A 57,671-nucleotide genomic window follows, 5' to 3' on the forward strand; every position below is an offset into this window, starting at 1 on the left:
TGCTCGCCTTGTCCTCGCGCAGCACCATGGCCATGTCGAGGCGGCCTTGCCGCAAATGCTCGTCGAGCAGCGCGCTCGCGCCTTCGACGAGATGGAGCCGCACGCCGGGCAGCGCGTTTCGTACCGCGGCGAAAATCGGCCCGGCGAACTGATCGACCGCGGAGGGAAGCAGCCCGACAAGTACCTCGCCGGCGGGCTGGCCACGGGCGTTGCGGATATCGTCCGCAAGCGCCTGCGCTTTCGCGGCGAGATCGGACACGCGCGGGAGGACATATTCGCCGAAGTCCGTGAGTACGACGCCGCGGCCCGTACGCCGGAAAAGGCGCTCCTTGCATTGCTGCTCGAGCAGGGCGATGTTGCGGCTGACGAGCGACTGAGGCATGTCGAGCGCCGCGGCTGCCTTGCTGAGGCTGCCCAACGCGGCCACGCGCACGAACACGAGCCAACGTTGATCGACGATGGCAGGCGTATCGCGGGCGGCATGCACGTCGACCTTGACGTTCGCGGGCACACGGTCTTTGCGTACACGCGGCTGCTCCTCGGCGGACGGGGCATGTACGTTCGATGGCGTTCGATCCTTGCCCTCCTCGCGAACGAGCCGCATGCACGCTTCGATGACGGCGGCCGGCGGGTGTGCGCTGCCGCGCTCGTATCGGCTGATGGACGATTGCTCGATGCCCAGCAATGCGGCGAACGCTTTCTGGCTGCGGCCGCTGCGTGCCTGTCGGATGAGCTCGGCGATGGTGGCGGTGCTCATGATTCGATGGATCGATGGCGATGCATGTCGTGCATAGAGATGGAAATGGACTGACTGAACCGCGGCGTCGAACCAGGCAAGGCCCGTCGCGGGCGTGCAGCCGCTGGTGCTCAATCGGCCGACGCGCGATCCATGGCGGCAACAGCCTCTTTGAGCAGGCCGCGCATCCATGCGAGCCCCGGATCGCTCGTTCGATGCTTGTGCCACTGAACGGCTTGCCGCATTTGCGGCATTGCAAGCGGCAGCGGGCGGATCGTGACGGGCAAGGTACGGGCGGCCTGCCGGGCGAGCCGCACGTGCATCGTCGCTACGCGATGCGTACCGACCACGAGGTGCGCGGGCGACAGAAAACTGAACGTGCTCGCCTCGACCTGCCGCTTGATGCCGAGACGCTGCATGAACCAGTCTTCGAGCGCGATGCCGTCGCCGGGCTGCACGACCACGTGGCCCGCCGTCATATAGCGCTCTTCCGTCATCTCGCCGCTGGCGAGACGGCCCTCGTTCCACAGGACGCAGCAGAACGCCTCTTCGAACAACTGCTCCGACGGGTGCTCGGGCGAGCAGTAGTCCTTCGGAATGATCAGCAGATCGGCCTCGCCGCGCTCGAGCACGCGTTGCGGCTGCGTGGCCTGAGGCCGCAACTCGAAGCGCACCCCGGGCGCCTGCGCGTACGCGAGTTGGAGCACGTGTGGCATGAGCGTCATCATCGTATAGTCGGATACGAGCATGCGGAAGAGCCGGTTTGCTTGAGAGGGAACGAACAGCGGCCGAGCGGCGACCGTTGCATCCACGCGTACGAGGATATCGCGCACCGCATCTTTCAATCCCTGCGCGCGCGAGGTCAACTCCATCTTGCGGCCGACCTGCACCAGCAATTCATCGCCGAAGTATTCGCGCAGCCGTGCGAGCGCATTGCTCATGGCGGATTGGCTCAGATGGATTTTTTCGGCTGCCCGGCTGATGCTTTCTTCAGTCAAAAGTGCATCGAGTGCCACGAGCAGATTCAGATCGAGCTTGTTGAAGCGCATGCGCGCTGTCTCCGTTCAATGTCTTTTTTCCCGTGCCGTTGGCAATGCCTCGGCGCGTAGGCCGGCATCAGGGTTTTTCCCGAAAGTATTCAGGGCGCCAATACAGCGGATGGATGCAATCCATTTGAGCCATCCGTGAGCGCATCTTAATCTAAAGCCCATCTCGAGACGATCCGATCGGATCCTCGCATCGGGATGCCCTGCCACGGTGCTTGCGTCGCTCCTGCGAGCGCGCTGCATCGCTGAACGACAAGACAGATGCCCGCGCGAAACGAATGAGCGCCGGCCAAGAGGAGACAAGAGTGGGTAAAGGATTCCGTGCGGTTGCCGCCGCCGGTTGCGCGTTATGCGCAGCGGCGGGCGTTGAAAATGTCTGGGCTTTCGAGGGTGGGGTTTCTCCTTATCCGGCAGGCGCGGTGGGGACGAATATCGCCGAGATGCCGCCCATTCCGGGGTTGTTCGCTTTGGAGCAATTCAATTACAGCTTTTCCAATGGGCTATACGGCAACAACGGCGAGAAGTTGCCGATTCCTTTTCGCACCTCGGCGTTTTCGGCAACCACGCGCCTGCTCGCCTCGTATCCTTTCACCGTGCTCGGCGCGCACGTGTATACACAACTCGTGCTGCCGGTCGTATCGCTGCACACGAACGTCATGGGCCGGCGCAACACGCAGAACGGCCTTTCGAACATCACGCTGTCCCCAGTCATCATGAGCTGGAAACTGGCGCAGAACCTGACCTTTACCTCCGGGTTCGACATTGCGTTCGAATCCGGTTCGTACAGTCCGGCGAAGGCGAGCGTGGCCGTGGGGTACACCTCGTTTCAACCCGTCGTTTCGCTGCGCTACAACGCGCCGAACGGGCTCGACCTGGGCACGGCCAATCGCGTGATGGTCAACCGCGAAAACGGCGAGACGGGTTATCGATCCGGTACCGGATACGTCGGCGAGTTCGAGGCCGGATGGAATTTCGGCAAATGGAAGCTCGGCGTGGTCGGCGCCTACATGAATCAGTTCACCGACGACAAGCTCAACGGCGTGACGATCGCCGGCAACCGCGCGAAGACACTCGCGCTCGGGCCTTCGATCGTCTACGACGGCGGCGCCTACAACGTCAACCTCAATTACCAGCACGGCCTGTACGCGGCCAATACGTCGAAGAGCAACGCTATCTGGCTGAACGTGGCAATCCCGTTGTGGGCACACGTTCCGCACGGCGCGAGTCATTGAAATACCTGAGAGGAATCGAATGTTTCGTTACTTCCCCACGAATTACGTCTGGAATCTGTCCGTCGATCTGGCGATCGAAATGGGCGCGCGTATCGGCGAAATCGAGGCCATGTGCGCACCGCTTCAGGAGGCGGCCAAACAGCCGGATGCCGAAGGCACCCGCGCATTCAGGCAGGTCTGGTCCGCCATGGCCGATCGCCTGTGCGATCTCGCGCAGGAAGACGAAGCGAACGGCCGGATGCTCTCCGCCGGCGAAAAGCTCAAGCGTGCCTCGATCTACCTCATCACATGCGAGCGGCTGCAATCGCATGACGCGCCGGCGCGCATCGATCTCTATCGCCGCTCGCTCGATACGTTTTCGCGCGGCGTCGCCCTGCTCGGCGAAAACTGCGAACGCGTGACGATTCCATACGGGGAAGGGCACCTGTCGGGCCTGCTCGTCAAAGCGAAGGGCGAGGGCACGCGCCATCCGTTGCTCGTGCAACTGAATGGGCTCGATTCCACCAAGGAAATGAAATACCTCGTCGGTTTGCCGGGATGGCTCGCGCAACGCGGGGTGTCGTCGCTGATCGTCGATCAGCCCGGCACCGGCGAGGCGCTGCGGCTAGCTGGCATGCCGGCGGCCTACAACACGGAGGTCTGGGCCAGCAGAATCGTCGACTGGCTCGAGACGCGCGACGACGTCGATCCGCGCCGCATCGGCCTCGAAGGCGTTTCGCTCGGCGGCTATTACTGTCCGCGCGCGGTGGCGTTCGAGCCGCGCTTTGCGTGCGGCGTGGTGTGGGGCGCCAACCACGACTGGCGCGACGTGCAGAAAAAGCGCCTGCAGCGCGAGGGCAACTTCCCCGTTCCGCATTATTGGAATCATGTCTGCTGGGTCTGGGGCGCGAAGGACATCGACGATTTCATGCGCATCGCCGAAGACGTGCATCTCGACGGCGTACTCGATCGGATCAAGGTACCGTTTCTCGTCACACATGGCGAGAAGGATTCGCAGATCCCCGTTTCCTGGGCGCATCGCACCTATGAACAACTCGTCAACAGCCCGAAGCGCGAACTGAAGATCTTCACGGAGCGCGAGGGCGGCGTTCAACACTCGAGCTTCGACAACTCGATCAACGCAGGCCACTACATCGCCGATTGGGTGGCCGAAACCCTGGGTGGGCGCACGGCGCTCTGATCTCCGATCATTTCTTCACAGATATTCGAACTCATGAACATCATCGGACCCGATGCACTCGTCTTCGGCGTGGACGACGTGGCAAGCTGCAATCAGTACCTTCGCGACTACGGCCTCGTACCCGTGCGCGCGGACGCGACGGGCGGGCGCTTCGAAGCGCTGGACGGCACGGCGATCGAAATCCGGCGCGCGGATGACCCGGCGCTCCCGCCCTCGATCGGCACGGCGAGCATGCTGCGCAAGACGATCTATGGCGTGACCGATTCCGCCACCCTGGATGCCATCGCGGCGGAACTGCACCGGGACCGCGAAGTGCGCAGGCTCCCCGACGGGGCGATCGAGTCGGTCGACGATATGGGCTTCGCGCTCGGCTTTCAGGTCACGGCGAGGCGCTCGCTCGAACTGCCGGCGGAGCCTGTCAATGCTCCGGGCGCGCCGGCGCAACGCGGGCCGAACGTGGTCGGAGTGGCGGACGATGCCGATCTCACGCCGCGAACGCTTTCGCATGTCGTCTATTTCGTGCCCGATGCGCAAAAGGCCGAGGCATTCTACGTGGAGCGCCTGGGCTTTCGCTGCACCGACCGCTTTACCGGCGTGGGGCCATTCCTTCGCCCGGCCGGCACGCTCGATCACCACACGCTCTTCATGATCGAGACGCCGCCGTTCATGAAGGGATGCGAGCACTTCACCTTTCATATGAGCGGACCGACCGCGGTGATGCAGGCCGGATCGCGTTTCGTCGCGAAGGGATACCAGTCGTTCTGGGGCCCCGGCCGCCACCGGTTCGGATCGAACTGGTTCTGGTATTTCAACAGCCCGCTCGGCTGCCATGTCGAATACGACGCGGATATGGACCTGCACGACGATAACTGGTTGGCGCGGGTGGCCCCGATGGGCGCGGATACGTCGCAACTGTTTCTCTTTCAACACCGCGAGAACTGGGCACCAGGCGGGCCGCGAGCGGCATTGGCCGACCCGGTCCGGTCGTAACGGCGCGGGGTGCAGCGATGCAGGTAGCGCATTTGCCGATTCGGCTCGCGAGGCTGGACGAACTCGCGGATCCGGGGTCGCGCGGCTTCGATCCCGCCGGCCGCGGACGCGACACGTTGTTAATCGTCCGTCGCGGCGACGACGTATTCGCGTACCTCGATGCGTGCCCGCATTACGGCAATACGCCGATGGCATGGCGCAAGGACGCCTACCTGAACGGCGACGGCACGCGCATCGTTTGTCACGCGCACGGGGCGCAGTTCGATATCGCGACCGGGGTATGCCTCTCGGGGCCATGCCTCGGTCAGCGGCTGACGCCGCTCGAAACGACGGTGGCGGACAACGGCGACATCTGCGTCTTCATGGGCGAGGCGCAGGCGCGCGTATGACGCGGCGCCGCTGCGGCCGCAAGAGGCCGGCCCGCAGCGCGATGCGAACACATTCAAAACAAGATGCCTGTCCGCGCGAGGCGCGGGCGGCATGAATCAGGAGACTGGTATGACTTCCGTTCGGCATGTTCTCATCGTCGGGGGCGGCTTTTCCGGCATGGCCGCCGCTATTCAATGCGCGAAGCAGGGAATACGCGTCGATCTCGTCGAGATCGACGAGAAGTGGCGCGCCTATGGCGCGGGCATCAGCATCGGCGGTCCGACGCTGCGCGCGCTGAAAACGGTGGGCGTGCTCGATGCCGTGCTGGCGCGCGGCTATTGCGGCGATGGCGTCGATCTCTTCACCTGGAGCGGCACCCCGCTCGGGCAGTTGCCCACGCCTCGCGTGGCAGGGCCGGAAGTGCCGGGTGGCGGCGCCATCATGCGCCCGGTGCTGGCCGAGATCCTTTCGCAAGCGACGCGTGCGGCGGGCGTGAACGTGAGGCTCGGCTGCAGTTTCTCGCGTTTCGAGCCGCACGCGACGGGGGTGGACGTGACGCTCAGCGATGGCTCGCAAGCCACCTACGACCTCGTCATCGGTGCGGACGGTCTTTATTCGACCGTGCGGCAGGCCGTGTTTCCCGGCGCACCGCTGCCGCGCTACACGGGGCAGGGCGTGTGGCGTGCCGTCGTGCCGCGGCCGGCGGACATCATCCGCGCGACGATGTGGATGGGCCACAAGGTCAAGGCCGGCGTCAATCCGGTATCGCGCGACGAGATGTACGTCTTCGTCACCGAGGACCGTCCGGTCAACGACCGCGTCGATCCGCAGCAATGGCCGGAAATGCTGCGCGCGCTGCTCGAGCCGTTCACCGCGCCGCTCGTCCAATCGGTGCGTGCCGGGATCGGCGCGCATTCGAAGGTCATTTATCGCCCGCTCGAAAGCCTGTTGCTGCCGCAGCCATGGTTCGCGGGCCGCGTAGTGCTGATCGGCGATGCCGTGCATGCGACAACGCCGCACATGGCCGCCGGCGCCGGCATCGGCATAGAAGACGGGATCGTGCTCGCCGAGGAGCTGGGCCGCGCGGCGACGCTCGATGCGGCGTTGGCTGCCTTCCAGGCGCGCCGATGGGACCGATGCCGCCTCGTCGTCGAAAACTCCGGGCGGCTTGGCGAGATCGAGGTGTGCGGCGGCGACAAGGCCGAGCACTCGCAAATCATGCGCGAGACGCACATGAGCCTGGCGCAACCGATCTGAGCCCGCGGAGGCCCTCATGGAACAGAACGTCATCGCAACCGGCGCGCGGTTGCCGGTCGGACAGGCAGCCGTCGGGCGCTACAGCGTGGCCGGCGTGCTGGCCTTGCTCGTCGCGCATTGCGCTGGCATGGTCGATCTCGTCGCGCTGCCCGTCTGGGTCGGCACGCTGATCGGCGACTATCGCCTCGATCCGCAACAGGCCGGCACATTGGCCACTTTGTTTCTGACCGGCGCCGTGGCCAGCAGCGTGCTGCTTTCGCCGCGCCTGAACCGTCTCGAGGCGCGGCTCGTGTCCTCGGCCGGGTTTGCCATCGCGGCGGGAGCGTTCTTTCTCGCGTCGACTATCGACGGCTATGTGCCGATGGCGGCGCTCCACCTCGTTGCCGGGCTTGCCGTCGGCGGCAGTCTCAGCGTCACGCACGGAACGATCGGCCGCAGCCGCAATCCGCATCGCCTGTTCGCGATCGCGGGCCTGTCGCTCGGCTGTTTCGCCATCGCGTTTCTCGGCAGTACGCCCGGGCTCATCGCGTCCCGCGGCGGCCGCGTGCTCTTCCTCGTATTCGCCGGCGTCATGACGGTGGCCGCGGTTACCACGGCGGTGGCCTTTCCGAAGACGCACACGCGAAACGATGGTGCGGCGAACGCAGAAGCGCCGCTTTCGCGCGCGGTCTGGTGCGGCATGATCGGCGTGGCCTGCATGGGGCTGACACAGGCAATGGTGTTTTCGTTCCTGCAGCGCATCGGCCTCGACCGAGGCTTCGGCCTGCCGGCCGTCACGGGTGTGCTTATCGCACTGGGTCTCGTGAACCTGTTGCCGGCGCCGCTGGCGGGGTTGCTCGAAGCGCGCGTGCCTGGCGTTCGCGTCGTGCAATGCGGCGCGCTCGCGCAGGCCGCCGTTGCCGTCACGATCGCACAGAGCGCGACATTCGCGCCTTACGCCGCATCGGCGTCGGTCTTCGCGGCTGTGATGATTTTCACGCACACGTTCGCATTCGGCATGCTGGCGCGCCTCGACCACACCGGCCGCGCCGTCGCGGCCACGCCGGCGATGCTGATGACGGGCGCCGCCATCGGCCCGATTCTCGGCGGCACGCTCGTCAAGCACTTCGGGTACGGCAGCCTCGGCGCCGCCGCGACGGCGATCGCCGTCATCGCGATCTTCTGCTTTTCGAAACTCGCGGATCGTCCGCGCCCTACTCTTTCCGGGAGCCCTTCCGAATGAAGCCCAAGCGTCGCTTCGTCGATCTTTCGATCTACCTCGAAAACGACGTTCTGTCCGATCCGCCGCCGCTGGCACCGAAAATCACGTACCAAAAGCATGCCGACACAGTGGGCGAATTCATGACGATGCTGCCCGGAACGAAGCCTGAGGATTTTCCGGACGGCGAGGCGGCGGCGGCCGAATGGGTCACGTTGACGACCCATAGCGGCACCCATCTCGACGCGCCATGGCACTTTCATTCGACGATGGATGCAAGCCTCGGCGGCCCGAAGGCTTCGATCACCATCGACGAGGTTCCGCTCGAATGGTGTTTTCAACCGGGCGTGAAGCTCGACTTCCGGCATTTGCCGGACGGCTACGTCGCAACGGCGGCCGATGTGGAAACCGAGCTGGCCCGCATCGGTCACGTGCTGCAGCCGCTCGACATCGTCGTGGTGAACACGCGCGCGGGTTCGCGCTACGGTCAGGGCGATTACGTCAATGCAGGCTGTGGCATGGGCTATGAAGCCACGATGTATCTGCTCGAGCGTGGCGTGCGCCTTACGGGCACCGACGCATGGAGCTGGGATGCGCCGTTCTCCTATACGGCGAAGAAGATCGCGGAGACGGGCGACGCGTCGCTCATCTGGGAAGGCCATAAAGCGGGCCGCGACATCGGCTACTGTCATCTGGAAAAGCTGCACAACCTCGAGGCCCTGCCGCCGCACGGCTTCACGATCAGTTGCTTTCCGCACAAGATCCGCGGCGCATCGGCAGGTTGGACGCGGGCTGTCGCCATCTTCGAGGCCGGCGAAGGCGGTGCACGATGACGCCGATCCGTCGCATCGTCACGGGCCACGACGGGAGCGGGCGGGCCATCGTCGTGTCCGATGGTCCGCTTCGCACCGTCGTCGAGATCGCGGCTATTCCGGGCACGACGTTTCACGAAGTGTGGTCGACCGCGGACAGTCCGGCTCGAGTGGACAACGGAGCGGATCCGACGGCCGGGCCGCTGATGCTGCCGCCGCCGGCACGAGGCACGCGCTTTCGTTTCGTCGATATTCCACCGGACACGCAAGAGTTTCTCGCGCGCGGCGCGGCGAAGATGCGCGACGCATTCAGCCAGACCGGCGACGCAACCGTTTCGACCGTGCGCGAAGGTTCCCCGCATCCGCTCATGCATCGCACGGAATCGATCGACTACGGCGTCGTGGTCGAGGGTGAAATGACGCTGATCCTCGACACTGGCGAAGTGGAGCTCGCACAAGGAGACGTGGTGATCCAACGCGGCACCAATCACGCCTGGGCCAATCGATCAGGGCGTAGCTGCCGGATGCTGTTCGTGCTCGTCGACGGCCGTTACGATCCCTCGATCGCTGCCGCGCTCGAATTGCACAGGGGGGAGGGACGATGAAATTAGCTACGCTTCGCGGCGCCCGCGACGGCACGCTGCTGATCGTATCGAGAGACCTTCGCCGCGCGGTGAAGGCGCAGGGCATTGCCGAGACGCTGCTCGACGCGCTCGAGCGATGGGACGAGGCGGCGCCGCGGTTGGCGCAGCGCTACGAGGAACTCAATGACGGCCTCGCAGCGGGGGCCTTCCCATTCGATGCCACCGCATGCGCGGCGCCGCTGCCGCGCAGCCCGCAGTGGTGCGACGGTTCGGCGTTTCTGAACCATGGCCGCCTGATGGAGCGCGCGTTCAACACGCCGCCGATTCCCGAGTTCGACACGGTGCCCGTCATGTATCAGGGGGCGAGCGACGACTTTCTGGGGCCGACCGACGATGTAGCGCTGCCCGACGAGCGCGACGGCATCGATTTCGAGGGCGAGTTTGGCGTCGTGGTTGGCGCGGTGCCGATGGGCGTGTCGGGGCGCGATGCGCTGGCGCACGTTCGCCTTCTCGTGCAGATCAACGATTGGAGCCTGCGCGGCTACGGTCCGCGTGAGATGAAGACCGGATTCGGGTTCCTGCAGGCCAAGCCTTCGACGAGCTTCGCACCCGTGGCCGTGACGCCCGATGAACTGGGCGGGAACTGGCAGGGTGGCCGCGTGAATCTGCGGCTGCTCGTGGAGTGGAACGAACAGTGGTTCGGGCACCCGAGCGGTGCCGAGATGAACTTCGATTTCGGCACGCTCATCGCGCATGCGGCGCGCACGCGCCGATTGTCGGCGGGCACCGTCATCGGCTCCGGCACCGTATCGAATGCGGACCGCGCGGCGGGCTCCGCCTGCATCGCCGAGCGGCGCGTGATCGAGATCATCGACGCCGGTGCGGCGTCCACGCCCTTCATGCGATTCGGCGACCGGGTGCGGATGACGGCGCTGGACGAGCGCGGGAATTTGCCGTTCGGCACGATCGATCAGCGCGTCGTGCCCGCGGTGGCCCGCCGGACAGGGAGCGGATCGTGAGAGTGCTCGTGACCGGAGCCGGCGGGTTCGTCGGCTCGGCATTGGTGCGGCGGTTATTGGACGACGGCATCGATGCGCCCGGCGACGTTTCCGAGCTATTGCTCGTCGACCAGCGCTTCGATGCCGTGCCCGGTGACGAGCGGGTGGTGGAAGTGCCGGGAGACTTCGGTGCCGCTGCCGTTCTCGATGCCTCGCTCGCCGCGCCCGTCGACATCGCATTCCATCTCGCGAGCGTGCCCGGGGCCCAGGCCGAGGCCGACCCGGTGCTTGGGGCGCGCGTGAATCTTTACGGAACCATGGCGCTTTTGGAGCGGCTCGCCGACCAGTCGGCAGGCGGCGGCCCGGTGCCGCGCGTCGTGTTCGCGAGTAGCGTGGCCGTCTACGGCACGTCGCTGCAGGCGCCGCTCGCCGACGATGCGCCCACGCAGCCGGTGACGAGCTACGGCACGCACAAACTCGTGGCCGAGCAACTGCTCGCCGATTGGACGCGCCGGCGCCAACTGGACGGCCGATCGCTGCGCCTGCCCGGTATCGTCGCTCGCCCGGGTATTTCCGCGGGACATGGCTCCGCGTTCATGAGCGCCATCTTTCGCGCGGCGGAAATCGGCAACCGCTACACGTGCCCCGTCTCGCCTTCGGCAACGGCATGGTGGATGTCGCGCGCCTGTTGCGTCGACAACCTGCTTCATGCCGCGCGGCTCGTGCCCGAGCGGTTGCCCGCAAAGCGCGTGTGGACGGTGCCGACGCTGCACCTCGCGGTACGAACCGTGGTCGATGCACTGACGCGTCGATTCGGCGACGTGCGGATCGATTTTGCCCCGGTGGAGGACATCGAACGGCTGTTCGGCCGCCAGCCGCCCTGGCTCGGCGAGGAGGCACGGGCAGCCGGCTTCACCGACGACGGCAGCGTCGATCTCCTGGTCGAGCGTGCGCTCATGCGCTGATGGCCGAAGAGCCGTTCCCGCTCCAGTGGGCGACGAGGAGCCCTCGACGGGGCCGTATGATTCGCGCTGTCTGCGCGCAAAAGTCTTGCTGTCTATCTCCGGGGCTAAGAAAAACCTTACAAGAAATTAAGCTTCGTATGACTGCGGGTGCCGGATAGTATGACCGTTAGCAAGACGGCATTACCGGCATTCTGGAGAAGGCATGAATCGAACCCGGCGCGTCGGCGCCACGGGCCACTCAACGTCGGCCGAACCCCGGGCGGAGATCCTGCTGTGCGATCTGTCGGTACCGGTCATCCTCTATGACGCTGCCGGGCGCCGGCGCGGCATGAATGCCGCTGCTTCGGCAATGACGGCCGGGGTGTCCCCCACGGGCGAGGCGGAAAGCGACGACGCGGCGCTTTTGCACGCGAGCGCGCTGCGGCTGTTGCGTGCTGCGATTCGCAAAGTGGCGACCGAGGGCGTGCCTCGGGCACTCGAGCTCACGTATGACGCGCGCCCGAACGAGCCACCTCGGCTTTACTCGGTTCAGCTTTCGCCCGACCGCATGCGCGATGACGCGCCCGGCGTCATCGCCGTTTTTATCGACGTGACGCAAGCGCGGCGAATCGAAAGAAACCTGCGCAGGACGCTCGACTTTTCCGAAGGCCTGATCGCGGCGATTCATGACCTGTTGTTCGAGGTCGATCGCGACGGCCGGTATCTGAGTATCTGGGCCAAGAATCCGGAATTGCTGGCGGTCCCGAAAGAGATGTTGCTCGGCAAGACCGTGAACGAGGTCATGCCTGCCGCGCAGGCGCGCGCTGCGATGGACGCGATCGCCGAAGCCGAAAGGGCGGGCATCTCGCACGGTCTGACGCTCGTCCTCGATTTGCCGGACGGCAGCCGCCGATGGTTCGAGCACTCGCTCGCGAAGAAGCCGGGGGATACGCCTGCCACCGATACGTTCCTGGTTCTCTCCCGCGACATCACGCATCGCGTGCAGTACGACGCGGTCACGAAGGAAAACGCCGAGATCGCCGCGCGGCTGTGCAAGCTTGCGGACGTCGGGCCGGGCGTCATCGGCGACTACCTGCTGTCGCCGGATGGGCGCGTGACGATGCCCTCGGCCTCCAAGCGTCTCGAAGAGATCACGGGCTGGTGTGCCGAAGCGATGCGCCGCGATGCAAGCGCTGCACTGGACACGATTCATCCGGACGACTTCGAGCGGCACGTGGCGTCGATTCAGGTGTCCGCGCGCGAGTTGAGCGCATGGCACAACGAGTTTCGCGTCCGACACCCCGAAAAGGGCTACGTTTGGATCGAAGGCCGATCGATACCCGAACGCGAGCCCGATGGCAGCATTCGCTGGTATGGTTTTCTGCACGACGTTACCGAGCGCAAGCACGCGGAACAGTTGCGTAGCACAAGCGAGCAGCAACTGCGCACGCTCGCCGAAAACATGCCGATTGTGATCGTCCGCTTCGACCGCGACGGCCGGTGTGTCTACGCTTCGCCGCTCATGGAGCGCCTTGCCGGTGTGGCGGCGCGCGATCTGCTGGGACAAACGCCGGTCGAGTGCCCGCTGATGCCGCAGCCGGTCAACGAGCAGTTGTGGGACGGCCTGACGGCCGCGCTGTCGGAAGGCCGGACGACCGAGCTCGAATACGAGTTTCTCGATGCCGACCGGCGCGGCTGGCTGGCGGTGCGGGTCGTGCCTGAACGCGACACACAAGGCCAGGTGGTGGGCGCCTTCGCGATCGGCTCGGACGTGACCGAGCGCAAGCAGATGGAGCATGCGCTGCGCGCACTGGCGAACCGGCGGCAGGCGGACCTCGAGGAGGAACGACGGCGGATCGCGCATGAATTGCACGACGAGCTGGGGCAGCAATTGGTGGCCCTCAGAATGTCGGTAAAGCTGCTGGGTCTGCGCGCGCGCAACAAGGAGCCCGTGGTGCTCGACGCCACGCGCGAGATGCTGGCGCTGGTGGACACGCTGATCCAGAGCACGCGCGACGTATCGGCGTCGCTGCGGCCGACGGTGCTCGACATGGGGCTCGCGCCCGCGCTCGAATGGCTGACTTCGAGGCTGTCGCAGCACACTGGCATACGGTGCGTCCTGCGCGTCGCATCGGGCGATGTCGAGATGACGGAGGAGCAGACCGTAGCGATCTTTCGCATCGCGCAGGAGTCGCTGACCAACGCTACACGACACGGGCGCGCTTCGCATGTGGAGGTAATGTTTCGCGTCGAAGAGGATGCGTTCGTCATCGAGGTGGGCGACAACGGCATCGGATTCGACGCCGAAAGCATGCATGCGCCCGATTCGTTCGGTCTCACAGGCATACGCGAGCGGGCGCTGGCAGTCGGAGGTTACGCCACGATCGTCAGCCGGCCGGGGCAGGGCACGGTGGTGCGGGCGCGGATTCCCGTCTGCCCTGTGCCATCGAAACGCCAGGGGCCGTGCCATTGCGATGGTCCACGCGCCGCAAGTGGGGAACAGCCGGGTTCCACGAAAGATTCATTACCGGACTGAAGGCTGCGCGCACGGCCGCGTCGATCCCATCAGTTTTAGGAGGGGGGGCAACAAATGATTGGCACAGCCAACGGTCGACGAATATATTCCACATCGATGCATCGCCGCTGATTCCTGGGAGGACGTCATGTGATCGCATGCACGGTCCCGGGAAAAGGAGACCGAAATGACCTTGTCGACGAGCGACGTGGATTTCCCGCTTCCCGCGATCCGTGAAGATGCAACGGCGCCCGCGCGTCCGGTGCTGCCGTCCTCATGGCAATGTACGGCGCTGCTGCATCCCTACAGCCCGCCGCCCAACGGTGACGCCCCCCCGAGCGTGCCGTTCTTTCAGCTTTGCGTGGCAACGATCGGTTATATCGAGGGTGTCGTGATGTCCGCACAGATCACGGGCGTCGGCGATGGAAGGACGTGGTGGTACAAGATCACGCCTGGGGGGACCAGGCTGTCGATCGACCGCGGGCGTACCTGGCGGAACGTCGACATGGGCTGGACGTTGCCCTCGACGAAGTGGCTGGCGGATGCCGCGGTCTGGTTCACGACGAGCAACATCAATTGGATGGCCGCACAGGAGGTCGATTGGTGGAAGCAGCCCGTGCCGAATTCGCGTGCCACCACCTGGATGTGGTTCAACAGTCAAGGCGAAAGCGCAGGTCTGCCGTTTCGAATGATGTACGGTGCGCCGCCCGCATCTCCGTATAAAGGCGATCCGCGGCAACTCGCCGTATTTCAGAACTTCTCGTTCATTTATTTTCCGTCGTTCCGGGCCACGGCCACGCCCGACGTCGATACCTGGTCGCCGCCCGATATTCCGGGATTCCAGTTCGGCAATCCGGAGAACTATAAGCTCGTTGTCTGGAATGAGCATTTTCAAATGTCGTCGCTCATGACGCCCATCGATTCGACGAGTTTCCCGCTGCCGACCTTCGTGCGTTATCAGTGGGCAGCGGACGATCGATACAAGGTGGTGACCGACCGAGCCCAATGTACGCAGATGTCGTATTCGTACAATCATCAGGCCGGCATCGACACCCAGGTCGCGCTGCTCTACGGTGTGGCACCGTCCGGTATCGATGCGCCGCCGTTTGCGGGCAACGGCTACATCTATAATTCGAAGGGTGGCGAAATCACGAAGTGCCAGAACATCGGGCTCGGTCAGCAGCCGCCGGACTGGGCACGGATTCCTGGTGTGAAAGGCACGATCCACGCTGTCGTCACCAATCATCCAACGCTTTGTCCGAACGAGGTCGTGACCATCATATCGGTACTGTTTCCACCTACCGCCGAGTATCCGCAGGGGCGATACCTCTGGACGTGGTACAGCCCGTTTCCCGGCTCTGACGGGACCCATAGCCGCCCCGTCACGTTCATGGAGTCGGCGGCCGAAATCGACGTCGGCACGAGCCTCGCGTTGGCCGACTATTTCGCGTACGGCGAGTTCTCGGGATCGATCAATCCGGCGGTTTTCGCGCTTCCTCTGCTCTGCAAGACGCAGCAGCCGCTGGCGCAAGCCCGCCGTCCGATCTCATAGGTGTGCGCCGCGATGCGGGTCATCCTCACCCTCGAATCGCGCAACCCTGACGGCACGAATACTCGACTCGGCTTCTCATTCCCGATATACGCAAGGTAGGGCCAGCAAACAGTGGGACAGGAATGGACCGCTCTGCGCGGGCGGCGGCCCCCGGCCGCCGATCTAATCGAGCGAGCGGCCTTGCTGCCGGCTCGGAGCGTTGCGCCTCGCTGGGATGCGTGTCGTGGCGCGTTTGCGCTCAATGGGGCCTGCCGCTCCGGCGATGACCGCTGCAAGCCGTTGCGCGGCCAACTTCATCTGCGCGTGACTGAACCCGCCGAAACCGAGGAAGAGCCCGGGCCTTGCCGTTCCCGGCGCGAACATGGGCGAGACCGCTCTCACGGACACCCCGGCCTCGCCAGCCAGCTCGGCGACCTTACGATCGTCGAGGCCGGGCGCCAGCCATAGGACGAGATGCATGCCCTGGTCTCCAGGCTCGACCCAGGCGACGTCCTTCGGAAGCAGAGCGTCAAGCGTTTCCATCAACCGCATCCGATGATCGGCATAGACGTAGCGAACCTTGCGCACGTGCCGTTCGAGGTGGCCTTCGGCGATGAAAGCCGCCAATACGTGTTGATCGGCGTTCGGCGGATGGCGGTCCATCAATACGCGCGCACCGACGAAGGCGTCGACGAGATCCTCGGGGACGATCGCATATCCAAGCCGCAGCGAGGGAAAAAGGATCTTGCTGAACGTGCCGAGATAGACCACGCGATCCGGCTGGAGGCCCTGCAGCGACGGGAACGGATAGCCTTGGTAGCGCAGCTCGCTGTCGTAGTCGTCCTCCACGATCCAGGCGTCGTTGCCGCGCGCCCAGGCGAGCAGCGCGCTGCGCCGGGCCATGCTCATCGGCATGCCGAGCGGGTATTGATGCGACGGGGTGACGAACGCTGCACGGGCGTGGGGTGCCATCGCGATGCCGGCGTTCACGTCGATGCCTTCGGCGTCCACCGGCACGCGGATGATCGCGTCGGGGTGGCCGCGCGTTTCGAAGATCGCCGTTACGCCGCGATAGGCCGGGTTCTCGATCCAGACCTGATCGCGCGGGCCGAGCAACACCTGAGACGAAAGGAAAAGCCCCTGCTGCGTGCCGCTGGTCACGATGATCTGACCTGGCTCGCAATGCACCGAACGCGATTTGCGCACATAGCTTGCAATCGCTTCGCGCAACGGCAGCGCGCCGAGCGGATCGGTATAGCCGGCTGGCGCGCCTGGCCCCTTGGAGCGGACGCGGTTGCCGAGCCGACGCCAGATATCCGCGGGCGCCGTCTGGCCGATGGGCACCGAGATGGCAAACGGAACCGGTGGGAGCGGCCGGAATGCCTGAGCGATCCGCGCGAACGCTGCCGCGGGCTCGGGCAGGGCGGTTCGGACTTTTTTCGGACGTGCCGCACGAGTGGCGCGCGGGCGGCGCGGCTCTGCAAGCGCTTGTGCCACTTGAGTCCCCGCGCCGCGCTTGGCTTCGAGGAAACCTTCGGCCATCAATTGCTCGTAGGCTTCGAGCACCGTCCCGCGTGCAACCTCCAGGGATGCCGCGAGCAGCCGCGTTGACGGCAAGGCATCGCCGGGCCGCAGATCGCCCTTCCGAACCGCTTCGCGCAGCGCGTCAGCCAGTTGTCGGCTCAATTGCCCGGCCTCCCGATTCAACGTGCCGATCGACGGAATTTCTGCGAGGCGGGCGGTTCTCGCCATGATTCTGGCCTTATGAAAACGATTGAAACTGGTTCTTCATGATAAGCCAGTTTGAATCCACAATACAGGCCGGATGAAGTACCGACCGATGACTTTCAACAGGGCGCCCGTTGGCGAACCGACATGTACATACCTGCCCATTTCAGCGAGTCCCGTACCGAGGTCCTGCACGCGCAAATCACGCAGCACCCGTTCGGCACGCTGATCACGCACGGAAAGAACGGGCTCGACGCGAACCATATCCCTTTCGAACTCGCGCCGGGAGAAGGAGAGCTTGGCGTGCTGCACGCGCACGTGGCGCGTGCCAATCCGGTATGGCAGGACGTGGCCGACGGCGACGAGGTGCTGGTCGTGTTCCGTGCCGGGGACGCCTATATTTCGCCGAACTGGTATCCGAGCAAGCACGAGTCCCACATGCAGGTGCCGACATGGAATTACGTCGTTGTCCATGCGTACGGACGTATCGCCATCCATGACGACGAGCGATACGTTCGCGGTATGGTCGGCCGGCTGACGCGCACGCACGAGGCGTCGCAGCCGCAGCCCTGGAAAATGGCCGATGCGCCGAAGGCGTTCATCGACGGCATGCTGAAGTCGATCGTCGGCCTGCGGATCGACATCACGCGGCTGGTGGGCAAGAGCAAGCTCGGCCAGAACAAGGACGTCCGCGATATCCTCGGGGCCGGGGAGGCGCTCAAGGCGAGCGGAGAGACGGGCATCGGCGATGCCATGCTCGCGCGGGCCGCGGAAAAGGCGCAATACGAGGAAAGCGGGAACGACGCGGCAAGCCGGGAAAACCGGGAAAACCGGGAAAGCGGCGAATAGCCCAACCGTGCCGGTGGCCGGCCCGGCGAGGCGGCAGCGAACTGGCCCTGGCGGTCGGCCAGCAGCACGTCGACAATGATTGCACGCGTCCGTCTCGAGGTCTTACATGTCAGCGAACACCTTTTTCTCGGCGAACCTGCTGCTCGCCTACACAGCCTATTTCATCGGCACGGCGAGCCCGGGGCCGAGCAACCTGGCAATCATGTCGATTGCGGCGCAAAGCGGGCGCAAGGCCGCTTTGGCATTCGCATGCGGCGTCATTTCCGGCTCGATGTTCTGGGCCGTGGTGGCTACAGCGGGTATTTCCGCGGCGCTCGTGGCTTATTCCCATTTCATCCTCGCAATCAAGATTTTCGGCGGCCTCTATCTGCTCTGGCTCGCGTTCAAGTCGGGGCGCGCCGCATTGGCCGTGCCGGTCCGCGATGTTTCGCGCGTGCAACGGCCGCAAGCGCTGAGAACCCTGTACGTCAAAGGTGCATTGCTGCATCTGACGAACCCCAAGGCGATACTGGTCTGGGTCTCCATCGTTGCGCTTGCGTCCAACAACTCGGGTGCGGGGCACGGCGCGGTGATTCCCGGCTGCGCGTTCATCGGAAGCTTCGTGTTCAGCGGGTACGCGATTCTCTTTTCGATGGCATCGGCTCGCCGGCTTTACGTACGTACCCGCCGTGCGCTCGAAGGGTGTCTCGCCGTCGTATTCGGCGTTGCGGGCATCCGGCTGCTGGCGTGGTCCGGCAAATAGCCGTCGCTGCGCACATGAAGGCGACGGCTCGTGGCAGGCCGTTCTTCTTCGCCGGCCGGCTGAAGGTATGATGTGCTGCAACTTCAGCCGCCCGGGGCGGCGAGCCGGTGCCGACATCGCTTACGGGCCGCGCCGTCTCCGGTCATCGTCCGGGGAGACGCCGTGACCGTTCGCAATCTCGATGCGTTGTTCAAGCCTCAGTCCATTGCGGTCATCGGCGCCTCGTCACGCCCGGGTAGTCTCGGGGCGATCGTTTGGGCGCGTGTGCTCGACGGTGGCTTCGCCGGGCCCGTGTGGCCCGTCAATCCGAAGCGCAGCGAACTCGACGGGCGCACCGTCTTCCCCGATACCGCCGATCTCTTCGAGGCACCGAGCGTTGCCGTAATCTGCACGCCAAGCGCTACGTGGCCCGACATCGTTCGTAAGCTTGGCCGGCTCGGTGCGCGCGCCGCGATCATCGTCGGCGAGGCGCGCGGTGCCGCCGCGCAAGAAGCGGTCAGGGACGCGCTCGTGGCGGCGCGGCCGCATCTGCTGCGCATCGTCGGTCCCGGCAGCCTTGGGGTGGTCACGCCCGCACTCCGTGCGCAGCTCGGCGCCGCATCGTGCAAGGTGAAGCCGGGCGGTGTGGCATGGCTTTCGCAATCGAACGCCCTGACGAATGCGGTGCTCGGCTGGGCCGATGCGCGCGGCCTTGGCTTCTCGCACGCGATCGCGCTTGGCGGCGAAGCCGATGTCGATGCCGGCGACGTACTCGACTATCTGGCCAGCGACGGCGCCACGCGCGCGATTCTGCTCGAACTCTCTCAGGTGCGTGCCGCGCGCAAGTTCATGTCGGCCGCCCGTGCGGCGGCGCGCAGCAAGCCCGTACTCGTGCTGCGCACGGGCTGTACCGACCGCGACGACGCGCTCTATGCGGCCGCGTTCCGGCGTGCGGGCATGGTGCGCGTGGACGCGCTCGACGATCTGCTCGACGAAATCGAAACGCTCGGCGTGGGCCGCATCGCCGCCAGCCAGACGGCTACGGTCGTGACCAGCGACCGCGGCGTCGCGGCGCTGGCCACCGATGCGTTTGCCGCGTCCGGCGGGGGGCTCGCGCAGTGGTCCGCCGAGACGAAGCGCGCGCTGCAGGAAGCGCTGCCCGGTGTGCAGCCAGGCAACCCGCTCATGCTTGGCGACGACGCGACGCCCGAGCATTTCGGTCGGGCGCTCGATGCGCTGGCGCCGCATTACGATACCGGAACGGCATTTGTCATCCATGCCACGACGCATCGCGCGTCGGCGGGCGACGTGGCGCGCGTGTTGATCGACCATCAGCGCCTTGCCTACCGCGGCGTGCTGGCTTGCTTCTTCGGCGGGCTCGATGCCGCCACGCGCGACGCGCTGCGGGCGCGCGGCATCGCGGTGCATTCGACGCCGCATCGGCTTGCGCATGCATTCGCTCGCCTCGTCGATTACCGCCTTGCACGCGAGCTTTTGATGCAGACGCCGCAGGGTCTGCCCGTGCAGGTGCCCGCCGCCGTGGAAGCGGCGCAGGCACGGGCGCGCGCGGCGCTTCGGGAAGGAATCACGGCGCTCGAGAGCGAGGCCGCGGCCTCGTTGATCGCATGCTTCGGCGTGCCCGTGCAGCCGCCCGCCGGCACGCCGGAGCGGGACGGCGACGAAGCGGTCGTGGAGTTGAGCGTGGAGTTGGCCGACGATCCGGATTTCGGCCCTGTATTTCGTTTTGCCGCACCACCCGCCGACGGCATGGCGGCGCCGTTCGCCGTTTATGGCCTGCCGCCGTTCAATTCCGTGCTCGCGCGCGAAATGGTGCTGCGCTCGCCCTACGCGCACCGGGTGCCGGTCGAGCCGGTGCTGCGCGCGCTGACGGCACTTTCGGAAGCGGTATGCGTGATCGAGCAGATCGTGGGGCTGAGCGGCACGCTGCGGATCACGCGTCGGCACGCGACGCTCGTGGGCGTTCGTATCGCGTTGGGGGCTGTGCGCGGGCGGCTGGCGATCGTGCCATACCCGCGCCGTCTCGAAGAGACACTCGATTGGTGCGGGCAACGGCTGACGATTCGCCCGATTCGCCCGGAAGACGAAGCGTCGCACGGCGCCTTTATCGCCGCGATGTCCCCGGAGGACTTGCGGCTGCGCTTTTTCGGCGCGGTGCGTGGATTTGACCATACGCAGCTCGCTCGCCTTACGCAGATCGACTATGACCGCGAGATGGCGCTGATCGCCACGGCCCCGGACGAGCACGGCGTGGTGAATACGCTCGGCGTCGTGCGCATCGTCGCCGACCCCGACAACGAGGAAGCGGAGTTTGCCGTGGCCGTGCGCTCGGATATGAAAGGCAAGGGCCTCGGCACGATGCTGATGCGGCGGATCGTCGCTTACGCGCGCTCGCGCGGGACACGCTGGATAGTAGGCGACATTCTGCGCGAGAACGCCTCGATGATCGCGCTCGCGAAGGCGTGCGGATTCGAAACCGGGCCCGGCGACGATCCTTCTGTTATTTCGGTGCGTCTGCCGTTACAGAACGCACCGCGGGCATAGCGCCGAAGCGCTTCGGGAGGTTCAGGCGGCGAGCTTGGCGGCGGCCTCGTCCACCTGCGTGCGCGAGACCGACAACTCATCGAGCCAGGCCTCGGCGTAGGTGCCGCCCGTTTCGCGCTCGAGGCGCGCGATGGTTGCCGCATTCCGGCTCGCGTCCTTCGGCGTGGCGAGGAAGCGCTTGATCGACTCGCCGGCCTTGAAGGCATCGAAGAGCGGCACGCGGATTTCGTCGGGCAGCGCGCGTGTCCATTGATATGGCTTGCCGTTGAACGTGAGCGTGGGCGGCAGATTACGCTCTTTTTTCGCCGTGGCCAGGAGGCCATACGTGCGCGCCGCATCGCCGATCTGCTCGGGCGAAAAAAGCTCTTCCGGCGTGATCTCGAACTGCGCGATATAGGCCTCGATCGTCTGCATGGCTGCGGCACGGCTGTCGCGCGTTTGCTGAGCGCGCTCGACGAGGCTGCGCAGTTCGTCGGCTTCTTCGCTCGTGATCGTGAAGCTCGCCTGCTTTTGCTGAAGCTCGGAAAAGCGCTGGAATTCGGAATCGGTCAAGAGTTTTGCCATGGGTCGGTCGTATCGGCATGCGCCGCATGGCATGCATGCGGCTCACGGTGTTTCGAAGGGGCCGACATTCTAGCGCCTGACGCGCGACCGATCCAGCGCCGCGGCGGGCCGATGCTACCGGCGCTGCGCGTACGCGGCCACCGTATCGGAAGCACCGGCGGCGTCGGCGCACTCGTGCACGAACGCCGACACGATCGGTATCAGGCGCTCCGGGCACTCGCGGTGCGGCACGTGCCCGCAGGCGGGCAAGATGACAGCCCGCGCCGGGCCTTGCACGCGGCTGACGATCGTTTCGACTTGTCGCGGCGTGCCATAACGATCGTCTTCGCCCTGCACGGCGAGCAGCGGCGCGTCGATGCTCGCGAGCAGTGCTTCGATGTTCCACGCGGCGAAGCCGGGATCGAGCCATGTTTGCGACCAGCCCCGGAATACATCGTCGGTCTTCGCGCCGTGATGGCGGCGCAACCCCGCGAGCTTGCCTGCTTCGTACGCGGCACGGGCTTCGCGAATGCCGGCGAGCGTCACGTCTTCGACGAACACATGCGCGGCGATGCTGACGATGCCGCACAGCCCTTCGGGGCGTTGCGCGCCGGCGATCAGCGCGATACTGCCGCCGTCGGAGTGGCCGACGAACACGAAACGCGCACCGGCCGGCACGAGCCGAGCGAGAATCTCCGGCAGGTCGCGCAGGGCGGCCCGATGCAGATAGTCGCCCCCCCACGGCAGCGGCACGGCCGACGCGCCGCCGTAGCCGAGGCGGTCGAAGACGAGCCCCGGGCAGCCGGTGGCGGCGCACAGCCGCTCGGGAAAGTCGCCCCACATCGTGATGCAGCCCAGGCCTTCATGCAGAAACACGAGGTGGGGCATGCCGGCGCGGCCCACGATCGTTTCATAGGCGATAGTGCCGCCGGTGATCGTCAGTTCGTTCATTGATGGATGAACGAGTGTTCACGGCTGCGCGTCGTGACAGACCGCCTCGATGTTGTGCCCGTCCGGGTCGAGCACGAATGCGCCGTAGTAGTTGGGGTGGTAATGAGGGCGAATGCCCGGCGCGCCATGATCGGTGCCGCCTGCCGCGAGCGCCGCTGCGTAAAACGCGTCGACCTCCTGGCGATTCCTGGCCCGGAACGCGACGTGGATCGGCGGAACGTTCGGCGTGCCGCTGTGGATCCAGAAATCAGGCTTGCCGCCCTCGCCGAATCCCGCGACATCCACCGAACCCGTTACCGCGGCGGGCACTTCGCGGATCAGTTCATAGCCGATCGGTGCGAGCGCACGTGCGTAGAACCGTTTGCTCTTTTCGAAATCGCTGACTTGCAGTCCCGTGTGATCGATCATCTCGTTCTCCAATACCAAGGATCGTTGTCGAAAACCGTTGTCTCGATGTGGGGCCTATCGCTGGCGCCGCGACTGCCGCTTGCTCCTCATTCGCCGCTAGCGATGTCTGGGATCGTCGTCCGGCGCCGCGCCCGTCGGCAGTGCGCCGTTGGATCCGTCGCCGACGCGATTGATGGTGCCTTGCGCCAGTGCAACGAGCGTTTCCTTGTCGCCGTCGAGCACGTACACCCGGCATTGGCACGTTGCATGGCCGCGGCCGGCATAGACCAGTTCGGCGCGCGCGACGAGCGCGCCGCGCACGGCCGGCCGCAGGTAATTGATCTTGTACTCGCCCGTGACCACGCGCGGCCCCAGCGCAATCGCGCCGGCGAACGTCAATGCGTTGTCGGCCAGATAGCTGATGACGCCCCCATGCACGAATCCGTGCTGTTGCCGCAGTTCGTCGCGAATCGGCAGGCGCAGCGTGACTTCCCGCTCGCCGATTTGCACGAGTTCGGTCCCGAGCAGCACGCTGAATGGCTGTGCGTGCAGCGCACCGCGCGCAAGGTCGAGGAAATCCGTCATCGGGGCTCCTTCCGGGGCCGGGGCCCCGCGTCGTGTCCGTTCCACTCTAGGAACGGATCGCGTCTCGCGTCAAGAAACCGATCGCCACGGCAAGCCGGATGCCCCCAAGCCGTGAGGCCCGGCCGCGCGCTCGCGGCTGCAACAGTTCAAGAAATACGGGATTTTGCCGTTAACAGGTACATATTGTCCCTTTTTTCGGTCGTTCGTTGTTCGTAATCCGTGTTTTATCGAGGTGATTTTTGATGTTCAGCAAGATCAAGCTGGCTTCGGGCCTGCTTGCCGTATTGGCGGCATTCTGTTTGCTCCAGCTTCTTACGGGTGGGCTCGGTTTCTGGTCGTTGACGAGCACTCATCGTGACGTGCGCGATCTCGCCAACGTGGCACTGTCTCAGGTCGACGCCGCCAATGAAACTACGCAGCATCTGATGGACGCGCGCATCAATTTGTCGCGCGCCGGCACCCGGATGATCGGCGGCGCGGCCGAACCGACGAAGATCGTCGATCATGCCCGCGAGCAGCTCGCGCTTGCCGAGCAGTCGTTCGCGCGCTTTGCGCGTGCCCCGAAAGACACCGAGGAAAATCGTCAGCGTGCCGCGGCCCTGGAAGTGAAATACAAGGCGCTGCACGGCGCGCTGAGCGAGCTCGTGCAGTTTCTCGATTCGGGCAACATCAAGGCGTTTCTCGACCAGCCGACGCAGTCGTTCCAGGACGGCTACGTGGAAGCCGTGCAGGGCTTTACCGACTACGGCAACGCGCGCAGCCAGGCATCGCTCGAATCGATCGATCGCCGCGTGGCGGTTTTCCGCAGCGTGAGCGTGGCGATACTCGTCGCCCTGCTGCTCGGCACGGCCGCTGTCTATGCGGCGCTCAGGCGCGGCGTGGTTGCGCCGCTCGAGGAGGCGGGCCGCCATTTCGAGCGCATCGCACGCGGCAAACTCATCGAGCCGATCGCGGCGCGCGGTACGAACGAAATCGGGCGTCTGTTCGAAGGCCTCGCACGGATGCAGGCGAGCGTGGCTCAAACAGTCAAGACCGTACGCGACGCCGCGGACTCCATTCATCTCGGCGCAGACGAAATTGCCACGGGCAATGCGGATTTGTCGGCGCGCACGGAAAGTCAGGCGGCTTCTTTGCAGCAGACTGCGTCGAGCATGGAAGAGCTCACCGCTACTGTGCGGCAAAACGCCGATCATGCGCGCGCGGCCAATGCGCTGGCTGAGGAGGCGCTGCAGGCGACGACGCAAGGCACCGGCGTGGTCGAGAGCGTCGTCGACAAGATGCGTGCGATCGCCCAGAGTTCGGATCGGATCGCGCAGATCATCTCCGTCATCGACGGTATTGCGTTCCAGACGAACATTCTCGCGCTCAACGCGGCCGTGGAAGCGGCGCGCGCGGGCGAGCAGGGGCGCGGCTTTGCCGTCGTCGCGGGCGAGGTGCGCGGCCTCGCGCAGCGCAGCGCGCAGTCGGCCAAGGAAATCAATGCGCTCATCAGCGAGTCGGTCACACAGATCGAGGGCGGATCGGAACTCGTCGAGCGGGCAGGCGGCGCGATGCAGAAGGTGTCGGCATCGATCTCGCGCGTCACGCAGATGGTGGCCGAGATCAGCGCGTCGTCGATCGAGCAAAGCACCGGGATCGAGCAGGTCAATCAGGCCGTCTCGCAGATGGACAGCATGACGCAGCAAAATGCGGCGCTCGTCGAAGAAGCGGCTGCCGCGGCTTCGTCGCTTCACCAGCAGACACGGCACCTCACGGCTGCCGTGTCGGTGTTCGAAGTGTCCGACCGCGTGAGCCGGGATGCGCGGTTCGCTTCGGCCGATCAGCCGCTTTTCGCAAGCACCGCGGCTGCGCGCTGATTCCGCCGAGCGCGGCCGCCCGCTTGGGGCGGCCATGTCGGCCGGCTGATTGGCGTGGCGCAGGCGGGCGGTTGCAGCCCGGCGGGCAGCAATAGCCGATCCGCGCCTGGGCCGTTGCGCTCAGGCCGGCAGCGCGGCGTAGGCGGTGGCGAGGTGGTAGGGCGTCGTCGACGGCATGTCGGCACGGGCAACCGCTCCCGCGGCGCTCTTGCATTCGTACCATCCGCGCGCATGCAGGAAGCGCGCGCGGAACCGCTCGATTTGCGGTGCGAGCCGCGCACGGTCGTCGTCGGTGGCGCGCGTGGCGAGTGCACGCAGATACTCGGTTTGAGCCCAGATGCGTTGCGTGGCGTCCTGCATCGAGCCATCCTCGTTCAGCGCTGCGCACACGCCGCCCGTGGCCGCATCCACGCCGTGCCGCTGCGCGAAGTCGAAGCCGCGCTCGAGTGTGGCGGCGAGCCCGGACGCGCCGATCTTCGTGCCCGCCGCGCGCGCGAGATAGAACCATTCGAATTGATGGCCGGGTTCGAGCCGGTTGCCGGCCGAACCAACAGGTAGCTCCGCGATCGCGCCGCTCGGCGCATGCACGAACGTGCCTGCCACGGCATCCGCCAGACGGGCGAGCGCCGTATCGAAGGCTGCGTCCGCCGTTGCCGCACCGGCCGCGAGGTAAGCCTCCGTAAGATGCATGAGCGGGTTTTGCAGCGGGCCGGCCTGAATCGTCGAGAACCCGGCGTCGAGCGCCGCATTGAGCAGTCCGGCGCCCGCCGCGAAGCGTGTCTCGATGAGCGCCGCCGTTTCGGCGATCACAGCGAGTGCATCGCGGTTGCCGGATGTGGCCGCGTATTGCGCGCAAGCGAAAACGACGAAGGCGTGCGTGTAGAGGTCTTTCGTCGTGTCCAGCGGACTGCCTTGGGCATCGACGCTATAGAACCAGCCGCCGTGCCGGGTGTCGCGGAAGTACCGGCAAAGCGAATCGAAGAGCGTATCGGCGCGAGCGGCATTGCCGGATAGCGAGAAGACGAAAAGCTGACGTGCGCAGGCCATTGCCCGGTAGCGCTCGACGGGAAGCGGCTTGTGATCGTCCGGGCTCAGCGCCTCGTACGGCAGGCGCATCGCGCCGTTGAAGCCAGGGCCCTGCCACAACGGCATGACGAGCTGGTCGAAATGGGCGCGCAACGCGGCGCATTGGGCTGCGATCGCAGCATCGGCGGTAACCGGCATAAGCTCGAACGGGTTCGGAGATCGATGCGCGAGCGGATGCCGCGCGCGCGAAGCGCCAAGGATAAAGCAATTGCGGCCCGATGCGCAGCGCCGGGCGGGCGCATGGTGTGCAAACGGTCCTATCGAAGCGCGGCACCGTGGACCGATCATGAGACAATGCCGCCTTCGCGAAAAGCGACGATCGAACAACGCAACAGACGAGCGGCGCACGGCCGCTCCGGTTTTACTACGCTATGGCAGATTCCGAAGCATCTTCGACTTCCCGTGCTCCCCGGTCCGCCGCGGCCAGGCGCCGCGCACGTGCGGCATTGTCGGGCGCCGATCCGCGGCCCGAATTCGCCGAGCCCGCCATCGACGAGCCCGAGCAAGGCGCCGCGCAAGCGGTGCCGGCACCGAGCGCCGACGATTTACTCGGCGCCGGCCAACTGATGAACTTCGATCCCCGGCAACGTACGCTGATGGGGTTCGAGCTGCCTGAAGATACGCTGGCGGCCTTGAGGACGCAGGCGGCTCAGGTCGGCGCGGATGCGCTGCCGCCCGCAGTGCCGGCAGCGGAACCCGAGCCGAAACCCGAGCCGAAAGATGCGGCGGCTTTAGCGCCGGTGCGTTCGCGGCCTGCCGAGGCCGATACACGCGCGCAGGCCGCGCAGGCAGCACCGCCCACTGCTCGAGCGGGCGCTCCGTCGACAGAGCCCTCTGCGGCTGCCGGCGGAAACCCGCCGCGACAGACCGAGGGCGTGCCTGGACCCGAAGTGCGCGTGGGCGCCGCGGCCGCACCGCGTACCCCGCCGCCCGCACGGCCGGTGCCTGCTCCCATGGCCGAGTCCTCGCCGGCGCGCACCGCATGGTCGCCCGAGCCGCTTGTCGCGCCGCGGCCTGCCGCAGTCGAACCGGCGCTGCCCATCGCGCAGGATCCGGCGCTTGCCCAAACGGTCGCGGCGCTCTCGCGCTCGCTCGCCGATGAATGCCGTCGCGCCGAACAGGGGCGGCGCCGCGCCGCGAGGTGGTTGGCCGCGACGGTCGTCGTCTCGGGGCTGCTGCTTGCGTCGAGCGTTGCCGAGATCGTCATGCTCACCCGCACGCTGCGCGAAACCACCGAAGCTCAGCGGAAAACAGAAGCGTTGCTCCGTAGCCAGCAGAGTGCTCTGGCGGCGTTTGTCGATACGGCACAAGCCGCGTCGGCCGACATCCATGGCACGGCCGAGGCTTTGACCGCCAAGCTGGCCGCGCTCTCGGCGCGGACCCCCGCCGTACCGCAGGCGCAGCGGCCCGAGCCTGCCGCCGTCCGCAGACATACGCGTTCGCCGCGCGTGCGCAAGGCAGGGGACAAGCCGCGCAGCGCCGCCGGTGCACCCTGATGCTCCTCGCAAACCTGAAATTTGCGTAAGCAAGCACCGGTACGCGCACCGCCTGCCGACGGCGGGACCGCTACCGGTGCCGACCACTTTTGCGGCACCGGGCACCCGGCCGGCTCGCCGTCGCGGGCGGCCCGGCGGTTATCGCTTCCAGCGTTTCAGCAAAAGCGCGTTCGTCACGACGCTGACGCTCGAAAATGCCATCGCCGCACCCGCCAGCATGGGATTGAGCAACCCGAGGGCGGCGAGCGGAATGCCGATCAGGTTGTAGACGAACGCCCAAAAGAGGTTTTGCTGGATCTTGCGATAGGTGCGCCTCGAGATTTCGATCGCGTCGGCCACGAGCGACGGCTCGCCGCGCATGAGCGTGATGCCGGAAGCATGCATCGCCACGTCCGTTCCGCTGGCGAACGCAATGCCGATATCGGCGGCGGCGAGCGCGGGGGCGTCGTTGATTCCGTCGCCGGCCATCGCCACGATGCCCCCCGTTCCCGCCTTCAATTCGGCCACGACGCGCGCCTTGTCTTCCGGAAGCACCTGCGCATGGAACTCGTCGATGCCGAGCGCGGCGGCCACGGCAGCGGCTGCGCCGCGGTTGTCGCCTGTCAGCAGCACGCTGCGCACGCCGCGTGCTGCGAGCCGCTCGATGGCCGCGCGCGCATCGGGCTTGATCGTGTCGCCGAACGCGATCAACGCGAGCGCGGCGGCGGGACGGTCGGCCGCGGTGGCGCGCATGAGCCACGAGACGGTGTTGCCCGCGGCTTCGAGCGAGCGAGCCTGCGCGAGCGAGTCTGCGGGCGGCTCGATGCCGAGTTCCGAGAGCCAGCGTCCGTTGCCGAGCATGAAGGTATCGCCGTCGACTTGCGCCTGCACGCCGCGGCCGGCAACCGCCTGCGCGTGAGAGACGGCCGGCAGTGGGGTGCCGGTCTCGCCGCGCCGCACATCGAAGGCGGAAACGAGCGCGCGAGCGAGCGGGTGATCGCTGCCATGCTCGAGGGCGGCGGCGAGCGCAAGCGCATGATCGCGATCGATGCCAATGGTCTCCAAGGCAGTGACCTCGGGCTTGCCTTGCGTGAGCGTACCTGTCTTGTCGAATGCGACCACGGCGACGCGCTGCGCGAGCTCGAGCGCCTGCGCGTCCTTGATCAGAATGCCGTGGCGGGCCGCGACACCGGTGCCTGCCATGATCGCGGCCGGTGTCGCGAGGCCGAGGGCGCACGGGCAGGCAATGACGAGCACCGATACGGCATTGAGAATCGCGGTTTCGCCCGATGCGCCCGCGATCAGCCAGCCGGCGAGCGTGGCGGCCGCGAGCACGAGGATGGCCGGCACGAAGACGGCGCTGACGCGGTCGACGAGGCGCTGGATCGGCGCCTTCCGGGCCTGCGCCGATTCCACGAGCCGGATGATGCGCGCCAGCGTCGTCTCGGCACCGATTGCCCGCGTCGTAACCGCGATCAGTCCCTCGCCGTTGATGGAGCCGCCGGTCACGCGTTCGCCCGGCCCTTTGACCACGGGCAGACTTTCGCCCGTGATCAGCGCCTCGTCCACGTGCGTGCGGCCGTCCAGAATGACACCATCCACGGGCACGCGCTCGCCGGGCCGTACGACCACCACCATGCCCAAGCGCACCTGCCCGAGCGGCACTTCGTGCTCGCTTCCGTCGGCTTGCCGCACGCGGGCACGGTCGGGCCGCAGCGCGTTGAGCGCGCGGATCGCGTTGGTCGTCTCGCGCTTGGCGCGAGCCTCGAGCCATTTGCCGAGACGCACGAGAGCGATCACGACGGCCGATGCTTCGAAATAGAGGTGCATGGTGTCGCCGGGATGGACGAGCATCTGCCATACGCTCAGGCCGTAGGCCGCCGACGTGCCGAGTGCGACGAGCAGGTCCATGTTGCCGGTGCGGGCGCGCACGGCGCGATAGGCGCCCACATAGAACCTTGCACCGCACGCGAACTGGACGATGCTCGCGAGCGCCAGCTGCAGGGTGGCCGGCAGCATCAGCTCGATCCCGACTGCACCGGCAAGCATCGGCAACATGAGGGGCAGCGCGAGCGCCCCCGCCACGGCCACGGCCGCCAGTTCGCGCCGCGCCTGCCGGCGCTTGTCTTCGTCGGCCGCATCCGCCGCGGTGTCGCCCGCGACGGCCGCCTCTTGCGCGAAAGGCCGCGCTTCGTAGCCGGCATCGACGACAGCCTTGACGAGCCGGGCTTCCTCATCCGTGCTGGCGGGCTCGGCGAGCCGGACGGTGGCCCGCTCGGTGGCGAGATTGACCGACACCTCGACGACGCCCGGCACGCGTGCAAGCGCTTTTTCGACGCGCCGTGCACACGAGGCGCACGTCATGCCGCCGATATCGAGTTCGGTGGTGCTGGCCGCGAGTCCGGTTATTGGTGAAGAGAGATCGGTCATGATGGAATGATGGGGCGAGGCGGCACGTGTCGCCGCGATGCAAGCAGTATCGACATTCCAACGATGGGAAGGTCAAGCGCTGTCTGCGAGATCGGGTGCGACTTCGTGCCTCGCGTGCAACTGATTGGCCTGATCGGCGGTCCGACCCTTCCGTGGTGCTGCGAAGATGCATCGGGCCGCCGCATCGGCATTCGCCGCGACGGTGTGCGAAAGGTTGCATGCGGGCCTGTGCCCGCCGGTCGCGGCCGGGGCTCCGGGCCACGGCACCACCCGCGCACACGAAATATAGTGGGACGCGCGGTGCGCCGATTCGCTACTCACGGCACACCGCTCGGTGTTGTTCTTGCTTACTGGTCGAGGATACGATAAAACGCTTTCGCGATTCGACGAGATCGCCGCGCGAATCGTCCTGGCCGGACGAGCACCGCGTCACGAGCCCGCGATGCGGAGATGCGGGCCACTTATCGACATTCAGATGACAAAGACAACAACAATGCGACACACGTTATCACCCGCCGGGGTTGCCTCGTGGCTTAGCGGCCTTGCCGTCGTCTTGCTGGCCGGATGCGCGAGCGCGCCGCATCCGGCGGCATCGTCGCCCGCTCATGGGTGGACCAAGGACGAAGTATCCGACTCCTATATATTCGGCTATCCGCTCGTCATGATGACGAGCGCGCGTACCGCCGTGCCCGTCGAGGAGCGCAACGTGCTGCATCGTGCAGCCGCATTGCCGGCTGCCGACGACCCGGGGCTCGCGCCGAAGGCCGATGTCGACACCCTTGCCGCAACCGCCTGGCTCGATCTCGGCAACGGTCCTGTCGTGCTTTCGTTGCCCGCGACGCGAGGCCAGTACCTCGATGCGCGCGTGCTGGATCTCTGGACGAACGTCGTCTGGTCCACGGGCGCGCCGGCCGGCGCACGCACGGCAACCGCGAAGCCGCGCCTGATCGTGTTCGTGCCGCCGGGCTGGGATGGTACGTTGCCCGCATCGGCGGAGCGCGTCGAGGCGCCCGGAACGAGCCTCTGGCTGTCCGTGCGCACGGCCGCGACGAACCCGCGCGAGCTGGCCGGTGCCCGGCGCCTGGCTGCCGAGGCGGAGGTCGCACCGCTTGCCGCGTTCATGGAAGCCTCGCAGTCGAAGCACCGCGGCAAGCATGTGCGCGGTGGGAAGTCGCGCCACGAGGCCGGCGCGCCGGCGGACGAGGCGCAATCGTTTGCCGACAGCCCGCAGGCGCAGGCCGCGGCCGTAGCGGCTCTCGATGCAAACGCCTTCTTCACGCGGCTGGCCGACGCTTTGCGCGACAACCCGCCGTCGCCGCCCGACGCTCATGCGCTCGAGATCCTGGCGGATCTCGGCGTGAAGCCGGGTGAGCCCGTGCGTTTGCCGGCTGGCGCCGGCGAGGCGATCAAGGCGGGGCTTGCCGATGCGCACACGCGCCTTGGGACGGCACCCGTCAATGCGCTATCGGCGAACGGGTGGACGTGGCTCGGCGACGGTATCGGCCATTACGACGACGACTACGCGTTGCGCGCCTACACGGCTTACACGCGGCCTGGCAGCGGCACGAAGGAAGACGGGGTCATCGCGCTGGCGGCGGCCGACGGCGACGGCGAAGCGCTGGACGGCGGCAGCCGCTATATCCTGCATTTTTCCGCCAAAGGGTTGCCGCCGACGCGGGCGTTCTGGACACTGACGGCTTATACGGCGGACGGCGCCCTCGTTGACGGGCGTGTGCCGCGGCGTTCGATCGCTTCGCGCGACGGCCTGCGGCGCAACCGCGACGGGTCCATCGACATTTATGTCCAGAAGGTGTCGCCGGGCCGCGCGCACCAGTCCAATTGGCTGCCGGTGCCCGAAGGTCCATTCCAGCTCGTGATGCGGCTCTACGCTCCGCAGGCGGCGGCGACCGACGGCAGTTGGCAGCCGCCCGCGCTCGTGCGCAAGTAACCCGGAGGGCGGATGCCAAGCGAATCGACGGCTGACAAGACGAAGGCCTGGGTGAAGCTGCGGGGTGTGGTCCGGGGTGTGTTCCGGGGTATGTTCGTTTCGCGGCGCACGCGCCGCATCGCGATTTCGGTGGTGGCCTTCGTCGCCCTGCTCGGGGTGGCGGGTTTTTTCGCGGCGCCGCCGCTGATCCGGCACGTTGCCGAAACGCAGCTCACGAGCGCGCTTGGGCGGCCCACGGCGATCGAACGGGTCAAGCTCAACCCCTACACCCTGCGGCTGGAAGCCGACGGCATCCGCATCGACGATAAAGATGGCGGCGCGCCGCTTCTGAGCGCCCAGCGCCTGATCGTGCGCGTGTCGTGGGTCTCGCTCCTGCGCTTTGCACCCATCGTCGAGGAACTGCGGCTCGACGCACCGCGCGCGAACGTCGTCCGCTACGATGCGCAGCGCTTCAATTTCACGGACATCGTCGAGAAGTTTTCGGCGCCTTCCGGGAAGCCCGAAACGAGGCCGATGCTGTTTTCCGTGTCCAACATCGCCGTGGAGAATGGCCGCATCGATTTCGACGACCGCCTGCTCGGCCAGCGGCACGTCGTCGACCAGCTCTCGCTCGGCGTGCCATTCATCGCGACGCTGCCGTCCAAGACCGATATTTTCGTCGATCCGCGCTTCGCGGCCCGCGTGGATGGAAGCCCGATCAGCGTTGGCGGCAAGACCAAGCCGTTCGCGGCCTCGCGCGAATCGGAAGTCGAACTCAAGTTCGACGGGCTCGATTTGCCGAAACTGCTGTCTTACGTGCCGGCCAAGCTGCCGGTGGCGATGGAGAGCGGCAAATTAGCGGGCAATTTGAAGCTGCGTTTCGCGATGAGCGGTGCGGTGCCGACGCTGACGGTGGCGGGTACGGCGGACCTCGCCGAGGCGCGGCTCGTCGACGCCGGGCACGCGCCGCTCTTCGCGGCCCAGGCGGTACACGTCGCAGCCGCTACGCTGCAGCCGTTCAAGAATATCTACCACTTCGACGAGATCCGGCTCGAGCAGCCCTCGCTGCATCTTGCGCGCGAGCGTTCGGGGGAACTCAGCGTGGCGCGGGCGTTTGCGCCCGCCGCGCCTGCGGCCTCGTCCGCGGCGCCGGCGTCGGTGCCAGCGTCAGCGCCTGCGGTGGCCGCACCGCCTACCGACGTCTCGATCAAGCATCTCGCGCTCGACGACGGCAAGGTGGAATTGGAAGACCGCGCACCTGCCGAGCCGGTAAGGCTTGCGCTCGATGATCTGAACGTTGCGCTCGACGGCTTTTCGACACTCGCCGATACCCCCGCGCGCTATACGGTGCGCACGGCGCTGGCGCAGGGCGGTACGCTGGCGGCAACGGGCTCCGTCGGCGTAGTCGGCAAGCGTGCCGACGCGAAGATCACGGCCGACGCGTTGCCGCTCGCGCTGGCACAGCCCTATCTCGAGGGCATCACGGCCGCGCGGCTGTCGGCGGGCACGCTCGGCGGCACCGTGGTGCTCGACGCCAACTGGTCGCAGGCGCCAGCGGCGGTACGCGTCGGCGAGAGCGAGCTGGCGCTGAAGTCAGTGAAGATTGCCGGAGCGGGCCCAACGGCGCCCGCCATCGCACTCGGCGACGGGCGTCTGGCGATCAAGCAGATCGATCTCGCCGCGCGCACGGCCGATATCGCTTCGATCGAGGCGACCGGGCTCGCGGTCAAGGGCACGCGTGAAAAGGACGGCCGTATCGATCTGGCCGCCTGGGCGGCTCCGGCTGGCGCGAAGCCGGCTCCCGCACGCGAAAGCGAGGCGAGGCGAAGCGAAAACGAGCGTAAGCGCCAATCCGCTCACCAGGCGGCGCCGACCCGCGCCGCCGCGTCGAAAGACGCAACCGCACCGGGCTGGAGATACTCGATCGGGCAGGTCCGCCTGAAAGACGGTTCGGCCGATATCCTCGACCAAGTGCCCGCGCGGCCGGCGAAGTTTCGGTTCACGTCCGTCCAGCTCGAGGCCGGCGGCCTCAGCAACGACATGGGGCATGCGCTGCCCGTGAAGCTCAGCGCGACCCTGAACGGCAAGGGTACGCTGGAAACCGCAGGCAACGTCGTACCGGACCCGCTCGACGCTTCGTTGACGCTGCGCGCGAATCGTCTCGACGTGGCCGCCTTCGAACCCTATTTCGGCGACAGCCTCAATGCCGTGGTCGCCAGCGCGCTGGCCAACGCGGGCGGCAATCTGAAGCTTTCGATGGTCAAGGGCGCGGTGAAGGCATCGTTCCGCGGTGGCGCGGCGCTTGTCGACGTGCGTTTGCTCGACCGGATCACGTCGGCGCCTCTCGCGGGGTGGCGCTCGCTGGCGCTCAACCGCGTCAACGCCCGATACGACGAGCGCGGCACCGATCTCGACATCGGCCGGGTGACGTTCGCTCAGTTCTTCGGCAGCGTGTTGCTGAGTGCACAGGGCAAGCTCAATCTCGACGACGTGCTGGCCCGCGAGAAAGGTGCCGAGGCGCCGGCGGTGGCGGAACAGCATGGCAAGACGACGACTGCCGTGGTCGAGCACGAGGAAAAGCCGCCCACGTCGCACCCGCTGCGCGCGCGCGTCGGTGAAGTGGTGCTGCAGCAGGGCCGCGTGAACTACACCGACAACTTCGTGAAGCCGAACTACACCGCGAACCTTGTCGACATCACCGGTACGATCGGTGCGTTCGGCACGGAAACACGTACACCGGCGCCCGTGAACGTCGGCGCGAATCTGGCCGGCAACGGCCCGATCGCGATACGCGGCACCGTCGATCCGCTTGCGCCGAAGCCTTCCCTCGACCTGACGGCGAGCGCACACGACATCGAGCTCACGAACCTCACGCCGTACTCGCTCAAGTACGCCGGCTACCCGATCACGAAGGGCAAGCTCAACGTGGAACTGCACTACAAGCTCGACAACGATCTGCTGAGTGCGAACAACCACCTGTTCATCGATCAACTGACGTTCGGCGAACATGTCGAAAACGATACGGCCACGAAGCTGCCCGTGCGGCTCGCGATTTCGCTGCTGAAGAATCGGCGAGGCCAGATCGACGTCAACATCCCGGTATCGGGTTCGTTGTCGAGCCCCGAGTTCAGCCTGGGCAGCCTGATCTGGAGTGCCGTGCTGCACCTGATCGAGCGCGCGGTGACGGCGCCGTTTTCGCTGCTTGCCAACGCATTCGGCGGCTCGGGTGGGGTGAGCGGGGCGGAAGATCTACGCTATGTTGCCTTCTCGTCGGGCTCGGCCGAACTGACCGACTCGATGCGCGGCAAGCTCGATACGATTGCGAAGCTGCTCGACGAAAAGCCCGAGGTAAAGCTCGACCTGACCGGCCGTGCGGATCCGGCCATCGACACGCCCGCGCTTCGGCTCGCCTATGTCGACGAGCTCGTCAAGCGCGAGAAGCTGAAAACGCTCGTCGGGCACGGTGAGAGTGTCGACGAATCGACGGTGACGGTGGACAAAAGCGAGTACAGCGATCTGCTGGCCAAGGCCTACAAGGATGCCGACATCAAGAAGCCGCGCAATTTCATCGGCCTGGCGAAGAGCTTGCCTGACGATGACATGCGGCGCATGCTCGCGGCCAATGCGCCCGTCGACGAGGCCAGCCTGCGTCGGCTCGCGCAGCAGCGCGCCGACGAAGTGCGCCAATATCTGATCGGCAAGGTCGACGCGAGCCGCGTGTTCGTCGTCGCACCGAAGGTCGATGCGAAAGAGGTGAAAGACAGCGGGCCGACGACGCGTGTCGATTTCGGTTTGCACTGAGCTATTGGCGGCTCGACGATGTACACCGCGTGAGGTTGTTGTCCTTTTGGACGAATCTCGCGCGGCGTCGAGCAGTCTTTTTCGAGACGTTGTACACTTTAATCTTTCCACCCAATTCAACGCAAAAGGAGGGCGTCAGATGGTACCGACCGCGCTAATAGCCATCCCTCCGCACATGCGTTCGTCTCGCGCGCCGCACCGTTAGGTTCGGCCGCCGCACCGTTCGGCGCCTGGGCCACCCGGCGCACCGATTCCTAGACGACCGAGACAACACAGCCCGCGCGTGGCCAACGCCCGCGCGGCGCGGGCATTTTCTTCTTTTGATCCGGCAATCCCGGGGCGCACGCCGCCCGGGAGGGGCATTCATGACGCAAAGAAAACTGGACTTCGGCGGCCGCGCGTTCAAGAACGTGCTCGGCTATACGATCAATCATTGGGGCCGGCAACGCTGGAGGATTCTTTCCATCGTCGCTCTGGCGCTGCTCGGTGCATTGGCCGACGTGCTGACGCCTTATTTCGCGGGCCGCCTCGTCAACGCGATCGCGGCCGGGTCGCACGACAAGGCGGCCGCGATCGACGCGGCGGTTCGCGCGTTGACGGCGCTGATCGCGCTCGGCCTGGGCGGTGCGGCGCTGCGCTACTTCATGTTCCTCGACATCATCGCGCTGACGCTGCGCATGATGAGCGACATCGCGAGCCATGCATTTCACCGCGTGCAGCGATTCTCGACAGATTGGCACGCGAACAGCTTTGCCGGCTCGACCGTGCGCAAGATCACGCGCGGCATGTGGGCGATCGACCTGCTCAACGACACACTGCTTATCGGGTTGTTGCCGTCGCTGACGATGCTCGTCGGCGCCACCGTACTGCTCGGTGTGCATTGGCCGACCATGGGCGTGATCGTGGGCGTGGGCGCCGTGGTCTACATCGCCGTGACGGCGGGCCTTTCGCTGGGCTTCGTCGCGCCCGCCGCGCGTCTTGGCAATGCGTGGGATACCCGCATGGGCGGCGCGTTGGCCGACGCGGTGACTTGCAATTCCGTCGTCAAGGCGTTCGGCGCGGAGCTGCGTGAGGAAGCGCGTCTGTCGCGTGTGATCGGCAAGTGGCGACATCGCACGCGCCGCGCCTGGCTGCGCGGTACGGCCAACGGCGGCGTGCAAAACGTGATGCTCGCGGCCATGCAGGCGGCGATGCTCGGGGCGGCGCTGCTGCTGTGGATGCGCGGCGAGGCGAACGTCGGCGATCTCGCGTTCGCGCTGACAACTTTCCTCGTGCTGCAGGGATACCTGCGCGACGTCGGCATGCTCGTGCGCAATCTGCAGCGCTCGGTCAACGACATGGAGGAGCTCGTATCGCTCGAGCAGCAGCCGCTCGGTATAGACGACCAGCCGGACGCACCACCGATCGTCATCGACAAAGGCGACATTCGTTTCGACGACGTCACGTTCCGCTACGGCGCGCACGCAACGCCGCTGTACGACCGTTTCTCGGCGCGCATCGCGCCCGGCGAGCGGGTGGGGCTGATCGGGCACTCGGGCTCGGGCAAGACGACGTTCATCAAGCTGATCCAGCGGCTTTACGATGTGAGCGAAGGTGCGATTACGATCGACGGGCAGAATATCGCGCACGTTCAACAGGCATCGCTGCGCGCGCAGATTGCGATCGTGCAGCAGGAGCCGTTGCTCTTTCACCGCTCGCTGGCCGAGAACATCGCTTATGCGAGGCCCGGGGCGACGCAGGCGGAGATCGAGCGCGCGGCAACGCTTGCAAATGCGCACGCGTTTATCGTCTCGTTGCCGGGCGGCTATGAGACGCTCGTTGGCGAGCGCGGCGTGAAGCTCTCGGGCGGTGAGCGCCAACGCATCGCGATCGCGCGGGCATTCCTAGCCGATGCGCCGATCCTCATTTTCGACGAGGCCACGTCGAGCCTCGACAGCGAAAGCGAGGCGCTGATCCAGGAAGCGATGGAGCGGCTGATGGTGGGGCGCACGACGATCGTCGTCGCGCACCGGTTGTCGACCGTGCGCGCGCTCGACCGGCTGCTCGTGCTCGATCGCGGCCGTATCGTCGAGGAGGGCCGCCACGATGAGTTGATCCGCATGGAGGGAGGCTTGTATCGTCGCCTCTTCGAACGGCAGGCACTCGAACTGACGAAGGGTATGGCGCCGCCGTCGGAATCAGCCGTGCCCGTCGCTGGCTAAAGCGGCGCTGATGCGGAGCAGGCGTGAAAGCGCGTGCTCCGATTGGCGCCCCATACAACCGCTTTGATTAGTAAGCCTTATCTAAATCCGAATCTTCCTCTTTCCAGCCCTTGCCCCTTGCTGATCTACTTGGCATCGCATTCTCAAAATGCCCTGCGCTCGAGCGGGTCACGACAACAAGCGAAAACTACAAGATTCAGGAGGCAAGATGGCTGGGCCAATCAAAAGCGTCGTCTCGCGCATGGCTGCTCTTATGGCGGCGTGCTCCCTTTGTGTGGCTGCGTCGGTGCCTGCCGGATTCGCGGCGCTGATCGTATCGGCCGATGCGCATGCCGATATGGTCAGCGCGTCGGGCACCTACGCGGCGACGAAATACCCCATCGTGCTCGTGCACGGCCTGACGGGAACCGATCGGTATGCCGATCTGCTCGACTACTGGTACGGCATTCCGACCGATCTGCAATCGCACGGCGCGAGTGTCTACGTCGCCAATCTTTCCGGTTTCCAAAGCGACCTCGGTCCCGATGGCCGCGGCGAGCAATTGCTGGCCTATGTGAAGCAGGTGCTCGCGGCCACCGGCGCTCAGAAGGTCAATCTGATCGGGCATAGTCAGGGCGGGATGGCATCGCGCTATGTGGCGGCCGTCGCGCCGCAACTGGTCGCATCGGTGACGACGATCGGCACGCCGCACCGCGGCTCGGAGTTTGCCGACTTTGTGGCCGAGACGCTGCAGAAGGATCCGACCGGGCTCGCGCAGCCGATCATCGGGCAGTTGGCGAACGTGCTGGGCGTCTTGCTCAGCAGCAATCACAACACGAATCAGAACGCCATCGCCGCGTTGCAGGCGCTGACGACCTCGGGCGCAGCCGCATTCAATCAGGCCGTGCCGAGCGCCGGCCTCGGCGCGCCCGGATCGTGCACCACGGGTGCGGCCACGGAGACGGTCGGCGGCAGTACGCACTACTTGTATTCATGGGCCGGCAACGCAATCACGCCGAGCTGGTCGGCGCTGGGGGTGCGTGCGGCCAAGGACACAAGCGTGTCGGGCATGCTCGACCCGGCGAACTACGCCGATCCTTCCACGCTTGCCATGCTCGGCAGCGGCGCGGTGATGATCAACCGCGGCGCGGGCCAGAACGACGGGCTCGTCTCGGTCTGCAGCGCCCAGTTCGGCCGCGTGCTCAGCACGAGCTATCACTGGAATCACCTGGACGAGATCAATCAACTCTTCGGGCTGCTCGGCAAGAACGCCGAGGATCCCGTCGCCGTCATTCGGACGCACGCGAACCGGCTGATGCTGCAGGGCCTCTGACCGATGCAGGGGCGCCGGATCGTTGCCGCCGCGCTGGGTGCGGGCCTCGTCGTCGGCGCAGTCATCGTCGCGCTGCGCGCATTCCGCGAAAACTCGCCCAGCCCGTCGGCCATGAACGCTGTTACCGCAGCGGCAATGTCTGCTTCCGTGCCGACGTCGGCATCCGTCGGAAAAGCCCGGCCGGAGGTGGCGGCGGTGCTGCCGGACTCGTTCGCGGGTACCGCGGTGCCACATCTGCCGCTCGATGCGCGCGGGCATCTGGCGGTGGACCGTGTGGTCCGTGATTTCTTCGACTACTTTCTGACGGCGCAGCACCAGATGCCGGCGGGCGCGCTCGATGCGGCCGTGCGCCGAGCGGTTGCCGCGCAGCTCGATGGCACACCGGCGCAGGACGAGGCGCTCGATCTCTGGCGCCGTTACGGCGCCTACCGCGACGCGCTCGAGCGCCTGGCCGTGTTGCAGCAGCCGGCCGGCGCGAGCGGGGTGGATCTCGAAGCCGCGCGCGCGGCGTTTGCCGAGCGTGCCGTCGTCGCGAGCCGAACGCTCGGCCCGGCCTGGAGCGAAGCGTTTTTCGGGCGCGAATGGCGGCATGCAGCCTATGCGATCGAGCGCTTGCGCATCATGCGGGACGGCACGCTGAACGATGCGCAAAAAGCGGCACGGCTCAGCGTGCTCGTCGAGACTTTGCCCCCCGACGAGCGTGAGGCGCTGCGCCGTGAGACGGACGCTCAGGCTACGATTGCGACGGTCGCGTCCCTCGATGCCCAGGCGAGCGGGCTTTCGACGGAAGCGTTGCGGGCTCGGGCCGCCGAGGCGCTGGGGGCGCAAGCGGCGGCGCGCATCGTCGAGATGCACGAGGCGGAGGCGGCCTGGCGTGCGCGCTATGCCGATTACGCCACGCAACGTGCGCGCATCGACGCTATGCCGCTGGCGCCGGACGAGCGCGAGGCCCAGCGCGCGAAACTGCGCGAGCGGACTTTCTCCGATCCCGGCGAGCGCGTGCGTGCCGCGTCGCTCGATCGAACGGCCGACTGACGCGCTCTTGCCTCCTTACTTGCTGCGTTCTTACGCCCCCGGGCCTTTGTGCCTTTGCGCCGTCGGTGCCGGCACAGTCGTTCCTCGTAGCGATGGAGGCGCGCCGCACCCTTTCACGCGGCGCGCGCCGCCCCCGCGCTATCGATCTGCGCTTCGATCACGCCGGCGAGCGCATCGAAGGCGGGCGCGATGCGCGCATTCTGCACGCAGGCATAGCCGAGCAGCAGGCCGCGCCGGGCCACGCCCTCATCGCTGTAGTAGTTGGACAGGGGCCGCACGATCACGCCTGCGGCGAGCGCGGCGGCCGTCATTTTGCGATCGTCGACCTGCTCGGGCAGCCCGAGCACGAAGTGGAGGCCCGCTTCGTCGCCCATGACGGGCAGCGTATCGCCGAATCGCGCGGCAATCGCATCGATGAGCATCTGACGGCGCTCGCCGTAAAGCGCCCGCATACGCCGCACATGCGAAGTCAGATAGCCGTCCATGATGAACTCGGCGAGCACGGCCTGCTGCATGAGCTGCCCTTCGCGATAGAGCTCCGCAAGCCCGGTCCGGAATGTCTCGACGAGCGCCTCCGGCAGAACGATGTAGCCGATGCGCAGCCCGGGGTAGAGGATCTTGCCGAGACTGCCGACGTAGATGACGCGCCCCGCTTCGTCGAGCCCCTGCAACGACGCGATCGGCCTGCCGCCGTAGCGGAACTCGCTGTCGTAGTCGTCTTCGAGGATCCACGTTCCGTGCTGGCGCGCGTATTCGAGCAGCGTGCGGCGGCGCGCCAGGCTCATCACCATGCCGAGCGGGTACTGGTGAGAGGGGGTGACGAGCGCCAGTTTCGGCGGGTCCTTCAGCGAACGCTCGCGCGGGTTGAGGCCCTCTTCGTCGACGGGCACCGGCGCGAGCGTGAGCCCCGCCGATTGCAGCACGCTGCGCGCGCCCCAATAGCAGGGCTCTTCCACCCATGCGCGGTCACCCACGTCCGTGAGCAGCCGCACGGCCAGATCCATCGATTGGTGAATACCCGTGGTAATGACGATCTGATCGGGCGAGCACTTTACCGAGCGCGCCACGCGCAGATAATCGGATAGCGCGCGTCGCAGCGGGCGATAGCCGCCGCCCGGCGCGTAGGTCAGGAGCTCGGGGTTCGCCTCTTTCCAGAGGCGCGCCTGCAGGCGGCTCCAGGCGCGCGACGGAAATTCGGTGACGTCGGGCACGCCCGGCATGAACGCCCCCCACTGCTTCGGCGCCACGCCGGCACGAGCGATCAGCTGGCGGCCGCGGCCCGAGAGCACGTTGGTGGTATCGGGCTGCGGGGCTGTGCCAGCCGCGCCGGCTACGGGCCCACCGGTGGCGCCCGGGCGCGTGCCGGCGCGCGCGTGCACAGCCGCGGTATCGGGGCGCGTATCGGCCACGTAGGTGCCGCTGCCCGTGGTCGAGAGCACGTAGCCCTCGGCGGTTAGCTGGTCGTAGACCCGCAGCACCGTATTGCGTGCGATGTCGAGGTCTTCGGCGAGCGTACGCGAGCTGGGCAGCTTCGTGCCCGGCGCTAGCTGGCCGGTCAGAATGGCTTGCTGCACGAGCCGCAGCACCTGACGATACATCGGCTCGGCCGTGCCGCGCTCGAGCCGCGCACCCAGCCAGTCGGAGAGGATGATGGTATCCAAAGTGGTTCCTCTCGGAATAATGAAATGGTTCCGTTTGGTGGAGCCGTAACCGATTATATTGGATCGCCAAGGATATGCGAGCACCGCATGTCGATGGAGCCACTCAGGAAGAAGCAGGAGACACCAGCCATGAAAACGGAAGACGTGATCGTGAGTTTTCGCGGCGTGCGCAAGACATACGATGGCGAGACGCTCGTCGTCAAAGCGCTCGACCTCGATATTTATCAGGGGGAATTCCTGACGCTGCTCGGCCCCTCGGGCTCCGGCAAAACCACCTGCCTCATGATGCTGGCCGGCTTCGAATTCCCCACCGGCGGCGAGATCCGGCTCGACGGCCAGTTGCTCAACACAGTGCCGCCGCACAAGCGCAACATCGGCATGGTGTTCCAGAACTACGCGCTCTTTCCTCATATGACTGTGGCGCAGAACGTGGAGTATCCGCTTACCGTGCGCAATGTCCGCGCGGCCGAGCGGGCGGCGCGAGTAAACGACGCGCTGAAGATGGTGCGCATGGAAGGTTTTGCGAAGCGCTACCCCGCCCAGCTTTCGGGCGGCCAGCAGCAGCGCATCGCGCTGGCGCGCGCGCTCGTGTTCGAGCCGCGGCTCGTGCTGATGGACGAGCCGCTCGGCGCGCTCGACAAGCAATTGCGCGAACACATGCAATACGAGTTGAAAGCCCTGCACGAGAAGCTCGGTGTGACGTTCGTCTACGTGACACACGACCAGGGCGAGGCGCTGACGATGTCCGATCGCGTTGCCGTGTTCGACAAAGGTATCGTGCAGCAGCTCGATACGGTCGACCGGCTCTACGAAACGCCTTGCAACGAGTTCGTGGCCAGCTTCATCGGCGACAGCAACCGGCTGCACGGCACGATCGACGACGTGGACGGCGAGTTTTGCAGGCTCCGGCTGCGCGACGGCACGCAGGTGGTCGGACGCAACGTCGGCAACGCGCGCGCTGGCACGCAGGCGGTGGCCTGCATCCGGCCGGAGCGGCTGCGATTGGCGTCGCACGGCAATGGCGCCGCCGAGGGAGCCGGCAACGCATTGTCCAGCGAGGTGCGCGGGTTGATCTATTTCGGCGACCACGTTCGCATGCGTTGCGCCGTACCGGAGCAAGACGAATGTTTCGTCAAGGTACCGCTGGGCAACGAGGCGCTTTCGAGCTTCGTGCCCGGCGCGCCGGTCGCACTCGAGTTCGCCCCCGAGCATCTGCGCGTTTTCGCCTGAAGCCCCGCGCGTTGCACGCCCGAATCGCCCATCCGCTTTGCCGTTCGGGAGCGGACCCTTCCACGTAGAGGAGAACCTAGATGAAGACGAAAATTACCCTGACACGTTCGCTGGCCGCCGCTGCCGCGTGCGCGATGGCCGTTGCGGCCGGCGCGAATGCGGCCGAACTGACCGTCGTGAACTTCGGCGGTGCCAACGCGGACGCGCAAAAGGTGGCGTATTACCAGCCGTTCGAAAAGCAGATGGGCGACAAGCTGACGGCCGTCGAATACAACGGCGAGACGGCCAAGATCAAGGCGATGGTCGAGGCGAAGCACGTGAACTGGGATGTTGTCGAAGTCGAATCGGGCGATCTCGGCCGCGGCTGCGACGAAGGCCTCTTCGAAAAGCTCGACTGGGCGAAGATCGCGAACAAATCGGACCTCGTGCCCGAATCGCCGCGCACCTGCGGCGTGGGCTTTTTCGTGTGGTCGACGGCGCTCGCTTATAACGCCGACAAGCTGAAGACCGCTCCCACCGGCTGGGCCGATTTCTGGGACGTGAAGAAGTTTCCGGGCAAGCGTGCTTTGCGCAAGGGTGCGCGCGGCAATCTCGAATTCGCGCTGATGGCCGACGGCGTCGCGCCGAAGGAAGTCTACAAGGTGCTTGCGACGAAGGCTGGGCAGGATCGCGCGTTCAAGAAGCTCGATCAGCTCAAACCGAACATCCAGTGGTGGGAGGCGGGCGCGCAGCCGCCGCAATTCCTCGTGGCGGGCGATGTGGTGATGTCGTCGGCGTTCAACGGCCGCATCGATGCCGCCCAGCGCGAAGGCAAGAACCTGAAGGTGGTCTGGAACGGCAGCATTTACGATCTTGACTATTGGGTGATTCCGAAGGGCGCGCCGAACAAGGCGCTGGCCGAGAAGTTCATCGCGTACACGGTGTCGTCCAAGCCGCAGCAGGTATACGCGCAGCATATCGCCTACGGTCCGGTCAACCGCGATGCGATCAAGTCGCTCGATGCCAAGACGCTCTCGAATCTGCCGAACTCGCCTGCCAACGGCAAGAGCGCGGTGCTGCAGGACGCGGCGTTCTGGACCGACTACGGCGACGAACTCGAGCAGCGCTTCGCCGCATGGGCATCGAAGTGAAGTGAAGCGGCTGTGACGCCGCACGCGCTGCCCGGCAATGCGCCGGCAGCGCGTGCGGTAAGCGTGGCGGCTGGAACAGCGTAAGGCAGGGCAGGACAGCGGAAAACCGCGGAAACAGGTAACAAGCCAGAGGCAAGGGCAGGAGATGAGCGTGAACACGATGCCTATGACGAGCGAGCCGAGTGCCGCTTCGACGGCTGCTTTGAAGCGTGAGTTGAAAGCCGCGCTTGCGCGCAAACGCGCGATGGCGCTGTTGCTGGTCGCGCCTCTCGCGATTTTTCTGTTGTTGGTATTCGTCGTGCCGATCGCCGCGCTGCTGACGCGCGCGGTCGAAAATCCCGAGGTGGCCAAAGCGTTGCCGAAGACGGTCGCCCAACTGCGCCATTGGGATCGTACGAACGCTCCGCCTGCCGCGGCCTACGCGGCGCTCGCGACCGATCTTTCGGCGCTCGAGGATGGCGAGACACTTGGTGGGCTCGGGCGCCGCCTCAACGTGGAGATTCCCGGTTATCGCTCGCTCGTGGCAAAAACGGCGCGAGCGATGCCGCTCAAAGACGACGCCGGCAATGTGCTCGGGCCCGATGCCGTGCGCGCGAAACTCGTCGAGCTCGACGAGCGGTGGGGCGATCCGCATTACTGGCGGGCGATCGCGAAGAACGGCTCGCGTTATTCGCCGTTCTATTTGCTGGCTTCGCTCGATCACCGTCAGGACGCTTTCGGTCATATCGAGCGAACCGATCCTGACCAGCGGATCTATCTGAGCGTATTCGGGCGCACGTTCGTGATCAGCGCCGTGGTGACGCTCGCGGCGCTGCTGCTCGGCTACCCGCTTGCGTACTGGATTTCGACGCTCGGCGAGCGTCGCGCGAACCTTGCAATGATCCTCGTGCTGATTCCGTTCTGGACATCGATTCTCGTGCGCGTGGCCGCCTGGATCGTGCTGCTGCAAAACGAAGGGCTCGTCAATCGCGCGCTGCAGGCGCTCGGCATCACGCATGCGCCGCTCGAGCTGCTTTTCAATCGCGTGGGCGTCTACATTTCGATGACGCACATTTTGCTGCCGTTCATGATTCTGCCGCTCTACAGCGTCATGAAGTCGATCCCGGCGAGCTATCAGCGCGCGGCGGTCTCGCTCGGCAGCCACCCGTTCGCCGCGTTCTGGCGCGTGTACGTGCCGCAGACCTATCCGGGCATCGGCGCGGGCGCGTTGCTTGTCTTCATTCTGGCGATTGGCTACTACATCACGCCGGCGCTGCTGGGTGGGCCCGACGATCAGATGGTCAGCTACTACGTAGCCTACTTCACGAACGTGACGATCAACTGGGGCATGGCCTGTGCGCTCGGTGGGCTGCTGCTGGCCGCCACGCTCGTGCTTTACGCCGTGTACGGGCGCTTCACGCGGGCTCAGCCGAGCCTTTGATTACCGCCACGACATTTCGATGAACCGATGAACGCATCGGAGCCGACAATGAGATTTTCGAAACCCCTCTTTGCGCCGCACACGTCGTTTGTCGAGCGAGCGTGGTACTTCGGGCTGCGCGGGCTTGCCGTATTGACGCTGCTTTATCTGGTGCTGCCCGTGCTCGCCATCGTGCCGCTCTCGTTTTCGTCGAGCACGTTTCTTGTTTATCCGATACCGAGCTGGTCGCTGCGCTGGTATCAGCATTTGATTTTGTCGAATGAATGGCGCCATGCCGCGCAAAACAGCTTCATCGTCGCGCCGGCAGCCACGTTCGTCGCTACGGTGCTCGGCACGCTGGCCGCGCTCGGATTGGCGAAAGCCAACTTTCGCGGCAAGGCCCTGCTGATGGCCGTGCTGATCTCGCCGATGATCGTGCCGGTGATCGTGGTGGGCGTGGGCATGTACTTGTTTTTTGCGCCGCTTGGATTGGCCAATACGTACACGGGCCTCATCATGGCGCATGCCGCGCTGGGCGTGCCGTTCGTCGTGACCACGGTCGGTGCGACGCTGCAGGGCTTCGACGGCAACCTCGTGCGGGCGAGCCTGTCGCTCGGCGCGAACCCGACGCGGACGTTCTTTCGGATCACGTTGCCGGTGATTGCGCCGGGGGTCATTTCCGGAGCCCTGTTCGCGTTCGCGACTTCGTTCGACGAGGTCGTCGTCACCCTGTTCCTGGCGGGTGCGGATCAGACGACGCTGCCGCGGCAGATGTTTACGGGCATCCGCGAGAACATCACGCCGACGATCGCCGCGCTGGCGACGATTCTGATCGTTTTCTCGACTTGCCTGTTGCTTGCGCTCGAGTGGTTGCGAGGCAGAAATGCGGCCCGGGCGGTGGCATAAGCAAGCGTTCCGGGCGGCCGGGCACCAGCCGGAGCGCTATTGCTTCGACGTTTCGGCGAGCGGCGCCTGCCCCGACAGCCTCGCGATCAGATTCTGCAGCCACGCCATTGCGACCCTGTTCGCGTATCGAACTGTTGCCCGGTATAACCCCACCAATCCCAGCATCCGCCGTAGTTGTCGTTTGTGGTCCGCGTCTGGGGGTAGACGATGACGAGCCGATAGGCGGCGGCCCAACGATTGAATCCGACGTTGCGCGGGCTTCGGCGAAAGCCTGCATCGCGGTGGATCGATGCTGGAGCGATGCCGGAGAATGGGCCCGGCGAAAGTGACGCGTGATGATTTTCCGGCGCGACCGAGCGTTTGCGGTTGACGTAGCATACGGGATCGCCGTAACCGATCATCGAAGCGGAAGCGGGTCGATGAGCAGTTGAAACCATGCGTTGTTGTTTGCGGCGGTCGGATCGATCACGTGCTTGTGCTTCGAGTCGCGCAGGAAAGCGTCCGGATTGTCTTCGTCCTTAATGCGCAAGCGCATGCTGATATTGGGGGAGCTGTTCGATTCCCTTCGAATGAATTTTATGAATCGAGAGGTTGTCGGCTTGGGATGCGGCTCTCCAACGATATCGAAGCTGACCTTGATATTTCTCCATTGATCGCTCTCGGCCGTATCCAGATACTTGAATGTCAGAATGGCGGAATAGCTGTCTTTCTGTCGAGGAAGAAGCCGGAATCCAGTCTTGATCGGGTTGGTCATGAGCCCCTCTCCGGGCGCCAGGCTCCGCATTTCGTCGAATTTTTCGTACCCTGAACCTGCGTCCCAATAGCTCTCGAGCTTCAAGCGACGAGTCATGCCAAGAATGTCCGTATCCCGGCTTTTCAATGCGATATGAAGCGAAAGGAAGGGTGCCTGAATTCGTTCTCTTGATTCCGCGGCTGGGGCTTCGCTTCCTGATGCGTTGGATGCGAGAGAGTCCATTCCGGCGACGCTCGCCGATTCGAGGTCGTCGCCTACCAGTCTCTCCAGACTCTCCGTGAAGTCGCCGAATATGCGCAGAGAGCTTGTTGGCGCGTGGCCCGATGGATCGCGGACATTGATCGGGTCATCGGCGCAGTCCGCATAGGGATTGACGCCTCCAATCTGAAACGGACTCAGGTTATCGGGAGCGGCAAAGCGCATTAAGCCAGGCAAGTACCAGCGATAGCCGTCGCCCAATGGATACGCGAGAGCCACAGGATCTTGACGCTCGCCTTCGAAGCCAATCGCGGTCGTACTGTCCATGATCTTTCTCGCCAGCGTATGCGTCGATCCTATATGTGAGCGCAGCCTCGCGGATGCCGCCGAGCCCGGCGAGGGGCCGGATACGCGCTTCAGCGTTTGCCGATAGGCGAGTACTCCACTCCAAGGCAGATACGCGAGCCCGAGCTTGCGCGTTCGTTACCCGACTATAGGCCTCCCGATGGAAAGCGGAACCCATTAGTTTTAATAGCGCGAAAGGCGAAGATTTGGGTTAGGTTTGGTCGACAGTTTGGAGGCAGAGACCGTGGCCCCCTCCACAGCGCTTTCGGGCGACAGTAGTTTGCGGCGCAAGCCGGGTAGAGCCGCCGCATATCAAGCGACGCTTTTGGCGAGCGAGCCTGAAGGTTGCGGTGAATTTTCTTCCTGCGCAGGAGGCTTCCGATCATGAGTACCGCTCCGACATTCGTTTCCCAAGCGGGCAATTTCGCGAACACCGTCGCGGGGCAGGTGGATCCGCGTACGGGGCTCTATGGCGCGAACATTACGTTAGGCCGGCTCACCGGTAATCGTGGTGTGGGCCCAGTGCTGCCGATCGCAATCGATTACCGCCCGATGGGAACGATCCAAGGCAGCCAGGGCGAAGGGCTGGGGCTCGGATCGGGCGTTTCGTTCAGTTTTTCGGTGTATGACTCCGCGAACCAGATGCTGATGCTGTCCACCGGCGAGAGTTACCCTGTCCTCGACTCGCCTTCGACGGCGCGCGTGGTTGACGCCGACGGTGGCGTTGTACTTCCGCTCGTACAAAGCAGCCTGGACAACATTCGATTCAAGCGCTACGACAGCTGTTCGATCATTTGGCAGGGGGAGAGACCGATTACCAGTTGCTATAAGGTAATCCATAAATCGGGGGACATCGAAATCTTGATGGGGCCCAGCATGGGGGGCGTGCTCAAGTTGCCGCAGCTCATGGTCGATCCTGCCGGACATGCGCTGACGTTCCAGTGGACGTATGACGCATCGCGCAACCCTCAGCTCCAGTCGATTACAGATGACACGCGAGACATCAATGGACACTGGACCACCCTGCTGAGCGTCGTCTATAGCGGCGTCAACAGAAACTTTACTTTCTTTCCCGGCACGCCGGAAAGTTACGAGGTGGACCTCACGTACGACCCGACCAATACGTTGCTAATGAAGGTCGAAAACAAGAGCGTCAGCCCATCCTTGGTCTGGACGCTGGGATATAGCGCCGTGGCGAACCCCGACCCTAACGGTAGTGACCTTTCGTGGCTGACAGATCTGACCGGGCCTGGCGGCATGACAGAACACGTCGACTACGCGTCCATTCACAAGTTTCCGCTTTCGGCCGCCCTGAACCCGTTGTGTGCCGTGACGACCCTCAAACAGGATCCGAAGGGCGGGCAACCCCCGATTACGACGACGTTCGCGTATACGTCGCAGACGACTGGCACCAATTTCGTGGCTGGTGGCACGACTATCTCGAGCTGGGCCAGTAACCGCGATAACTTGTACGACTACCCTGGTGGCGGTTACACGTATGGATCCACGCAGACCTGCGGCGATTGTGTCACGACCTACACCTTCGATAAGTTTCATTTGCAGACTCGGCAGGTCGTGACCCGCAATGGCAAGGCCGATACGGGCTCGAAGACCATCATCACGGCAACCAGCTATTACGGCAACCATAATCTGCCGTACGACAGCATAGGCTGCGCCTATTTTCAGTTTCCCTTGACCCGAACGATGACCTGGGTGGACGGTGTGGATCCCGCCAGCGATCCATGCTGTGTCGAGACCACCCACTACGGTCAGGATCAGGAGATGACACCTGGCTGGGACAAGTGGGGCAATCCGTTGCGCAAGACGGATCCGAACGGCCTGACCACGACCTGGGAGTACTACGATGGGAGCCAGGACAACTACTCCGGCAGCATATTGCTCTGCCCCAAGGATCCCAACGGTTTTACGCGGTTTACGAAGTCGATAAAGGTGGATCCGAGTACCGTGACGTCGCCCTCCGTGGTACCCGGTGCACCTGTTCAACAAACCAACTACACCTACGCCAAGGCAACGCCGGCGATGTCGTTCAATCAGTCATATGTCGACGGTCTCGTGTTGCAGGCTGGCGCCTCCCGCACCAGCGGCGGTACGGTGCTCTCGGAGACGGTCAACAGCTATGACGCCGAGGGCAGCCTGAATGCCGGGCGGGTGACGAAGCAGGTATTCACGCACTATCCCAACGGTAAGCGTTCCGTGTCCAGCGAAAGCTACACGACCACCGCCACGTACCAGTATGTCGGGCAGACGTTTGCCTATCCATCGCCCTCGACCGTTCGCCTCGGCGCACTGACGACTACCCAAACGGTAACCGTACAGGATCCGGACGTTCAAGCAGATCCGAAGACCGGCCATCCGGCAGGCGTGCTTACCGCGACGACCAGCCATACGATGTCGCTGTCCACCACTCGCACGCTGCGTGAAATCGATACGCTCGGAAATGCCACGATCTACACCTACGACAACCTGGGGCGGCTGACGCAGCGCATGCTCAATGCGACGAGTACTTCCGGGTACGTGAACACGCTCACCTACGCCTACGTTATCAACGGGACGCTGCTCGGTGACGAAGCTACGTATCCGCTGCAGGTTCGTACCCAGGATCCAAGGGGCAATAAGGTCTGCTACACGCAGGATGGCCTGAATCGCGTCATCCAGCGCCACGTGAATGCGGTCGATGTGACGAACGGGAAGTCGAAGTGGTGGGCGATGGAAAAGCATGGCTACGACAGTATGGGACGCTTGTCGTCACGCGCGGTATTGGATTACGACGTGAATAAGCAAGGGGAGACGACGGCGACCTATACGCTCTCCACGGCGGCGATCGAGTATGACAACTGGGGTCACACGCGCAAAGTGACTTATAGCGACAACACCACGGATATGTCGATTTACGATCCGGTGAACAAGATGATGAGCGCGGCGCGCATCGGTGTGTCGTCGGATGGTCAAAAAACCACGTTGACTACCGGATGGAACGTGACGACGTACGACTACAACTTCAGCCGGAAGCCGGTGACGGTGGAGCGCCGCCACAGCGCGTCGGCGCCTGACGTAGCTGAATCCTATAGTTTACGCCGCCGGCAATACAACGGCCTGTATTGGGTCATAGCCGATACCGACGAACTCGGTAGAACCACCTCTTATGAGTACGATGGGTGGGGGCGGGTAACGTGCACCACGTTGCCGGCTACAACCATTCAGCTGCCGAACGGTAAGACGACCAGGCAGACGTCGTCGGTAATCAGCGGTTACTGCCCGAAGTCGCCTGCGAAGTGGGTTGAGAGCATCCAGGTAACCGGCAAACCCGGGCAACCGGCCAAAGCGCCGTTCGAAGGCACCTGTACGGTCGGCAGCCGACATTTCGATGGCCTCGGGCGCGTCGTGGACAAAACGGTGGGAGGCTGCGCCTGGAAGTACCACTACCCCTATGACGCCACGGTAAAAGACGGGTACATGCGGCCGAGTGCGGTCGATACGCCCGACGGATACACGCGGAAGTATCAATACGTCTACGAATTGGACGAGGCGTTGCAGGAAGTGTCGATCGACAGTGCCGTCACGCACAACTACCATTACGAGCCGGTTTCCGGCATTGTCGGTAACGCCGGCTCGAGCATGACGGTTGAAGGATTGACGCAAACGTCCGGCATGACATTCAACGCATTCGCCTCGGGACGTCTGCAAGGGGAGACCATAACGTACACGCCGCCGGCCGCACAACATGCGACCGTCAGGGGCAAGGACATACCCTCGCGGAAGACGGCTTACACGTACACGATCGGCGGAGCACTGAGCACGTACGTTCACGTAGACGAAGCCACGTCCACGATCTCGCGGGATCGCAATGGAAGGATCGAGAGCGTCTCGGATGGCTCCACGTCGGTCACGCCTCAATACGATCTCGCCGGACGACTGACGGGCTGGGTGGCCACCTCGGGCAGCCATACGGTCAGCACCACGCTCACCCTCGACGATTTTGGCCGCGAAACGCAACGCGTCATCGCGGACGGTAGCGACACCTGGACGATCACACAAAACCCCTGGCAAAGAAACGACCTGCTTGCTCAACGGGTGGTGCAGCGAAGCAACAGCCAAGGGAGTCGCGCCGAAATCTACTCCTACGACGAACGCAATCGCCTCACGATTTGGGACGGACATAATGCGGGCGCATCGAATCTTCCGTCGTTCGCGGACCGATACGGCAATACGCTGATGAAGCAGGCGTTCACGCTCGATGCGTTGAACAACATCACGGCGGTGGTGACGAGCTTCGGGAGCGGCAACCCGCTATCCAACACCACGACTTTCACGTTCGATTACAACGATGATCCATGCCGTCTTCTCGGAGGGGCCAACTCGAGTACGAGAGCAGGTCCGTCAGCATTCGACGTTCAGTACGACAACGCTGGGCGCATTACAAACGACGGGCAGGGAACAACGCTGAGCTACGATCCATTGGGGCGCGTCCGCGCGGCGGAGAGTACGCTGACCGGACTCTCCGGCGCATACGGCTACGACCCCTTCCACCGCCAGGGTGTGCAGACCTCCTCGGACCCGAACCAGTCGCCGGCTTGCTTCTACTATCGATCGAATGAGCTGGTCAATCTCGTTCAGGGAGACAACAGCATGCGTTTGCTCCGCTCGCTCTCGGGAGCGCCCGCGGCGCAGATCAATGGCGGAGGCGAGCAGGCCGGCGCCTGGCTGCTCGGTACCGATCGATTAGGATCGGTGCTCACGGCAAGCAACGACCAGGCCGGTGCTCCCCAACAGCGGGCATATTCCGCGTATGGCGAGGAGCCTGTTCCCAAGGCCACGTAGACAATGAATGCAGGGTACCTGTGGTTCACCGCTTCGCAAGCCGCACTCCCGTCGATCGTGTGAGCCGCCTTGAAGGGGATGCATGCCATGACAATACAGCAAGGATTTACCGCGGCCTGCCGCGACTGCGTGACGAACGGCTACCCGCTCGGCCATGGATATCGCCTGTACATGCCAGGTCTGATGCGCTTCGCAGCGCAAGACGACTTCAGTCCGTTTGGGGTAGGTGGCGCCAACCCTTACGTCTATGGCGCAAGTAATCCCATCAACGGTGTCGATCCCAGCGGGCACGATTTTTTATGGGGCGTATTCTTGACGTTGAATACGATACGCGAATTCTTGCCGGGGGGGATGGGGGGCATCGATCAGGAAATGATGACATCGATGGGCTTGCCGCAACTTCCGACGTGGAATGATCAACAGCCGTCATTACCCACGGCAAGAGATCAACTGGTAGCGCGGATCGTCCTGGATATCGACTTTACGGTCATCGGCATTGCTGTGGCTTTTGCCACCCTGGGCGTAGGACTGGCTGTCGTGGCGAGTGCCTTCGCGATGGTCAGTGGAGGGTTGGCAATCGCGTCGGACGTCGAGGACTATAAAGGGAACGAAACGGCCAGCAAAGACCTGAGTTATGCCTCGCTCGGTGTGGGCGTCATCGACGGCTTGGTGACCGGCGGGGCGGAGGCGGCGCTCAGCATCGCCAAGATGGGTTCTTATAGTGTTGAAGCGGGTGCCAGGTTGAGCAGGCCAGTCCTTAGAACGGTGGTGCGTGCGGCAGCCGGACAATTGGTGGTTCAAGGCGCGAGTGCGGCCTTGTACTTTGGGCTGCCCCCGTTGATCCAAGCGTTGATCGGACGCGGCCCAGGGGCGCAGCCCGCATTTGAGGAGCGGTTGCTTCCTGCCGGCTCGACACAAGCGGGCAGCTATCGCACCGCGTTCGGGTACCCACAGCCTGCGGACGTCGCGATTATCGAGGCGCGGCCGGAGCAGCGACCGGCGTGGCCAACGCCCGTGGCGGCCCAGCCATCGATGCGTCCGGGGTATGCTCAATGAAGCTTTTCGGAAGCTTGCGGGACGTGGCGGCAGGAGATAGCGCCGGCCAGCGAGCGCACGAACGGCTCAGGCGCGGCGCCTCGGCGCCTATTGGCCGATTGGGCGCGCCCGCCTGATCAGGAAGGCATCTGCCGTGTCAACGAGCGTCTCGAACTGACTTTTCAGCGGCGGTAAAACCGTCCACGCGTCCTCGATCTGCGCCTTCAACTGGGTTATTCCATTCCATCGGAGTTCCCCCAGCCCGAGGCCCTCGATAGGTTCGAGCGCATGTTGTCCGGCCGCGATCGGGCCATAAATTCGATTGATGATTTCGCGCGTTTCGCTGAAATCGCTTACCAATTCATCCTGGGTGGGAGGAAGCTCACCCAGGAGCGGATCATCGAAGTGATATAACAAATCACTGATCCGCTCAGTCATCACCTCCATGGCCAACCGGGCTTGGCGCACGGCACTCTCGATGGCCCGCTGGTATTTGAGCAAACCCGCCCTGTACTCAACCGTTGCCTCTCTGATCAGACGCAAACGATGTTCGCTGGCAACATTTCCTGCTGGCACGACTGCGCGTGATGACTCGTCTTGTCGCGAGGACGAAGCGATCAACCGTTGCTCGTCAACCCCTCCGGCGTTTTGCTTCACGTTTCTCGCCGCGATGGGGGCGTCTTCCTCCGCGAGATCACGGTCCAATTTTCCCAACACTTCCCAGACTTCGGGATCGATGTCCATATGGCCCGTTGGGTCTCGGCGGGTGATCGGGTCGTTGGAGCAATAGACGTAAGGGTGAATGCCCGCGGGCCCGAACGGGCTGAGGCTGTCCTGCGCATTGAAGCGCCTGAGCGCAGGCAGATACCATCGGTAGCCATTCCCGAGCGGGTAGCCGCGTGAAACGGGATCTTGACACATGCCGGTGAAGGCTGGCCAAAGCGATTCGCTTATCATCGCAGGCATCCATGTCGCGAATCACGACCCATTCGTGGTCTGCACAAATTTGATCGTAAACTCCTGGGCGCCTTTCTTTGGTGGGGCTTGGAGTGCATACCATAACGTCGAATCGTTCGGGTCGTTGCTGTATATGTATAGATTGTCATTCGCGTATGCCCCCTGATGCCAGAGGCGAAACGAATTTTGCGTCCAGAGCGGCCTCAAGTAGGTGTAAGTGCCAGCATGTTGATCCACGATTACCGTCGTATTCGTGACATCGGCGCGTGGCCCGCCTCCCTCGGTTTGGGATATTCCGAGCACCCACGTACCGGGATCGGACCATGCGGGTTGCTGCTCGAGCTTACCGGTATACAGGCCGAGTGCCCCGTTGGGAACGACTCTTGCCGGCTGAACCCCAAGCGACGGGCCGAAGGCCCACCCCGTCAGCCCTTGCGCGGCGAGAGTCGCGGACCCGTAATAAAAGAGCGGGAAGCGTGTCGCCACAACCCATTTCTGCACATATGGCATGTACCAATATGCATAGTCTTGTTGCGGTATACCGGGTCCGCTCGCGGCGCTGTCCTGAACGATGTCCGTAAAGGCTGACAGCAGGTTGTCGCCGAGGCTGATCGGCTTGATGCTATTACTGTCAGGCGAGATTCCATAATCCGGTGCGTCGGGATCATAGCCGGGCGGATAGTATGTCGAAGGGAAGTTGAAATTAAAGTAAAAATGCCCCTCATTCCCATACTGGTCGTGGAATGTCGTTCCGCTCAAATCCCCGTCTGAGAATGGATCGTAGGTCCTGCCCTGCTGCATGAACGGGGCAGTAATGTTGATGTAGGTGACGAGTACGAGGGTCAATGCGTTGTTTTGTCCGCCCAAATCATCCAGAGACGTTTGATAGTTGTCCCATACGTTGACCGACATCGAACGCGCCGAAGACGAAACTATGTACGCATCTGTGCAGTAATAGTTGTAGGCGCTCCGATAGTAAAACGGGTTGGACGGCACCGATCCATCCTTGAAGGTGTCCTTGCCCCACGTCCAGTCGGCGATATGCTTGGCATGGCCATAACTGTTTATCCCGTTGTTCACCAGCTTGGCGTTGTCGATGCTTATGATGTAGTTGTCCTGCCTCCAGTAGAACTCGGGCGCCAGTATGTTGGTATCCGCATTGTCGAGGCAGTACATGTCGTTCCTGGCATCGCCGGATGCACCGCTGCGCAGGGCCGTTTTGGATTGGATCACCAGGCTGTTGAGCACTGTGTAGGTAGTGGACGGGTACGCTGTGGCCTGCACCGGGGCGGGCGTCGAGTTGGTGTAGACCGTTCCGAACTGCGCCACGGAGCCGTCTGGCAAACCCAGTCGCGCCCCAATCGTGGCCTGCGCGCCGTTCGTCTGGCTGCACGTAAGGTAGACGTTGACGTGATACGGGCCGACAGTGACCGTGTTGCTGGACGACCCATTGCCGATTTCCTCTTGTGGTGCCGTGATAGGGGTGGTGTAAGCGGGTGGCGTCGGGCTCGAACTCCACCCCCCCGTCAAGGCCGTGTTATTGAAGTTCACCAGCGTGGGATTCAATTTTGAAAGCACCTTGTCCATATACGATGCAAACAACGCATAGGAAGGCAATGATGCGCTGGTCGGAATCAACTGTTGGAGGCTGCTGTCGGCCGGTGCGAAGTACACGCTGATGCCGGCGCCATGCCGGCCGTTGCCGTAAATCAGGACGACCGGACGTTCCGTGCCGGTGTTGTCCTCCGGATATAAACCGGGGTGGATGCAGCTTTGCCAGGCGTGCTTCCAAAAGCCGTTCGGATCGGTGCTCCCGAACGGCGGCGGCGGGTTTACGCTCGAGTCGGCCTGGGCTTTGAGCGCGATATAGAACGCGCCGACGATATAGCCTTCTCCCGTATATTCGTCTTTCAACTGAAAGACGTCGCCTGTGTCGACCGTCAGGTTGTCGGAAAAGTGTTTGGGATGGTCATAGGTGCCGAGCGCCCCGGTATAGGTGCCAAACACGAAATCCATGGATGGGGGCGTCGACGGCAGATTGATGCCTGCCTTGCTGCTGACGAGCGTGGCCGTCAGGCCGACCGATTCTTCGGTCGTATCCACGAAGCTGGCCGTCGCGGAGTTGCCGCTTAGGGGCACGTCGAGGGCATGACCGTTGTCGCTGAGCGTGGCGCCCGTTTGCGGCTTGAAGGTGGCGGTTTGATTCGAGGGCAATTCGAAGTGCACCGAGTAGGTGACGTTGCTGCTTGATGCGTAGGGCACGAGGCCGCTGTCGGAGTGCATCATGAGCGTCACCGTGGCCGTATGGGTGGCCTTGCCGTCGGCTTCGCGGCCGTCGCCCGCATCCGGGCTCGTCAGATCGAGCTCCAGGGCGCC

Annotated in this window: 41 protein-coding genes (2 of these 41 cut by a window edge); 28 read left to right on the plus strand and 13 right to left on the minus strand. The window is 64.7% G+C overall.

Features of this window, described 5'->3' with window-relative positions:
• Both U0034_RS26585 and U0034_RS26590 read right to left on the minus strand, forming a co-directional pair.
• On the minus strand, positions 1 to 757 hold the 5' portion of the coding sequence (locus U0034_RS26585; protein WP_158243583.1) for a LysR substrate-binding domain-containing protein. The gene continues 455 nt to the left of window position 1, outside the view; the window shows 757 of its 1,212 coding nt (coding positions 1-757); it begins with the start codon at positions 755 to 757; its stop codon lies off the left edge, out of view.
• A 110-nt stretch (positions 758 to 867) separates the two neighbouring features.
• Positions 868 to 1,785, minus strand: coding sequence for a LysR family transcriptional regulator (locus tag U0034_RS26590; protein WP_085228844.1), 918 nt, complete (start codon positions 1,783 to 1,785; stop codon positions 868 to 870).
• A gap of 275 nt (positions 1,786 to 2,060) precedes the next feature.
• Between U0034_RS26590 and U0034_RS26595 the strand changes: the two genes are divergently transcribed.
• The 12 genes from U0034_RS26595 (at position 2,061) to U0034_RS26650 (ending at position 15,413) form a co-directional block, all read left to right on the plus strand.
• Positions 2,061 to 3,014 (plus strand): SphA family protein, encoded by a 954-nt coding sequence (locus U0034_RS26595; protein WP_085228845.1) that lies wholly within the window; start codon positions 2,061 to 2,063, stop codon positions 3,012 to 3,014.
• Between the two features lie 19 nt (positions 3,015 to 3,033).
• Complete coding sequence (locus U0034_RS26600) at positions 3,034 to 4,194, plus strand: alpha/beta hydrolase family protein (protein ID WP_085228846.1); 1,161 nt, start codon at positions 3,034 to 3,036, stop codon at positions 4,192 to 4,194.
• Positions 4,195 to 4,227: 33 nt separating this feature from the next.
• The gene (locus U0034_RS26605; RefSeq protein WP_085228847.1) at positions 4,228 to 5,184 is read left to right on the plus strand and encodes a VOC family protein; all 957 of its coding nucleotides are present in this window, start codon (positions 4,228 to 4,230) and stop codon (positions 5,182 to 5,184) included.
• Between the two features lie 17 nt (positions 5,185 to 5,201).
• A complete protein-coding gene (locus U0034_RS26610; RefSeq protein ID WP_085228848.1) occupies positions 5,202 to 5,573 on the plus strand; it encodes a Rieske (2Fe-2S) protein in 372 nt (123 codons plus the stop codon).
• 109 nt (positions 5,574 to 5,682) lie between these two features.
• Complete coding sequence (locus U0034_RS26615) at positions 5,683 to 6,810, plus strand: FAD-dependent oxidoreductase (protein WP_085228911.1); 1,128 nt, start codon at positions 5,683 to 5,685, stop codon at positions 6,808 to 6,810.
• Between the two features lie 16 nt (positions 6,811 to 6,826).
• Positions 6,827 to 8,032 carry an MFS transporter gene (locus U0034_RS26620; protein ID WP_085228849.1) on the plus strand — a complete coding sequence of 402 codons (1,206 nt, stop codon included), beginning with the start codon at positions 6,827 to 6,829 and terminating at the stop codon, positions 8,030 to 8,032.
• The gene (locus U0034_RS26625) at positions 8,029 to 8,841 is read left to right on the plus strand and encodes a cyclase family protein (protein WP_085228850.1); all 813 of its coding nucleotides are present in this window, start codon (positions 8,029 to 8,031) and stop codon (positions 8,839 to 8,841) included. Before U0034_RS26620 ends, U0034_RS26625 begins: the two co-directional genes overlap by 4 nt.
• Positions 8,838 to 9,425, plus strand: a complete 588-nt coding sequence (locus U0034_RS26630; RefSeq protein ID WP_085228851.1) for a cupin domain-containing protein — start codon at positions 8,838 to 8,840, stop codon at positions 9,423 to 9,425. Before U0034_RS26625 ends, U0034_RS26630 begins: the two co-directional genes overlap by 4 nt.
• Positions 9,422 to 10,423: a fumarylacetoacetate hydrolase family protein gene (locus U0034_RS26635; RefSeq protein WP_085228852.1), complete on the plus strand. Its 1,002-nt coding sequence runs from the start codon at positions 9,422 to 9,424 to the stop codon at positions 10,421 to 10,423. Before U0034_RS26630 ends, U0034_RS26635 begins: the two co-directional genes overlap by 4 nt.
• Positions 10,420 to 11,367, plus strand: a complete 948-nt coding sequence (locus U0034_RS26640) for an NAD-dependent epimerase/dehydratase family protein (RefSeq protein ID WP_085228853.1) — start codon at positions 10,420 to 10,422, stop codon at positions 11,365 to 11,367. The genes U0034_RS26635 and U0034_RS26640 overlap by 4 nt, the downstream gene beginning before the upstream one ends.
• 202 nt (positions 11,368 to 11,569) lie before the next feature.
• A complete protein-coding gene (locus U0034_RS26645) occupies positions 11,570 to 13,882 on the plus strand; it encodes a PAS domain-containing sensor histidine kinase (RefSeq protein WP_085228854.1) in 2,313 nt (770 codons plus the stop codon).
• A gap of 166 nt (positions 13,883 to 14,048) precedes the next feature.
• On the plus strand, positions 14,049 to 15,413 hold the full coding sequence (locus U0034_RS26650; RefSeq protein WP_085228855.1) for a hypothetical protein: 1,365 nt from the start codon (positions 14,049 to 14,051) through the stop codon (positions 15,411 to 15,413).
• 162 nt (positions 15,414 to 15,575) lie between these two features.
• Here U0034_RS26650 and pdxR (U0034_RS26655) read toward each other — a convergent pair whose 3' ends face one another.
• A complete protein-coding gene (gene pdxR, locus U0034_RS26655; protein WP_085228856.1) occupies positions 15,576 to 17,144 on the minus strand; it encodes a MocR-like pyridoxine biosynthesis transcription factor PdxR in 1,569 nt (522 codons plus the stop codon).
• A gap of 123 nt (positions 17,145 to 17,267) precedes the next feature.
• On the opposite strand from pdxR (U0034_RS26655), the gene U0034_RS26660 reads away from it, so the two are divergent.
• From U0034_RS26660 to U0034_RS26670, 3 genes are all read left to right on the plus strand, one after another.
• Entirely contained in the window at positions 17,268 to 17,969 is a 702-nt protein-coding gene (locus U0034_RS26660; protein ID WP_085228857.1) for an FMN-binding negative transcriptional regulator, read from the plus strand.
• 106 nt (positions 17,970 to 18,075) lie between these two features.
• Positions 18,076 to 18,711 carry a LysE family translocator gene (locus tag U0034_RS26665; RefSeq protein ID WP_085228858.1) on the plus strand — a complete coding sequence of 212 codons (636 nt, stop codon included), beginning with the start codon at positions 18,076 to 18,078 and terminating at the stop codon, positions 18,709 to 18,711.
• A gap of 162 nt (positions 18,712 to 18,873) precedes the next feature.
• Positions 18,874 to 21,252 (plus strand): bifunctional acetate--CoA ligase family protein/GNAT family N-acetyltransferase, encoded by a 2,379-nt coding sequence (locus U0034_RS26670; protein ID WP_085228859.1) that lies wholly within the window; start codon positions 18,874 to 18,876, stop codon positions 21,250 to 21,252.
• A 21-nt stretch (positions 21,253 to 21,273) separates the two neighbouring features.
• Here U0034_RS26670 and U0034_RS26675 read toward each other — a convergent pair whose 3' ends face one another.
• From U0034_RS26675 to U0034_RS26690, 4 genes are all read right to left on the minus strand, one after another.
• Positions 21,274 to 21,816, minus strand: a complete 543-nt coding sequence (locus U0034_RS26675) for a hypothetical protein (protein ID WP_085228860.1) — start codon at positions 21,814 to 21,816, stop codon at positions 21,274 to 21,276.
• Between the two features lie 114 nt (positions 21,817 to 21,930).
• Positions 21,931 to 22,746: an alpha/beta fold hydrolase gene (locus U0034_RS26680; protein WP_085228861.1), complete on the minus strand. Its 816-nt coding sequence runs from the start codon at positions 22,744 to 22,746 to the stop codon at positions 21,931 to 21,933.
• Between the two features lie 18 nt (positions 22,747 to 22,764).
• Positions 22,765 to 23,154, minus strand: a complete 390-nt coding sequence (locus U0034_RS26685; RefSeq protein WP_085228912.1) for a VOC family protein — start codon at positions 23,152 to 23,154, stop codon at positions 22,765 to 22,767.
• A 96-nt stretch (positions 23,155 to 23,250) separates the two neighbouring features.
• Positions 23,251 to 23,718 carry a PaaI family thioesterase gene (locus U0034_RS26690; protein ID WP_085228862.1) on the minus strand — a complete coding sequence of 156 codons (468 nt, stop codon included), beginning with the start codon at positions 23,716 to 23,718 and terminating at the stop codon, positions 23,251 to 23,253.
• Between the two features lie 242 nt (positions 23,719 to 23,960).
• Between U0034_RS26690 and U0034_RS26695 the strand changes: the two genes are divergently transcribed.
• Complete coding sequence (locus tag U0034_RS26695; protein ID WP_085228863.1) at positions 23,961 to 25,574, plus strand: methyl-accepting chemotaxis protein; 1,614 nt, start codon at positions 23,961 to 23,963, stop codon at positions 25,572 to 25,574.
• 120 nt (positions 25,575 to 25,694) lie between these two features.
• Here U0034_RS26695 and U0034_RS26700 read toward each other — a convergent pair whose 3' ends face one another.
• Positions 25,695 to 26,798, minus strand: a complete 1,104-nt coding sequence (locus U0034_RS26700) for an AGE family epimerase/isomerase (protein ID WP_085228864.1) — start codon at positions 26,796 to 26,798, stop codon at positions 25,695 to 25,697.
• A 308-nt stretch (positions 26,799 to 27,106) separates the two neighbouring features.
• Between U0034_RS26700 and U0034_RS26705 the strand changes: the two genes are divergently transcribed.
• A complete protein-coding gene (locus tag U0034_RS26705; RefSeq protein WP_085228865.1) occupies positions 27,107 to 28,156 on the plus strand; it encodes a hypothetical protein in 1,050 nt (349 codons plus the stop codon).
• 138 nt (positions 28,157 to 28,294) lie between these two features.
• Here the strand turns inward: U0034_RS26705 and U0034_RS26710 are convergent, their stop codons facing one another.
• Positions 28,295 to 30,565: a heavy metal translocating P-type ATPase gene (locus U0034_RS26710; RefSeq protein ID WP_085228866.1), complete on the minus strand. Its 2,271-nt coding sequence runs from the start codon at positions 30,563 to 30,565 to the stop codon at positions 28,295 to 28,297.
• 475 nt (positions 30,566 to 31,040) lie between these two features.
• On the opposite strand from U0034_RS26710, the gene U0034_RS26715 reads away from it, so the two are divergent.
• The 5 genes from U0034_RS26715 (at position 31,041) to U0034_RS26735 (ending at position 40,841) form a co-directional block, all read left to right on the plus strand.
• The gene (locus U0034_RS26715) at positions 31,041 to 32,513 is read left to right on the plus strand and encodes a DUF1254 domain-containing protein (RefSeq protein ID WP_233212082.1); all 1,473 of its coding nucleotides are present in this window, start codon (positions 31,041 to 31,043) and stop codon (positions 32,511 to 32,513) included.
• A 12-nt stretch (positions 32,514 to 32,525) separates the two neighbouring features.
• Positions 32,526 to 36,293 (plus strand): DUF748 domain-containing protein, encoded by a 3,768-nt coding sequence (locus tag U0034_RS26720; protein ID WP_085228868.1) that lies wholly within the window; start codon positions 32,526 to 32,528, stop codon positions 36,291 to 36,293.
• 365 nt (positions 36,294 to 36,658) lie between these two features.
• Entirely contained in the window at positions 36,659 to 38,494 is a 1,836-nt protein-coding gene (locus tag U0034_RS26725) for an ABC transporter ATP-binding protein (RefSeq protein ID WP_085228869.1), read from the plus strand.
• Positions 38,495 to 38,702: 208 nt separating this feature from the next.
• Complete coding sequence (locus U0034_RS26730) at positions 38,703 to 39,806, plus strand: triacylglycerol lipase (protein WP_170151720.1); 1,104 nt, start codon at positions 38,703 to 38,705, stop codon at positions 39,804 to 39,806.
• 3 nt (positions 39,807 to 39,809) lie between these two features.
• A complete protein-coding gene (locus U0034_RS26735; protein ID WP_085228871.1) occupies positions 39,810 to 40,841 on the plus strand; it encodes a lipase secretion chaperone in 1,032 nt (343 codons plus the stop codon).
• Positions 40,842 to 40,954: 113 nt separating this feature from the next.
• On the opposite strand, the gene pdxR (U0034_RS26740) is transcribed toward U0034_RS26735, so the two are convergent.
• Positions 40,955 to 42,502: a MocR-like pyridoxine biosynthesis transcription factor PdxR gene (gene pdxR, locus U0034_RS26740; RefSeq protein WP_085228872.1), complete on the minus strand. Its 1,548-nt coding sequence runs from the start codon at positions 42,500 to 42,502 to the stop codon at positions 40,955 to 40,957.
• Positions 42,503 to 42,631: 129 nt separating this feature from the next.
• On the opposite strand from pdxR (U0034_RS26740), the gene U0034_RS26745 reads away from it, so the two are divergent.
• The 4 genes from U0034_RS26745 to U0034_RS26760 all read left to right on the plus strand — a co-directional run bounded on the left by U0034_RS26745 (position 42,632) and on the right by U0034_RS26760 (position 47,167).
• Positions 42,632 to 43,732: an ABC transporter ATP-binding protein gene (locus U0034_RS26745; RefSeq protein WP_085228913.1), complete on the plus strand. Its 1,101-nt coding sequence runs from the start codon at positions 42,632 to 42,634 to the stop codon at positions 43,730 to 43,732.
• A gap of 134 nt (positions 43,733 to 43,866) precedes the next feature.
• Positions 43,867 to 44,862, plus strand: coding sequence for an ABC transporter substrate-binding protein (locus U0034_RS26750; protein ID WP_233212083.1), 996 nt, complete (start codon positions 43,867 to 43,869; stop codon positions 44,860 to 44,862).
• Between the two features lie 160 nt (positions 44,863 to 45,022).
• Positions 45,023 to 46,282, plus strand: coding sequence for an ABC transporter permease (locus U0034_RS26755; RefSeq protein ID WP_176072563.1), 1,260 nt, complete (start codon positions 45,023 to 45,025; stop codon positions 46,280 to 46,282).
• Positions 46,283 to 46,330: 48 nt separating this feature from the next.
• Entirely contained in the window at positions 46,331 to 47,167 is an 837-nt protein-coding gene (locus U0034_RS26760) for an ABC transporter permease (RefSeq protein WP_085228915.1), read from the plus strand.
• A 397-nt stretch (positions 47,168 to 47,564) separates the two neighbouring features.
• Here the strand turns inward: U0034_RS26760 and U0034_RS26765 are convergent, their stop codons facing one another.
• A complete protein-coding gene (locus tag U0034_RS26765) occupies positions 47,565 to 48,446 on the minus strand; it encodes an RHS repeat-associated core domain-containing protein (protein ID WP_085228875.1) in 882 nt (293 codons plus the stop codon).
• Positions 48,447 to 48,848: 402 nt separating this feature from the next.
• Between U0034_RS26765 and U0034_RS26770 the strand changes: the two genes are divergently transcribed.
• The gene (locus U0034_RS26770) at positions 48,849 to 53,303 is read left to right on the plus strand and encodes an RHS repeat protein (protein ID WP_085228876.1); all 4,455 of its coding nucleotides are present in this window, start codon (positions 48,849 to 48,851) and stop codon (positions 53,301 to 53,303) included.
• A gap of 87 nt (positions 53,304 to 53,390) precedes the next feature.
• Entirely contained in the window at positions 53,391 to 54,359 is a 969-nt protein-coding gene (locus U0034_RS26775; protein ID WP_158243582.1) for an RHS repeat-associated core domain-containing protein, read from the plus strand.
• A gap of 87 nt (positions 54,360 to 54,446) precedes the next feature.
• Here the strand turns inward: U0034_RS26775 and U0034_RS26780 are convergent, their stop codons facing one another.
• Both U0034_RS26780 and U0034_RS26785 read right to left on the minus strand, forming a co-directional pair.
• Positions 54,447 to 55,295 carry an RHS repeat-associated core domain-containing protein gene (locus U0034_RS26780; protein WP_233212081.1) on the minus strand — a complete coding sequence of 283 codons (849 nt, stop codon included), beginning with the start codon at positions 55,293 to 55,295 and terminating at the stop codon, positions 54,447 to 54,449.
• 21 nt (positions 55,296 to 55,316) lie between these two features.
• A protein-coding gene (locus U0034_RS26785) for a hypothetical protein (protein ID WP_139831184.1) crosses the window boundary here: on the minus strand, positions 55,317 to 57,671 show its final stretch. It continues 2,589 nt past the right edge of the window; only the last 2,355 of its 4,944 coding nucleotides appear in the window; its start codon lies beyond the right edge, outside the window; the stop codon is at positions 55,317 to 55,319.

This window comes from Trinickia caryophylli, assembly GCF_034424545.1.
In the GTDB taxonomy this organism is placed as follows: Bacteria; Pseudomonadota; Gammaproteobacteria; order Burkholderiales; family Burkholderiaceae; genus Trinickia; species Trinickia caryophylli.

Excerpts from the sequence above, each read along its gene's own strand:
- U0034_RS26590 (WP_085228844.1), bottom strand. The coding sequence starts at position 1,785 with ATGCGCTTCAACAAGCTCGATCTGAATCTGCTCGTGGCACTCGATGCA.
- U0034_RS26595 (WP_085228845.1), top strand. The coding sequence starts at position 2,061 with ATGAGCGCCGGCCAAGAGGAGACAAGAGTGGGTAAAGGATTCCGTGCG.
- U0034_RS26600 (WP_085228846.1), top strand. The coding sequence starts at position 3,034 with ATGTTTCGTTACTTCCCCACGAATTACGTCTGGAATCTGTCCGTCGAT.
- U0034_RS26605 (WP_085228847.1), top strand. The coding sequence starts at position 4,228 with ATGAACATCATCGGACCCGATGCACTCGTCTTCGGCGTGGACGACGTG.
- U0034_RS26610 (WP_085228848.1), top strand. The coding sequence starts at position 5,202 with ATGCAGGTAGCGCATTTGCCGATTCGGCTCGCGAGGCTGGACGAACTC.
- U0034_RS26615 (WP_085228911.1), top strand. The coding sequence starts at position 5,683 with ATGACTTCCGTTCGGCATGTTCTCATCGTCGGGGGCGGCTTTTCCGGC.
- U0034_RS26620 (WP_085228849.1), top strand. The coding sequence starts at position 6,827 with ATGGAACAGAACGTCATCGCAACCGGCGCGCGGTTGCCGGTCGGACAG.
- U0034_RS26625 (WP_085228850.1), top strand. The coding sequence starts at position 8,029 with ATGAAGCCCAAGCGTCGCTTCGTCGATCTTTCGATCTACCTCGAAAAC.
- U0034_RS26630 (WP_085228851.1), top strand. The coding sequence starts at position 8,838 with ATGACGCCGATCCGTCGCATCGTCACGGGCCACGACGGGAGCGGGCGG.
- U0034_RS26635 (WP_085228852.1), top strand. The coding sequence starts at position 9,422 with ATGAAATTAGCTACGCTTCGCGGCGCCCGCGACGGCACGCTGCTGATC.
- U0034_RS26645 (WP_085228854.1), top strand. The coding sequence starts at position 11,570 with ATGAATCGAACCCGGCGCGTCGGCGCCACGGGCCACTCAACGTCGGCC.
- U0034_RS26650 (WP_085228855.1), top strand. The coding sequence starts at position 14,049 with ATGACCTTGTCGACGAGCGACGTGGATTTCCCGCTTCCCGCGATCCGT.
- pdxR (WP_085228856.1), bottom strand. The coding sequence starts at position 17,144 with ATGGCGAGAACCGCCCGCCTCGCAGAAATTCCGTCGATCGGCACGTTG.
- U0034_RS26660 (WP_085228857.1), top strand. The coding sequence starts at position 17,268 with ATGTACATACCTGCCCATTTCAGCGAGTCCCGTACCGAGGTCCTGCAC.
- U0034_RS26665 (WP_085228858.1), top strand. The coding sequence starts at position 18,076 with ATGTCAGCGAACACCTTTTTCTCGGCGAACCTGCTGCTCGCCTACACA.
- U0034_RS26675 (WP_085228860.1), bottom strand. The coding sequence starts at position 21,816 with ATGGCAAAACTCTTGACCGATTCCGAATTCCAGCGCTTTTCCGAGCTT.
- U0034_RS26680 (WP_085228861.1), bottom strand. The coding sequence starts at position 22,746 with ATGAACGAACTGACGATCACCGGCGGCACTATCGCCTATGAAACGATC.
- U0034_RS26685 (WP_085228912.1), bottom strand. The coding sequence starts at position 23,154 with ATGATCGATCACACGGGACTGCAAGTCAGCGATTTCGAAAAGAGCAAA.
- U0034_RS26690 (WP_085228862.1), bottom strand. The coding sequence starts at position 23,718 with ATGACGGATTTCCTCGACCTTGCGCGCGGTGCGCTGCACGCACAGCCA.
- U0034_RS26695 (WP_085228863.1), top strand. The coding sequence starts at position 23,961 with ATGTTCAGCAAGATCAAGCTGGCTTCGGGCCTGCTTGCCGTATTGGCG.
- U0034_RS26700 (WP_085228864.1), bottom strand. The coding sequence starts at position 26,798 with ATGCCGGTTACCGCCGATGCTGCGATCGCAGCCCAATGCGCCGCGTTG.
- U0034_RS26710 (WP_085228866.1), bottom strand. The coding sequence starts at position 30,565 with ATGACCGATCTCTCTTCACCAATAACCGGACTCGCGGCCAGCACCACC.
- U0034_RS26715 (WP_233212082.1), top strand. The coding sequence starts at position 31,041 with ATGACAAAGACAACAACAATGCGACACACGTTATCACCCGCCGGGGTT.
- U0034_RS26720 (WP_085228868.1), top strand. The coding sequence starts at position 32,526 with ATGCCAAGCGAATCGACGGCTGACAAGACGAAGGCCTGGGTGAAGCTG.
- U0034_RS26725 (WP_085228869.1), top strand. The coding sequence starts at position 36,659 with ATGACGCAAAGAAAACTGGACTTCGGCGGCCGCGCGTTCAAGAACGTG.
- U0034_RS26730 (WP_170151720.1), top strand. The coding sequence starts at position 38,703 with ATGGCTGGGCCAATCAAAAGCGTCGTCTCGCGCATGGCTGCTCTTATG.
- U0034_RS26735 (WP_085228871.1), top strand. The coding sequence starts at position 39,810 with ATGCAGGGGCGCCGGATCGTTGCCGCCGCGCTGGGTGCGGGCCTCGTC.
- U0034_RS26745 (WP_085228913.1), top strand. The coding sequence starts at position 42,632 with ATGAAAACGGAAGACGTGATCGTGAGTTTTCGCGGCGTGCGCAAGACA.
- U0034_RS26750 (WP_233212083.1), top strand. The coding sequence starts at position 43,867 with ATGGCCGTTGCGGCCGGCGCGAATGCGGCCGAACTGACCGTCGTGAAC.
- U0034_RS26755 (WP_176072563.1), top strand. The coding sequence starts at position 45,023 with ATGCCTATGACGAGCGAGCCGAGTGCCGCTTCGACGGCTGCTTTGAAG.
- U0034_RS26760 (WP_085228915.1), top strand. The coding sequence starts at position 46,331 with ATGAGATTTTCGAAACCCCTCTTTGCGCCGCACACGTCGTTTGTCGAG.
- U0034_RS26765 (WP_085228875.1), bottom strand. The coding sequence starts at position 48,446 with ATGGACAGTACGACCGCGATTGGCTTCGAAGGCGAGCGTCAAGATCCT.
- U0034_RS26770 (WP_085228876.1), top strand. The coding sequence starts at position 48,849 with ATGAGTACCGCTCCGACATTCGTTTCCCAAGCGGGCAATTTCGCGAAC.
- U0034_RS26775 (WP_158243582.1), top strand. The coding sequence starts at position 53,391 with ATGACAATACAGCAAGGATTTACCGCGGCCTGCCGCGACTGCGTGACG.
- U0034_RS26780 (WP_233212081.1), bottom strand. The coding sequence starts at position 55,295 with ATGATAAGCGAATCGCTTTGGCCAGCCTTCACCGGCATGTGTCAAGAT.